This is a genomic window from Coleofasciculus sp. A1-SPW-01, from assembly GCF_040217205.1.
Lineage (GTDB): Bacteria > Cyanobacteriota > Cyanobacteriia > Cyanobacteriales > Coleofasciculaceae > Coleofasciculus > Coleofasciculus chthonoplastes_A.
The window spans coordinates 1-46,211 of the sequence record NZ_JAVJNP010000219.1 but is presented as its reverse complement, the minus strand read 5'-3'; the positions used below and the strand labels follow the sequence as shown (position 1 = coordinate 46,211).

Here is a 46,211-nt window from a genome sequence, read left to right as displayed (position 1 = left end):
GAAAAATAGGGCGTTTCGGCTTTTAGAAGTTAGTTTGACCGAACCGAATTCTGTACGGTTTTTCCCCCTTGTCTTCTTTCCTTCCTTGTCCTCCTTGTCTTGTCCCAACCATAAAATAAAAAACCTACACCTGTCAGGGGGGGAGGATAGAGGATGCGAGAGTTCTTGTTGCACGGAAGGGGGAGAATTCAAAGCCTCTCTCCTTGTAGGAGAGAGGTTTGGAGAGAGGTTTTCCAGATCCCGTGAAAAGTAAGCTCACCCCATCACCCCATCACCCCCACCTCCCAGACGTAGCCTGCTACGTCTGGAACAAACTCCCCCAGCTTCCCTATCTTCCCGTTATCGCCGCAATTGAGTCTGAACATTGGTAGGCTGTAAAGAGTCGCCAATGGCGTTTAAGTAAGGAGAGTAAACGTTGAAGTATCAGAATTCACAGAATTGGCAAGCTTTAGTGGGAGGGATTATCGCAGCAGCCTTGATTCTCCTTAGCTTTAGCTCCTTTGTGATCATCAACCCAGGTCAAGCCGGAGTCATCAGCATCTTGGGTAAAGCCAGAGATGGAGCCTTACTAGAGGGAATCCACATCAAGCCCCCCTTAATTTCAGTGGTGGACGTCTATGATGTGACCGTGCAAAAATTTGAAGTTCCCGCCCAGAGTTCCACTAAGGATCTTCAGGATCTCTCGGCTAGCTTCGCGATCAACTTCCGCCTTGATCCCACACAGGTGGTTACGATCCGACGGACACAAGGCACATTACAGAATATCGTCTCGAAAATTATCGCCCCTCAAACTCAGGAATCGTTCAAAGTTGCAGCGGCTCGGCGAACGGTAGAAGAAGCCATCACCAAACGGACTGAACTAAAGCAGGACTTTGATAATGCTTTGAATGAACGGTTGGAAAAGTATGGCATCATCGTCCTGGATACCAGTGTGGTTGACCTAAACTTCTCGCCAGAGTTCTCCAGGGCGGTTGAGGAAAAACAAATCGCTGAACAACGGGCGCAACGTGCTGTTTACGTTGCCCGGGAAGCCGAACAACAAGCCCAAGCGGACATTAATCGCGCTAAGGGTAGAGCCGAAGCCCAACGACTGCTGGCGGAAACCCTGAGAGAGCAAGGCGGACCACTGGTTCTGCAAAAAGAAGCGATTGAAGCCTGGAAACAAGGTGGGGCGCAAATGCCGAAAGTTTTGGTCATGAGTGGTGATTCCAATAGTAGTGTGCCATTCCTATTTAACTTAGGGGATGTGGCACAGGAACCGACGCTATCGCGGTGATGAAACGAAACCCTGTGGTTATCCTGTAGGGGCGACCCGCTTAGCCTAATTAACAACCTGTAGGGGCGACCCGCTTAGCCTAATTAACAACTCCAGTCCACTTAATTGGCTTGGGTCGCCCTCGACTTAATTGGCTTGGGTCGCCCTTAAGTCTCGTTCCCCGTCTAAAAAAAGAATGCCCTTGGGGAGGATATGCCACTCGTGGTAAAGGTTTCAGCGCGTTAGCATGATAACTAATCGGGTCATGAGCCTGATCGCAGGTTTTCTAGTCCATGTTCAGGTCTTATGTAACGGAAGGTTATGGAATTTTTGTCTGATACCGTCGTGCTGTCACGTCTGCAATTTGCGGTGACGGCTATTTTTCACATGCTGTGGCCCGTTCTCACCACAGGGATGGGTATTTACCTGGTTATCGTTGAAGGACTATGGCTAAAGACGCACAATCCTGATTATTATTACCATGCTCGCTTCTGGTCGAAGCTGTATGTCCTTAACTTTGGCATTGGTGTCGCCACAGGTGTGCCAATGGAATTTCAGTTTGGTACCAACTGGGCATCCTTTTCCGAGGCGGTTGGTAATTTTTTTGGCAGCATTCTCGGCTTTGAAGCGTCGATGGCGTTCATGCTAGAAGCGGCGTTTTTGGGGATTATGGTGTTTGGTTGGCAGCGTGTTAATCCAATCATGCACTATGTTGCCACTATCCTGGTGGCATTCGGGGCGAATTTATCCACGTTCTGGATTTTAGCCGCCAATTCCTGGATGCAAACCCCAGCCGGGGGAGAATTTGTCGATGGCAAGTTTATTGTCAGTGATTATTTTCAGGCAATTTTTAATCCCTTCATGATGAACAGCGTTCTGCACATGTTCTTTGGCACTCTGGAGACATCGCTGTTTGTGATTGGTGGAATTAGCGCTTGGTACATTCTCAACAAACGCCATTCTGCCTTCTTTTCTAAGGCGTTGAAAATTGTTTTAGCGGTTGCGATCGCAGTCGCCCCCTTACAGATCTATATTGGACATTTAAGTGGCGAACAAGTGTATCGTCATCAGCCGTCTAAACTAGCCGCGATGGAGGCGCAGTGGGAAACCATACCCGCCGGAGTTGCCGCAGATTGGAGTCTTCTGGCATTTCCCAATGAAACCGCCGAACAAAATGATTGGGAAATTAAAGTTCCCAATGCTTTGGGATATATCCTGGAATTCAAAAAAGAATTACCAGAACCCGTATTGGGATTGAAGGAGTGGAAACCCGAAGATCGACCCCATCTGTTAGGGTTAATCTACTATTCTTTCCGGATTATGATTGCCATTGGTTTCTTCTTCGCCGGATTAATGCTGGTGAGTGTACTGCAATGGCTACGGGGTAAGCTGTCGCCGGAAAACATTACCCAGCAGCGTCTGCTTCTGTTTGCTTGGATGTTTGCCGCACCCCTCGGTTATATTGCGGTTGAATCCGGCTGGATTGTCCGCTGTGTGGGACGACAACCCTGGACAGTTTACGGACAAATTCGCACTGTAGACGCTGTGTCTAATATTCCAGCCAGTAATGTGTTAACCTCGTTACTCAGTTTCAGTGGGGTTTATACCCTATTATTTTGTGCCGCTTTATTTTTCGGGAGCCGAATTATCCGCCGAGGTCCTAATTTCAACCTCCCTTTACCGAGTTCTGAAACTCAAGCAGGAGTCAACACTGATCCGGGACAATTTATTCCCGATGAACGTCCTCTAGAAACACAACAGTAGGAGGTTGTATGGAAACATTATCCTATTTTCTTCCCCAAGTTTGGTTTGCCATTTTAGCCTTGTTTCTCTTCCTCTACGTGATGCTAGATGGATTTGATTTAGGGGTGGGCATTTTATCCCTGACTTCTTCAACTGAGGAACGTCGGGGTATTTTAATGACCAGTTTGGGTAATGTTTGGGATGCCAACGAAACCTGGCTGGTGATTATGGGAGGCGGGTTGTTTGGGGCATTTCCTTTAGCCTACAGCACAATTTTAACTGCCTTGTACATCCCCATTTTCTTGATGGTGTTTGGGTTTATCTTTCGGGCAGTGGCGTTTGAGTTTCGTGAACAAGCGGATCGTAAGTTCTTCTGGAATTTAGCCTTTGGTGTCGGCAGTTTTAGCGCTGCACTGGGTCAAGGATTTGCGTTGGGTGCTGTACTATCGGGGATTACGGTTGATCAAGCGGGTCATTTTATTGGCGACACTTGGGATTGGCTCACCTGGCAATCTGTTGTTGTGGCGTTAACGTTAATTCAAGGGTATGTGTTGATTGGCTCAACCTATTTGGTTTTGAAAACAGAGGGAGAATTACAAACCACCCATTACAAAACGGCTAAAATTGCCGCAATCACCACGCTAATTGGTGCGATTGTAATTACGATTGCCACACCCATATTTTATGAATATGCGCGATCGCGTCTTTTTTCTCAACCCCAAGTTTATATCTTCGCAGCTATCCCGCTCCTGGGAATTACGCTGATTTGGCTACTCTGGAGAAGTCTGAATCGACAGGAAGAGAGAACGCCATTAATTTGGACGATTCTCCTGTTTTTACTGACATTTATTGGGTTAGCATTGGTTGTGTTTCCCTACATTATCCCCACTCAGATCACCATTTATGAGGCGGCGGCTGACCCCAGTGCGCTGGTGTTCATGATCATCTTTATCGGTGTTCTGATTCCGATTATGTTGGCATACAACATCTATCAATACATCGTGTTTCGAGGGAAGGTTAGGGGTGAACATTCTGGAACTTAGCAGAGCTAATTTTTTACAATAAGTCTGCCTAACTCCATAATGGAACCGAAGAAAATCTGCGTAGGGGCGACCCGCTTGCATCAATGAACTATCCAAGTCCACTCAATTTGATTGGGTCGCCCTTTACTTACGGATACGTTTTGAACAAAAAATTAAATAATATTATGTCCGGTTGTGTCGTTCGTCTATCCTACCTGTAGGTATTGGGACAAAAACCTTACCATTTTACCCTTCTATGCTTTTACCACTATCCACAACTGATGCTACCGAACATAATATAACCTATTAACCTTTAAAACAACAGTCAATGTTTCCTAGTTTTCAAGCTGAAACAGTATGGAAAATTCAGCGGTTAGGACGCACCTATTCCGTCTGTTTAACTCAAGAGGGGACAAACTTTACCGGACATTATGTAGATATCGATAATCCCAGTACGTTTAACGGAGAAGTAGTAACAGGGCGAGGAATTACCCTAATTTATTTCATCCAAGAAACCCCAGGAAACGGCTACTATGCAGTTCATGCGGGAAGATTAACTCAACCCGATCGCTTTGATGGACATTGGTACGATACGGCGAGGAATGTAGGACAGTTTACCCTCAGCCGTTTAGAGTGATGAGCTGATGCGATCGCGAAATTATGTAATTGCCTTGACGTTCAATTTCCGTGTCGTTATCCTAAATAGTACAAAAGTATTATCGTGAGAGTACCAGTTCTGTACACCTTTTCCTAACTACACCGACAACAATTGTAACCGATGACAGCCAATTCCAATCAACCCAATCCCAATGACGCCGTTTTAGGCGGACAAGGTTTCCCATTAAATTCTGGTGTGCTGGGTGGCTTAGAGGGAGTTAAACAACGTTTGACGAGTGAGTCTGAAGAAATCCGGATGGCGGCTTTAGACGAGGCGCTCAACTATGGTCAGCCTGGGAAAGACGTGCTACGCCAAGTGGTAAAAACTGAGACAGGTGATTTACAGTTAATAGCCTATAATTTACTCTCTCAACAGGTTAATGAGAAAGAGAAACAAGAATTACAAACTTATTTGCCTCCAGAATTACAAATTTATCTCAAGTTTGACCTTGAAATTGACACGAAAGAATTAGGGGAAGCGATTGAGCGAGCCGTCAATCGAGCGTTAGGGCGTCGAGAAATAGCCAGTGCCGATAGTCACGGTATTTTTTTAACAGGCACAGCACCAATGCCTCCTCCGGAAACAGCGGGTGTAATATCTGTAGACCAAGTTAATGATCAGGCGGGGAATAACTCTAAAGCTGAGATAGCTAACGATCCACCGACTAAAACGTTAGGTTTACTGAGACAATGGTTGAAAAATAAAATGAATCGACAGCGTTAATTCAATCAAATATTTGCTTCCAAAAATTAAACCCCGTTGTCTCATCGTTAAATTCCAAATAAATTCTCATTCTTTAAGGGAAATGGCTAATTCAAGAAAAGATAGAACCCAGCCGAGTCAGGCAACACCAATGCCGTCAGAAATGGCACATCCCAAAGACAGTAAATCTTCACTCTGTCCTAGCTCTCCCCCTGATACTCAGGATAGCGTTGTCTTCGGTATAGTAGGTGGCACTGTTGACCGTCCACAAGTAGCATATTTGCGGGAACCTCAGCCAATAACGGATGAATTACTAGCATTATCTGAACCCGTTGATCCAACCGAAGTCTATCGAATCGCTTCTCCTTGCTGGGAACGGGGGTGTCAACATTTTGATGGACATCAATGCCATCTTATTCAACAAATTGTCGAGGGATTACCGACAGTGGTGAAAGACTTACCACCCTGTCGCATTCGTCAAGATTGTCGATGGTGGCAACAGGAAGGAAAAGCTGCCTGTCTCCGTTGTCCTCAAATTGTCCGCACGAATTATAGTATGTCTGAAGCCGTTAAAAAAGTCATTAAACCACACCGCGATCGCGAAATTATAGCGCTACGCGAAGCGGAAATAGGGAATGGGGAATAGGGAATGGGAAAATGTAGAGACTTAACATACTACGTCTCTACGTGATCAAGGGATTGACCCTTCGACTTGACGTTCAATTTCCACGTCGTTATCCTAAATAGTACAAAAGTATTATCAACGAGACCACCATGAGTGATTCCGGACAACCTCCACGTCGTCGCAGACGGCGAAATAGTGCATTTGACGACGAATCGAATCATCCCGATCAATCGACACAGCCGCAACACCAAGGTCAATTAACCCGAACCGAACGCCAAGAAATTGTTGATCTTCTGCGTCAAGAAAGTGCTGATAATTTCCTGAAACGAGCCAGAGAAATTGGACTCAATCCGGCAACTGACTTTGCCGAACTTAATTTATCGGGAGTCAATCTAAGTCCTGCTAGTCTGCAAGGTGCTGATTTAACTGGGGTCAATTTATCTCAAGCTAACTTGAGTAATGCTGAACTCAATAATGCTAATTTAAGTCAGACAAATTTACAACAGACTGATTTAAGCAACGCTAATCTCAACAATGCAAATTTAAATAACGCCAACCTCCAACAGGCAAACCTACAAAAAGTCAATCTATCTCATGCAAATCTGAGTTATACAAACTTGAAGGGAGCAAATTTACGGGGAGCAGATTTACAGGGAGTTATTCTACAAGGAACTATCATTGACGCTCAAACGCAACTTGATCACCCTTGGCGAAAGATTTTGGCTATTTTCAATAATCAAGTTACAGAGGATCTAGATTTACGAAATGCTAACCTGAATCAGGCTAAATTGACTAACGCCAATTTACAACAGGCGAATCTACAACGAAGCAATCTATCTTCCGTCGATCTAAGCGGTGCTAATTTGAAAGAGGCAAATTTGAGTAATGCTAACCTGTATCACGCTAAGTTAACTAACGCCAACTTACAGCAGGCAAACTTACAACAAAGCAATCTATCTTCCGTCGATCTAAGCGGTGCTAATTTGAAAGAGGCAAATTTGAGTAATGCTGACCTCACTGGCAATCCTAATTTAAGTCAGGCAAATTTACAACAGGCTGATTTAAGCAACGCTTATCTCAATGGGGCTAATCTAACTGATGCCACTTTAGAAGACGCTAATTTACAACATGCCCGTCTTCACAATCTCAAACTGCAAGGAGCAAAATGCGATCGCGCCAACTTCCAAAATGCTCGCTTCCCTCAAGAAGATGATTTCAGCCACATTAGTTTTAAGGGAGCCAATTTTGCGAATGTATCCTTGTACAAGCTAGACTTTAGCCATTCTGACCTCAGTCATGCAAATTTCGAGCAAGCATACCTGGTTCAAGTCAATTTCTCTAACGCCAACCTCCAACAGGCAAACCTACAAAAAGTCTATCTAGGTCTTGCAAATCTGAGTCATACAAACTTAAAGGGAGCAAATTTACAGGGAGCAGAACTATCGGAAGTTCGTCTAGAAGGAACTATTATTGACGCTCAAACGCAACTCGATCCTACTTGGCGCAAGATTTGGGCGATTTTCAATCATCAAGTTACAGAGGATCTAGATTTAAGCAATGCTAACCTCAGTAGCCAGGATTTCCAAGGAATGAATCTTGCTGGGGCGAATCTTCAATCTACAAGGCTCTCCAAGTCGATCTGAGTAATGCTGACTTGACATCCGCAAACTTGGAAAATGCCAACCTCAAAGGTGCTAATTTAGCGGGAGTTGATTTGAGTAAGGCAAACTTTCTCGGAACTCAGATTGATGAAACGACGAATCTTGACCCAATGTGGCGCAGAGCTTGGGCTGTGGTTAATTCTCCTCTAGATGCGGAATCCTCAAATTATGTGATCAGGAAAGTGATGCCAGCCATTCTCGAACCTTATCGCGATCGCATCGAAGCAACTGCTAAACCCTATCTGGGAATTCACCTTGTTCCCGACGATACTTTAACCTGGTGGAGTAGTAAGTTTCCGGGAGAACAAATCAGTCGGGCTGGCTTGCCGTATCTACCCAAAGGAATGAGCTATCCTCAAACACCAGAAGGGGAATATTTGCATCTGTTGATTCAGATTAATTTTGCCGAAGCGCCATCTATGGAGCCATTTCCACGGCAGGGGATTCTTCAGGTTTTTATTGCCGATAGTGGCTATTACGGTTGTCTCCACGAACACTATAGTGAATTTGATAAGACCGACTGGTTTCAACAAACAACCTTCTGTATCCGCTATTTTGCTGATCCAGATATGGATGAGGCCAATCTAGAAACCAACTTTGACTTCTTGCCCGACAAAAACCCAGAGCTTAGAGATCTGGACGCAGTAGCAGAATTTAGTATTGTGGGCGCGTATCCCCCCACTTGTTCAGCCATTCAGTGGAGTTCTGGATATGAATTCATGCCAACAGAGGACTATCAGTTTTATGATGTGCTGTTGCATGACCTCGATCGGAGCGATCTTGAGGCATTTAGAGAAGCCTATGAAGGAGCCTATGAAGGAGCCTATGATTCTTGGGGAGAAGCGTTTGAAGTAAGGACTAATGAAGAAACGACTACAAGTAAACCTGAAGATTCTACCAGTTATACTCACATATCTGCCAGACTCGGTGGCTATACTCTCTTTCCCCAAGAAGATCCACCGGAGTATTCGACGGATTTCGAGGGACTTGACGGCCCACTGGATACGATGCTGCTCCAAATAAATCTATCAGGAGAAGTTCTTTGGTTTTACATACAGCAATCGGATTTAGTCCGGCAGGACTTTTCCCGTGTTTTTTATGTAGTAGAAAACACACTCTGATGTAATTGGCTTGACGTTCAATTTCTGCATTGTTAAATAGTGCAAAAGTATTGCTGTAAACCCATTACGAGTAGTTCATAACAACCACCATGTCGTCGCAGATAGCAAAGTAGTTCAATGAATAATGAATCTGGTCAGCCCGATCAAGCAACACAGCCGCAAAGCCAAGGTCAATTAACCCGGAGCGATCGCCAAGAAATTGTTAATCGCCTACGTCAAGAAAGTGCCGATAATTTCCTCGAAAGAATAATAGAAAATGGACTAAATCCCCAAACTGACTTGGCAGAATTGATTTTATCGGGATTTAACCTCAGTGGGGCAAATTTGCAAGGTGCAGATTTAACAAGAATCAGACTCTCTCAAGAAAATTTGAGTAATGCCAACTTGGAAGGCGCTATTTTAGAAGATGCTTATATGCCTGATACAGACCTCAGTTGTGCTAATTTGCAAAGAGCGAATTTAACAAAATCTATCCTGTTTCTTAGTAATCTAAAAAACGCCAATTTAGAAGAGGCTAATTTACAAAATGCTAGTCTAGACCGCACCAACTTGCAAGAGGTAAAAGGCGATCGCGCCAACTTTCAAGCTGCGTACTCTAGTTATGAAGGTGGTAATTTTAGTAACGCCAGTTTAAAAAATGCTAATTTTGCTAGTGCTTCCTTAGATAGAGGTAACTTTAGCGATGCTAACCTCAGCAATGCTAATTTCCAAGAAGCTCAACTGAGGCAAGTCAATTTTCGTCACACCAACCTGCAACAAGTCAATTTCCAACAAGCTGATGTTACTTATGCAGATTTTAGTCATGCCAACTTAAAAGGAGCAGACTTACAGGGGGCGACACTATCTACAACTTTCCTTCGAGACGCAATAATTGACGCTCAAACCAAAATTGACCCCACCTGGCGAAAAATTTGGGCTGTTCTCAATGGAGTTGCTGAGGATTTAGATTTGCAAAATATTGACCTGAGTCGTCAAGACTGTCAAGAATTAAACCTAGCTGGAGCTAACCTCGAATCTGCAACACTCTATAAAACCAATTTCCGCAATACAGACTTAAGTAATGCCAATTTGAGTAATGCCGATCTAAGCTGGGCAAACTTAGAAAATGCCAACCTCAAAGGGGCAAATCTCGCCTGGGCAAATTTAGAAGGTGCAAAGCTTCTCGGTACTGAAATTGATGAATTGACAACTATTGACCCCATGTTGCGTCAAGCATGGGCATCTATGAATTCACAATCCTCAAATTATGCGATCGCCGAAGTCATGCCAGCCATTCTCGAACGTTTTCGCGAGGAAATTCAAGCTACAATTAAGCCCCATCTGGCAATTTATCTTGTGCCTGATGAAAATCTTACCTGGTGGCAAAGTAAATTTGCCGGGATGAAAAAAAGTAAAGGGGGGTTTCCCTATTTACCAAAAGGATACGACTATCCCAAAACTTCAGACGGCGAATATTTGCATCTGCTGGCACAAATTAACTTTGCCGAAACACCCCATCTCGAAGGTTTCCCAAAACAAGGTATTTTGCAATTCTATATTGCTGATGATCATGATAGTTATGGCAGTCCAAATCATTTTCGTATTCTCTACTTTCCAGAACCAGACTTGAACGAAAATAACCTGACTACTGATTTTAGTTTCTTACCTGAAAAGGATAGTTTTTTAGATCCTTATCCCGATAATTGTTCAGCAATTCAATGGATTCAAGGATATGCACCTATTACTTTAGAAGATAAATTTGCTGATTGTTTAGATAGTATCTTCGAGCGACTCAATGAACTTGAAGATGAACTTGATGATCTTGAATTTGAGCAAAGCAATCTTTCAGAAGATTTTTGTAATGCTTATTACGAGACTTTCAATAACGGTAAATGGTATTGCAATCTTCAAATGGGTGGACATACTTCCTTTGAACAGAACGATCCCCGTCCCTATTACCAATTGGATTCAAACGAAGACCCTTTTGACACACTGCTATTGAAGATTCGGCTTGTAGAAGATGGCTCGCTTTTTTTCTATATTCAAAGTTCAGCTTTAGCCAGATGTGATTTCTCAAAAATCCTGTATGCTATGGCTTGAAGAGAAATCCTTGATCAGGTACAGTCTCTAAGCTGAAGCAAGTAGGTTGGGTTTAGGAACGAAACCCAACAACATAGTTAGGGCTTGCTGCATGAGTGTGCAATACTAAACAAGGGTTTCAAACTATTTTTTGACTCAAGGGGATCGACAATGTACCGCATAGCCGAGCAAACTGCTGTATTCAGCAGCCCCTAGTTAGCCTGTTGGGTTTCGCTGACGCTCTACCCAACCTACGAGTAAATTTATTTACTAGATGAATCGCACCATTCCAGAACTCGATTCCACGCCCACCAGCAGTCCGGATCATGATAGTTACGCTGACAAGCACGAGAACTAATATAACCGACATGACCTCCCTGTTTTGTCACTCTTAAATCAATCGCTGGATTATCCGCACAAATCCCTTGTAAGTCAGGAATAATTGTCGGGTCAAACATCGGATCATCGGCGGCATAAAGAATCAGCGTCGGTTTGTTTAAATTAGGTAAAATATACAGCGCACTCGTAGCATCATAATACTCGTCCACCGAGGAAAACCCTAATCGCTTAATCACTAGCTCATGATCAAATCCCCAAATACTGTTTGCCCGTTCAACCGCTTCTGGATCAATGTCTTGGGGATGAGCCTGATAGAGACGCCATGCAAGTTTTTTCAAAGTTCGGGCGACAGATTGTTCTAAATACCGCCCCAATGGATGGTTTAACAGATACGTCAGAGAACGGTGAGAATCCAGACTGGGACAAATAACCGCACCACCGCCAATCTCTGACTCATTTAATCCTACCGCCTCGGAATGAGCGATCGCTTGAGCTGATTTAATCCCCCAAAGCGCTAATTGTCCGCCGAGTGAATAGCCTGTAAACCAAAACGGGGCGGGACATCCCATGGCTTTTGCTTGCGCTGCAATCAGGACAAAATCATCACCCTCGTACAAACCATCGGAGGTTAAGGTTGGTGACAACAACGCTGTTTTTCCATGGGCTCGCCAGTCGAATAGCACCACCGCATACCCTTGAGCAAAGGCTTTACGCCCCAGCAGTCTCAGATACCATTGGTTATCCAAATCCCCAGTAATGCCATAAGTTCCCACAATTGTCCCCTTAGCACGTTCGGGAATGGCGACAATCCCAAAAATCGGTACATTTTGAGCGCCGCGAAAAATTTTCTCCTGATAGGGAGGTTCTGGAAGAGGAATCATTGCTTCCCAATCCCTAGACGCCCTAAACGCCAGGTGCAGGGTCATCGCCAGACCATTATTTAACCACCATGGGGAATGAAAGTGTTTTTTGTCATTCGTCATTTGTCATTCGTCGATTGTTTTTTCATGATTTATGATTAAGATTAATAATTTAAAAGATATAGCTACATTATGAAACGTCGAAATATTTTAAAGTATACAACAATCGGTGCGACTGGGGCTAGTCTCAACGCCTGCCGTAAAAAAATACCTCAACCCCCATCAAAACCTGCTCAACCGATCATTAATTGGCGCATGGCAACAAGCTGGGATCGCTATTTTGAAATCTTGTTTGAGGGTATTGAAACATTATGTCGCTCCGTTAGCACGATGACGGAGGGGCGCTTTACGATTACCCCCTATCCGGGTGGTGATTTAGCCCCACCTCTGGAAGTGTTTGATGCGGTGTCCACCGGAACTGTTGAATGCTGTCACACGAATACGTTCTACTCCTTCCAGAAAAGTCCTGCCCTCGCCTTTGGCACTACCCTTCCTTTTGGTTTAAATGCTCAACAACAAAATGCTTGGCTCTACAAAGGGAAAGGATTAGACACGTTACAAAATATATTTTCTGAGTTTAATCTGATCGGATTTCCGGCTGGCAATTCCGGAACACAAATGGGGGGATGGTTTCGGCGAGAAATTAATACAGTTGCGGATTTAAAGAACCTGAGAATGCGGCTTCCTGGGTTGGGCGGGCAAATTATGAGCCGTTTGGGTGTCAATGTTGTAACGATCGCAGGTCAAGATATCGTACCAGCTTTGTTAGAAGGAAGCATCGATGCGGTGGAATGGATTGGTCCTTATGACGATGATACCCTAGGACTACAGAGAGCCGCCCCTTACTACTATTATCCAGGATGGTGGGAACCCGGAACAACGTACATGGTGCTAGTAAATCAGGCGGAGTGGAACAAACTTCCCTCCGATTATCAAGCCATTTTCCAAACAGCGGCGGCTGAAGCCAATTTAAAAACGTTAGCTCGATATAATGCCGTTAATGGTGAAATCTTGGAGCGATTTATTTTAGGAGGAACAAAGTTAATGCCCTTTAGCCCAGAGATTTTAGACACCGCTCGGAAAACAGCATTTGAACTCTATGAGGAAATCGCGAGTCGGGATGCTACATTCCGAGACGTTTACAGTCAATGGCAAGCTTTTAGGGAGCAGCTTTTTGAATGGAATAGAGTCAGTACGTTGAGTTTCACGGATTTTGCGTACACAACTGTTGATAATTAGGGCTTGCTGCACAAAGCCAAAACCGCAAAGCCCATCAATACTTTGAGATTTATTGACAGAGGGTTTTATTCAAGGAAATCGAGTAGTATTCTTCATAAGTATGGCATCACCTTGCTCAGGAAAAATGTATCCTTGCTCCTCCAATCTCACCCGTGGAATCGCCTATAAAAAACAACAGCCTCTAGGGATACTGTAGGTTGGGTTGAAGCATGAAACCCAACATCCACAACGCTTACAGAGAATAACACGATCCTTTCAACAAGATAGGGCGTGGGAAATGGAGAATGGTAACGCTAAGATCATCAAGAAGAAAACAATCGGGTTAAAAGTCGCTTAGCGAAACGCTTGGAGTCTGGTTTGGAAGATAGAAATCCGCCTAAAATTCGCCGGATAATCCATTGGTTTGCTGTTGGACGTAATAAATGAAGTAAGTGTCGAAATCCAAAGAAAAATAATCCAATCATTACCAAAGCAGCGATCAGCATGAAAGGGGTTTTCAGGAAAACTGGGATAAAGGGAATCACTAGCAGCATAGCAATCAGCAACGCCAATCCCAAAGCGAGTCCATTGATTAACCGAGTTAACGGCAAAAATGTACCCAAACGCAACTGACCCATGATTTGTTCAATTAACCAATAATGCGCCGCTGAAATCTGATGGGAAAACTTGGGACGTTCTAGAAAATTGCGCTGGATTTGATGCATAATATCACCATCCATACCAATCACACTTCGCATCAGCGCCTCTTGGGAGTTTCCGCGCTGATAGTACGTACAAAAGCTGAGTCCCGATTGCCAACGGTTTTCGTCATCAATGAGAGCGTAATATCGTAAATCTGTGAGTAATTGGCGGGAAAGCTTTAAGGAATCCCCCATCTGTTGAGCCTGTTGAATCTGATGTAAAATTTCTTTATCTAACGTGAAGCGAACTCCGTGAAACAGAACTTGAGAGCGAGAAATGCGTTCTACCTCAATTTGAATACAAGAGGCGATCGCTAAATTCTGACGTGGAGAAAGCGGGTGAGACGGCGATGCTAAACGAGGATGCTGATTCATAAACGTCAAACCCTGTTTCCTTTTCCCTGCGTGCAGCGCTATACCTTATGACTTATGTAGTGTAGCTTTGATTAGACCAATAATAAACTCCAACAGTCCCCGCCATTGTCGTTCACTGGCGATGACTCCCTCTCGGTGAATTTGCAGAATAACCTCTTTCTGGGGATGGTGAAACAGGGATTGATCATAGCGGTTGATCACATCGCCATCGAGTTGAATCACGGTTTGAGCGCAAATCGTATCCGTGGCGATCATCCGTTGAATCATCTCAACTTGATCGGGTTGTTGAGAGACTAAACGTAGTACCGTCTGATTCCGATCATCCAAAGCGGCTTTGAGTTCCGCCAGTTTACGCAACCCCCGTAAAAAACGACAGTTTCCTAACAGTCGTTGAATAGCAACAATTGTCTCTGGACTTTTCAGATCCAGGGGATTGGGGAGACGAGTGGGAGTACGCTCAAAGTCATGGGCAAAACTGGAGTTATCCTGCTCATACACCGTCGGATCATGAAGTTCCGAGGTTGGATCATTCAACAGCCCCCGATACTCTCGTTCTAGGCTGGTGCGTAACTCCAAGTAGCGATCGCGTAATGACTCGTGGATACCTTGTTGTTCTAAATACCCTGGCGAAATCGGATAAATATCCCGGTACGCTTCCCACGCAATAAACTTATGACCACTAATATGATCCACCACGATCGTATTCACTTCTAGCGCCGTGAAGTCGATCAGTGTGTCACCTAACGACTGCAAGAAGTGATTGATGTTTCGATTCACACCCGAATTATTGCCTCGGGTTTTGGAGGCGGGTACATCTGAATGCTCTTGTCGATTGCGATTGGTCATCAACCCACACCTTTTTAGAACACCTGTTCAGTCATCCAATCATCTACCGAAATTTCCCCAAAATGGAAACCTTCGTGACTCAACATTCAATTGTATCGCTCTACTTGACATCTCCACTCCAGCTCCCAGACGTTGCATGCAACGTCTCTACATTGCTCCCCCTAGGGTTCCTGTTTTTTATCCTGAAAGGGGCTAGGGGGTGGAGGCGGTGGTGGTTCTCCTTTCTGCGTTGATTTGGGTTTCTTCTCCCAATCCTCCTCCTCTGGATGGCTTAGGGGATCAAAATCATCCAGGGAAAATTCGTCCAAGGAGAGTTCCTCGAATTCATAATCCGGCTCATTCACATTTTCGGTGGCTTGGTTTTGATCCCCCAACAAATCCATGGGATCACTTGATGATTCTGAATTCAGTTCTTTTTCCTCAGACTCTTCGGGTAAAGCACCCAAGCCTTCCAGGGGATCGCTAGTAGACTCAGGGGTTTGGCTTTCACTCAAGTCTGACCATTCAATCTCACTATCAACCTCAGTTAAATCAGAATAGGGTTCAAGTTCCTCAACGGCAAATTCATCCCAGTCTTCCTGAATATTTAACGCTGAGGGAGTCTCCTCAACAGGTGGAGGGGCGGCGAAGGGGTCAAAGTCTTCTACTAAGTCACCCCAGTCTTCATCCGTATCCATCTGGGCAAAAGAGCGATCGCCTAATTCCGGTTCATCTACTACCCAGTCATCCCAGTCGGTATCGTCGTCAGTATCCTGGTTTAGTTCTTCTAAGGAGTCCAAACTGGGCATTTTTTTAGCCGATTCCGGTTCCCTCGGTTTGGGTTCAATGTCTGTCTGGGGTGGGATATCCGGTTCAGCCGAAGGGGGTGACTTCAATTCCTCAAGTTCTAATGTCCCCCAATCTTCGTTGAGAACTTGCCAGTCTTCCTCATCTAACTCCGCTTCGTGGCGATCCGATAGTGGTTCTGGTTCTGCTTCAATGAATTCATCTCTCGCATCCTCCTCCGTGATTGAGAACTCTTCATCCTCTAGCGGTGGGGGTGGAGGAGGGGGTAATGACTCCAGCAAATCTAGCACCGAGTCATCCTCATCATCCTCATCTTCCTCCTCTTGTTCCTCCCAAGCTGTTGTTATCTCTGGCGAGGGAGCTGTTGTTATCTCTGGCGAGGGAGTCGATTCAGGAGATACCTGTTCCTGAATATCCGGAGTCGTCAAATCTGGCGTTTGGGCGGTCAATTCGGCGGCGGCTACTCCCGCATCCGGTGGGGTGGCTGTCTCTTGCGGGGGAATGGATAAGGGCGGGTATTCTATCTCACTCAACCCTGTCTTTTGATATTGCAGCGCAATTAAAATCTCAAATAGCTTTTGCAAACTTTTAAGATTATTCTCAACAAGCTGATTTCCTTGTGCCACCTGATCTAAATGAAAGGGGAGGAGATCTCGATAGGGACCATTGCCAATAAACTGATCCCCAATCTCATTCGCGATCGCTCCCTCAATCGTATTAATTTGAGTCCGCAGGCGATAACCGGGTTGGGCGGCTGTTTGGGCGCCATCCTCAGCATCAGCAGCCACCCACGTTGTAATCTTCAACTGAACCGCTTCCGCTAAAGCCCCAGCAAACGCTTCTTGAACCTTGCCTGCTTTAAGTTGTTGCCTAAAATCCTCACTCGACGCCATAATACACTCACCTGAATTTGGGCGATAACCAATACAGAAACTGCCAGATTTGTCAACCTCTATCTTCAAGATTAGGGTAAATTATCCTGACTCGAAGGCGACAGAGCTGGATTGCTCTCCCGAAGTTGCTGCTGGGTTGACTGTTGGGGTTGATATTGCACGCGAGTCAACACGGTAAAGAGTTGTTGCAAGTTTTCCAGATTATTCTGGATAATCTGGCGTCCTTCCTGAACTTGCTGGGTATGAAATTGGCGTAGTTCCGTATAGGGACCATTACCGATAAATTGAGATCCTACCTCATTATCGATAGAGCCTTCCACAATATTAATCCGGGTACGCATACAGGAATTAGCCGCAGGCTTCTCTGTTTGGGGCGAATTGGCGGAAGCCACCCAGGTGGTAATTTCCAACTCCACCGATTCCGACAAGGCTAGGGTAAAGGCATCGCCAATGTTTCCCGCCTTTAGTTTCTGTTTGAATTCTTCGCTGGTTGTCATAAAATCCGCTCCAGCTATATTAGCGTAATACTCAAAGTCCTTTGACTATAACAAACTTCCGCCTCACCTGAACAAATTTTCTCACATGATGAGTCAGTGTTTTTCTTCACTATTGCCCATTGCCTATTGCCCATTGCCTAGCGCGTAGCGCTATAACGAATGACAAATGACTACCAAAAATCCGTCACCTCATAACCTAGCTCACTCAGCATCTGATACAACAGGGGTAAACTCAAACCAATAACATTACTATGACAACCGTCTAGTTTTTCGACAAATAAGCCGCCCCGCCCTTCCAGCGCAAAGCAGCCCGCACACTTAAGCGGTTCGCCTGTAGCCACATACGCTTGAATCGCGCGATCGCTAACATTAACAAAGTAGACTCGTGTTATCCCACAACGGACAATAGTTTTGTCCTGGGATGAGTCAATTAAGGCATGACCGGTATAGAGTTCGCCCACTCTACCACGCATCATCTGCCACCGGGCGATCGCCTCTTGGGGATTGGCTGGTTTCCCGTGGATCTCACCCTGAATGCTTAACACTGAATCACAGCCTAACACTAGCGCATCGTTAAATTTAGGCGCAACGGTTTGGGCTTTGTGTAATGCTAATGTTTTGACCAACTCTACCGGATCAGTAACCTTAACCTGAGATTCATCAAAATCACTCTGACAAACGATGGGTTCAATGCCAACATTGTGCAATAAACGGCGGCGTGCTGGCGAAGCGGAGGCTAAAACGAATTTTGTCATTCGTCATTTGTCCTTTGTCATTCGTTACATTTATCTTGACAAATAACCCCTAATCTAGTAGACATTAAACGAACTAACGACTTGGGTAAACAAGTCTTGCACTTTATCCCAACGTTCTTCAGTGGTTGAAGCATTCAAGGTATAGAGCTTATCATGACTGATCACGGCTGTGGCTAGGTCATGCCGATTTTGACTGGGAAGTTTGACACTATATTCAAGAAGATAATAGGTTTTGTCTCCCGTATCGCGAGCTTTGGCATCAACTAATTCAACTTGACGATTGGAATTCGCAGCCGAAAGCACATTTTGTTGGAGTTGGTAACCGACTTCCCCCGGTGTTCCTAAATCGGTGAGGGTTGTATTCTCTGGAACGGGGTTAATCACCACGCTGACATTTTCGGTTTGCTCGATCAAATCCCGAAATACGACATCGGGTCCATCAGTGACTTTAATCGGCACCCAACCATTCGGATAGAGAAACTCATAACCGTCAGCCGTATCGACATAGCTTTTCAGTCCACTAACGCCGACAGTGCAGCCATGCAGACTTAAGCTCAATACTAGCAGCAAAATGGCGGCAATGGTCTTGAGCATCTTTTTATCCTTTGAATTGGTGCATTCTTATTGTCTCATCTTCCGGGTACACTAATGATCAAGATAGGTCATGTTGGCTTGGACAGGGTTATCGACCAAAAGTTACACCGTGGACTTATACCAAGGCAGAATTACTGATGGGTAGGTTTGTCTAGGTTTTTAGAAGCGGTTAAGGTTATAGTACTACGCATTGAGGTTAGGACAATACAATTGGGTGAAAAGGCAACAGGCAACAGGCAACAGGCAACAGGGGAATATCCTAATGTATCGCCGTATTACTATAACGAGGAACCACTTGGAGAAGGTTTACGTCGGCAGAGTGTAAAACTCTCACGCTAACTCTCTTAAGATTAAATCGGAAAACCAAAACAACGATGAACTCAACCTATCGCATACTGACCATTTTGGGATTAATGACTGTCCTGACGGGATTCTCCGAAGCGGTTCACGCCCAACAGCCAATCAGGGTTGTGCAAGAAGCCCCGTCAGAGAAGTTAACAGCCGTGGAACTGTATAACCAAGGCGTCGATAAATTGGAACAGGGTGATTATGCTGGTGCGATTTCTGACTTCGGGGATGCATTAAAACTGGAGCCCGAAGATGCGGATACCTACTATAATCGCGGCTACGCTTATCATAGTCTGGGTAATTACGATGCTGCGATTTATGACTATACCCAAGCGATTAAGTTAAATCCCGATTTCAGTCAAGCCTATAGTAACCGAGGCTATACCTATTTTGTGCGCCGGGATTATCAAAAAGCGATCGCGGATTTCACTAAAGCAATCGAAATTGATCCGGAAAATGACACAGCATATATTAGTCGCGGGAATGCCTATGATGAGTTGGGAAATTCTGAAGAGGCTCTCGACGACTACGCCAAAGCGCTGGAAATCAACCCCGAAAATGCTCGCCTTTATTATAATCGGGGGCTAACCCGCAATCGCTTGGAACAATATGAAGACGCGATCGCTGATTATACTAAATCAATTGAACTGCAACCCACCTTTGCTGAAGCGTATTACAATCGGGGGCTGACTCAATTCCAATTGGAGAACATTGAAGCAGCGACGGCTGATTTGCAGAAAGCGGCTGAACTTTTCAAAGAACAAGGCAGATTAGACAGTCATCAAAGTGTTGTGAATGCGTTACAAGCGATGCAAGGGGAAGCAAACCCCTGACCCTACTGATTTTGGCTTTTTAGGCTAAATCGAACTAATGTTTCGCGTAATCCTTGATCAGATTTCACTTCATTGTTAGTCCAAAATCGCTGGATTAACAGGGGTGTTCCCGATGTAGGGATTCGCAGAACCTAGCTAACGCTGGATACAGAGACAGCCACGTACATTAATCCACTAACTAAAACTAGAGCCGCAATTCCCAGAAATACATAGGTACGTTGCTCGGTTTTGGTTGGTGGTTCTGCTTGGTAGACTTTCGGTTCACGGGCAAAGTTATTTAAACGTCCGCCTTCTTCTGTGGTATATGGCATGTAATGATAACCTTCTTTACTCAACTTATAGAATTGTAACAAACTCTCAGTATAAAAACTCTCTTGTTTGGATAAGAAATTGTTATAGTCGCTAAAAAGCGGTTCTAACCCTCTAATAATCGTTGTACCGAAACCCGAACATCAGGAAATGCCAACGGGTGAATTTCTCCCGTCGTCAGGGTTAATTGGCGGGTATAGTCACCATCGACAGGTTCACGAAATACTTTCAGGTGTCGGTTTTTTAAGTTGACAACCCAATAGTCCTCAATTCCAGCAGTGGCGTAAGCCCTGCGCTTGATCTCCAAGTCTTTGGCAAGGCTGGTGTTAGCAAACTCAATCAGCAAAAACACATCTTCAGCGTAGGGATGGCGATGGCGGTAGATTCGTCCCAGAGGTCTGACGATCGCCAAATCAGGTTCAGGTTCAGAGTTATTCGGTAGGGTAATAGGACGACCTTCCCGGACTTTAGCGCGATCGCCTAAAAGTTGGCTAAGATAAGTCCCACTTTCATCTCCCAGGTAAGCATGTTCGGGACTCTCTGGGGGCATTTCAATAATTTCTCCGTTTAACAGTTCGACGTGACGATTGGCTAAAAGACCGACTTCAATCATGCGGTGATAGTCATCTAGGGTCCATTTGGCGGTAGTTACGGTCATCACAGTATGCTTCCAGAGTTTAGGGATTTAGTTAATAGTCAGTTATGTAAATACTCCTCAAACTTCCCAAGGACGAATGACGAATGACAAAGGACAAATGACAAATGACAAATGACAAAACTTAACTAATTGTCCCCGTCAACGGTGAACTTGCACTGGCATAACTTTTAATTGGAATCCGTCCCGCCAGAAATGCCAAACGCCCCGCTTCAGTCGCCATCCCCATCGCTTTCCCCATCGCCACCGGATTTTTGGCTAGCGCGATCGCACTATTCACTAGTATTGCATCTGCCCCCATCTCCATAGCTTGCGCCGCTTCACTGGGCGATCCAATCCCCGCATCTACGACCACAGGAATTCCCGCTTCTTCGATAATAATTTGGATATTTGCCGCCGTTTTAATCCCCTGTCCTGAACCAATCGGAGAACCCAATGGCATTACTGTGACACAGCCCACCTCTTCCAATCGTTTAGCTAACATGGGGTCAGCATTAATATACGGTAGTACGGCAAACCCTTCTTTCACCAGTTTCTCAGCGGCTTCCAAAGTGCCAATCGGGTCAGGTAATAAATATTTCGGGTCAGGAATCACCTCTAACTTGACAAAATTATTATCCTCTTGCCCCAATAACTTTGCCATTTCCCGTCCTAACCGCGCCACCCGCACCGCTTCTTCTGCGGTTTTACAGCCGGCGGTATTGGGTAACATCCAGATTTTTGTCCAATCCAGCGCCTCTGCTAATCCTTCATGACCCGGGGCTTTGGTTTGCACCCGCCGCACGGCTACGGTAACAATCTGACTCCCACTCGCCGCAATCCCCTGTTGCATTTGTTCAATGGTGCTATATTTCCCTGTACCGGTCATCAGGCGGGAGTGAAATGTTCGACCTGCAATAATTAAGGGGTCAGATTTTGCGGGTTCTGTCACTGAGATGTTTTGGGGAGATACAGGCGTAAGTGGAGAGCTAATCATTAAATTTGAGGAGGATTGATGATAAAAGCGATCGTATCGAAAATGGTCTAATAGCGGATCAGCGGTTTGCGTTTCCATCCAGTCTGCCAGTAGCTGGGCTGTCACCGGGGCGAGGAGAATACCGTTACGATAATGTCCCGTCGCTAGGGTTAGATTTTCACAAGGGCTGACTCCCAGGATCGGACATTCATCGGGGGTGGCGGGTCTAAATCCCCACCAGCATTCCCGAATTGACCAATCCTGTAGGGATGGATATAACCGTATTGCTCGTGATAGTAAGGTGTGAATTCCTGCTGGCGTATTATCCGATTGCCATCCCACATCCTCACTGGTTGCACCAATCAATAACCGCCCATCTCGACGTGGAACTAAGTAGGTATCGGGTCCATACAACACCCGTTGTAGGGGTAAGGGCTGATGGGGATTGACTGGTATTTGTACCGACAGCATCTGACCCTTTTTCGGATAAACGGGTATAGGTAGCAGTTGGTTAGACCAAGCCCCTGTTGCTAAGACATACTGATCAGCCTGAAATTCACCAACCGAGGTTCTGACGCTACAAACGCGACGATTTTGCTGCTCAATTGCCTCAACGGTTACGCCTTCGCGCAGGTCAATCCCTGATTCTTGAGCGGCTAATCGCAGGGCTTGTGCCAAGGCGCGGTTATCGACTTGCCCATCTTCGGGATACCACCAACCACCAATCACATCTGCCCCTAAACCAGGTTGATATAGATGAATCGCCTGTTTATCTAACCAATTCCCGACGTCAGACTGAGAGGCGGCAGCATCTTCATAGACGGGGGCGAGAATCCCACAGGGCAAATATCCTGTCGCCACACCCGTAAGCTGTTCCAGTTTGGTACACCATTGGGAATAGAGCGATCGCGATCGCCCACATAATTCCCGCATCGGACTGTCGGGAATGGCTTCCGCATGAGGGGCTAACATACCAGCGGCAGCTAGAGTCGCTGCTTGTTTAAAGTCGCGAGTTAATACCGTGACTGTCGCCCCCCGCCACTTCAACTCTAGGGCGAGTGCCAAACCAATCACGCCACCGCCCACAATTAAAATATCACTGCAAAAGTTCATTAGATAAAACGTTAGACGCGCCCTAGCCAGTCCGTACAGATTTAGTCAATCACGTTACCAGAGAGCCGTAATCGGTTCGGACTCCTCTGTCGCTTCACCCGCGCCTGTATCCGCTTGACCCACTGTGGTTTGAGGGGCTTGAGCTGTACCCTGATTATTTTGGGCTTGACCAATCGTCGCAGGAGCCTGAGCCGTTGGCTGAGTGGGCTGATTTCCCGCTTCAGCTTGTTGTGTTGCCCCTTGGTCGGTTGCCGTGTCTGGAACTGACTCGATAATTTGGTTCGCGGTGCGGTTTTCATCCCCAAAGAGTTCTCCCAAAAACGGAAAGGATACTCCTTGCCAACCGAGAGCGGCTCCCACGAGAGCAGCGGCGATGATAATTAATCCAATTAATTTGTTCATAGTTTGTTTCCCTGTAAACTCTACAGGACTTATGTCCCACCTATCATATTAGTTAGTTGATATCCGCCCCCGCTAATCCTGGTTAGGTATAGGTAGCAATCGTCTCGCTGGATTATGATTATATCTAGCCAGCTAACGACTTTCTATTATATCGCTCCCCCAAGGGCGGGTTTAGTCAAGTTATCAGTTTGTCGCCATAAGTTATCTGTAAAACCCGCCCCTACACCCCTGCTCACAAATATTTCTGCACCACCTGCCATCCGGTATAGGACACCCAGGCAAATCCGACAAATAAAGCAATATTGGTTCCCAGATGAACCGCCCGCGCCCAAGGGTGTTGGGGACTAATCTGGGTGGAACTTCCAGCGGACACGGCAACCAACGCTACGACAGCTAATCCGGCAATCAAGTGTCCAGAATGTCCGAGATTGCCATAATGACCGATAGTACCCACTACACCAATTCCCAGGAGCAGCAAGACCAAACTGACCATTACCCATCCGATGATGTAGTGTAAAGGTCGCAACCATTTTGGTTTGGGGTGTTGAGAGCGCCGTTTCGTGAACATAACACTGCCCGTTACCGCCAACAGACTATAAGCCGCGAGGGACAAACCCATTGACCAAGCGGCTATTTTCCACAACCAGATAAAGTCGGGCAGATTCACAACTTGATGCCTCAAATTTAGCCTGTTTACCGGAAATGATGGGTCTAAAGCCTCGTCCTTTTAGGAAGGACGACTTGCGCTATAATAACAGCGGTTGAAATCCCCGCCTAAGCTTGCAGCGATATACACTCATATAATGAGTTGAAACCGGGACCGCAGCCCGCGATAGGGAAAGACTGAAGGGCAACGGACAATCCGACCTGGAGGCAAACAAAAAGCATTATTTTGTGTTTTTTGAACTGAACGATACATGTAGTCGCGGGAGGGCATTCCGAGACTTAAAACGGACAGGGAGTGCGTGTAAGACCTCTTGTGAGGCGGTGTGCGTAGAGCTGTCAACCCCCCAAAAGCGACCACCTTTTTGAAGATGGCGTGGTGAGGATGTCAATGCCCCAATCGTAACGTAAGAGGTTGCTCGGCTGAACAACCCCCTTAATCTTTGTTTTTTAATGGCTTTTGTTATCTAGTGAGCTGTTGCCACAGCTAAAAGCGCTTGGCTGGTGCTATTATGACTAATTGTTTTTTCACTGGGCTTATTATCATCAGTCGGTGGTACAACGGCTTTAGCGTCAGAAGACGACGTCGGATTACCGTCTTGAGCGATCAGCAAGCGAGTACAGGGGATGGTATCCGAGAGAATCGCACTTGCCATCATCCCGGTGTGAATCTCTAATAGCGCCTGGGGTAGGGCTTCAAAGACTAAGCGCTGTCCTGGAAAAACCACACGCTCAAAATACCAATTGGGAATATTTGTAATCCGAGCAATTTGAATCTGGCTCGTGGCGTTTACATAGCAACAGACAATGTGAGTTTGATTATCAGAGGGTAGGGGATCAAGTATCTGAGTCATAACTGCTGAGTGAGGTACTAAATGAATTCTGTTTGTTATTACTTCACCTAACTTAGCACTTGTGATTCCTTCCCTGTTGTAAATCCGACTACCAATTTAGGTATATTTTCGCCAATCTCGTCCCAGCGATCACCGCTAAATGGCTAATTTGTCCCATCCCTGGGGATAAGAACTTCTACCTAGGGTTAAGACCCTCAATTTGAACGCCTTAGGTAAAATTGCTTAGATTACCTCCCTCAGACTCTCAACGATGAACCCCACGAAAAAAAATAGCATACGCTTGAGGTCAGAACCCAATCTTGTTAAAGTAAAGTTAAGTTATGTGAAAAAGAAATCAAATATCTGAGAAAGCTGGGCTGGGGCTGTGTTATTATCTCCCGGTCGGTGAGGGCTTAAACGTCTGCGTACACCGGGTTTTCATCCAAGTTGGGTTGGAGATTTGCCCAGTTCAACCGAGCCAACCCTGTTCATAAAAGCCGATTTATCCCAGATAAAATTTATAATGTCACCAAAAATTCTTTATGTGCGCCTCCCCTGCAACCCGATTTTCCCGATTGGTGTTGTCTATCTAGCCGATCACGTTCACAAACTTTTCCCAGAGGTAGAACAGCGCATCTTTGACTTAGGCACTGTACCTCCCCTGGATTTTTCGCGATCGCTCGACGCCTGTATTGACGAATTCCAACCGACGCTGTTGGTATTCTCCTGGCGCGATATTCAAATCTATGCGCCAGTTGGCGGTAGAGGAGGTAACCCCTTGCAAAATGCCTTCGAGTTCTACTACGCCAGTAACCCCTTTGTCAAGTTACGCGGGGCGATCGGCGGCTTACGCCTAGCCGCCGCCTATTATACTGAACTGTGGCGTAATTTAGGATTGATTCGCCGGGGACTTAAACGCGCTCGTACCTACAACCCAGAGGCACGGGTGATGGTTGGCGGCGGTGCAGTGAGTGTATTTTATGAACAACTGAAGACTAAATTACCCAACGGGACAATTGTCTCCGTTGGCGAAGGTGAAACCCTGCTAGAGAAACTCCTGCGGGGTGAATCGTTTGCTGATGAGCGCTGTTATGTGGTGGGTGAAACGCAGCCGCGCGATCGCATGATTCATGAACGCCCAACTCCCCTAGAAAAAACCGCTTGTAATTACGACTATATCCAAAGTATCTGGTCGGCGTTTGATTATTATTTTCAAGAAAGCGACTTTTATATTGGGGTGCAAACTAAACGGGGTTGTCCCCACAACTGCTGCTACTGCATCTACACCGTCGTCGAAGGTAAACAAGTACGGATCAATCCCGCTGATGAAGTGGTTGCCGAAATGCGCCAGCTTTATGACCGAGGTATCCGCAACTTCTGGTTTACCGATGCTCAGTTTATCCCCGCCCGGAAGTTTATCGACGATGCGGTGGAACTGTTGCAGAAAATTCTCGATTCTGGGATGACCGACATTCACTGGGCGGCATACATTCGGGCAGATAATCTCACCCCCCAATTATGCGACTTGATGGTAAAAACCGGGATGAACTACTTTGAAATCGGTATTACCAGTGGTTCCCAGGAATTAGTCCGGAAGATGCGGATGGGGTATAACCTCCGCACAGTATTGGCAAATTGTCGGGATTTGAAAGCAGGGGGCTTTAATGACTTGGTTTCGGTCAACTATTCCTTTAATGTAATAGATGAGCGACCGGACACCATTCGCCAAACCATTGCCTATCACCGGGAGTTAGAGCGAATCTTTGGTGCTGACAAGGTGGAACCCGCTATCTTCTTTATCGGACTACAACCCCATACTCATTTGGAAGCCTACGCTTTTGAGAACAATATTCTCGAAAAAGACTATGATCCAATGAGTTTAATGCCTTGGACAGCGAAAAAGCTACTCTGGAATCCCGAACCCCTAGGCTCTTTCTTGGGTGAGGTTTGTCTGCAAGCTTGGCGGCAAAATCCCGATGATTTTGGTCGCGAAGTGATGAAAATTTTAGAGGAGCGCTTGGGCTGTGCGGATTTAGAGGAGGCATTAGCGGCTCCGATTGAAGCCTCAGCTAAGACGCCGCCTAAACAACTGGTTACAGCGGGGTAGTTGCTCCTATCCGTTTATCGCCAACTCGAACTGCTTGGAGAAATTCAACCCTAAAATGTATCATAATTAACATAAAATCATCGGTTAAAATTCTCCCCTGCTCTCAGACGCGCCATGGCAGACGCGCCATGGCAGACGCGCCATGGCACGTCTCTACACACCCACTTTCCCCTGAACCCCTCAGACAAGGTTTGATCATGCTGCAAGGTTCAATATTACAAAAGTTAGACACAGCTCATCGCGGCGGTAAGCGACCGCTGAATTTTGGTGTTTATCATAAAAACACTTTAATCGCCCTGTGTCATGCCTTGGAAGACTTCATCTTAGAGTCAGAGGGAAAACCTCTGCTAATTGCAGCATTTCAACAGGGGAAATGGTATATGCAAGAGGCAGAACGCTATGGCGATTTAGCGGAACAGTCGTCTCAAGTGGTAATTCTGGCGACAGCGGAGACTGGTTTTGGGGAGCATCCCACCAGCCAGCGCTCTAATGTGAGACTATTGGATTTAGATGCTTCTGATCCAGTGGCTCAAGAATGGCATTTGATCATCATGTCGGAGACATACACAGCAATGGTCTTATGTCAAGAGCTATCGGCTGAGGATTATGGCAGTAAAGGATCACCCAAAGATGATCGGGAGCGCAAGTTTTATGGGTTCTGGACATTTGAGCCGGAATTGGTTCGGGAAACGGTAGATTTGGCGATCGCACATATTGGCGGTTACGATCAACAGTTACAACAGCGCCTAACCGACCAAGCACAAAAGATCACAGCAGCCTTCGGCAGCAAAAAACGCGATGATATTGGGGAGGTTGTGTCTCGCGTCGTCGAATATCTCGAAAGCTTTGAACAAGAATTACACCAAACTGAGGATGAGCCACTTCAGAACTTGCCCCTTGCCGAGCAAGACTTAGATAATAATTTAGTGTCTAATAAAGTGCAGGCATTTTTGCGGATGGCACAGCTCATCGATCAAGCTGATGTAACTAATCCCATGGCAGCGGCGGAAGTGGCAACCCTTTGTGAAGCGATGGGTCAATTGCTTGATTTACCCGCATGGCAAACCAAACGGCTGCGATTAGCGGGATTGCTGCATCGCCTCGCGCCGTTACAAGCCGTAGATGATGACCTAGAACCAGCAAAATCCACGGTGCAGCAACAGACGGTAGCTCAACAAGAAACGATGCCCAAATCCTCGGTTTTGCGTGTCATGCCCCAATTACAGGCAATTGCTCACATTATCACCCACCAAAGCGAACATTGGGATGGTTCAGGACAACCGGATGGTTTGGCTTATGATGCAATTCCCTTGGAGTCGAGGATTTTAGCACTGATGACCACATTTCAACAGCGGCTCAAGGACTATCAATCCCAAGAGACTCCTTTGGCAAAAGCACTTAACGACTGTCAGGCGTCAGCGGGTACAGTATTTGACCCAAAACTGCTTGAGGCTCTAGAACTACTGGTGATGGGAATGCAACAGGGTATGAGTTTACAGGCAAATCAACCTAAAATAGCCGCAGGGATGTGGTTGCTTGATTCCCATTCCCCTCAGGAAGCCCAATCAAATGTTTCGTCTTAAGGTTTAAGTCACGCAGGAAAATTGATGGAAATCGAAGCAATTCGCGCAGGAAAAATCAAGCAGCTCTCAGGTGCTAATCTAGACGACGAAGACTTGTCTGGGAGCCAACTGGAACAGATTAATTTGGCAGGCGCTAGTCTGGTGGGTACGAATTTGTCGAGAGCTAATCTCAACGGTGCTCGTCTGGATGGCGCTAAACTGCTGTGCGCTCAATTGGTGTCGGCTGATGTGCGGGCAAATTGTTTGGGCGCTAATCTGATGCAAGCCAACTTGACTGGGGCGGATTTGCGCGGGAGCAATCTCCGAGGCGCGAATTTAATGGGGGCGAATTTGACTCAGGTATCCTTTGCTGGTGCGTTTTTGAGTGGCGCGAATCTTATGGGTGTCAACCTCCAAGGCGTCGATTTTCGAGGCGCTGATCTGCGGGGGGCGAATCTCAACAGTGCTAATCTGAAGGGGGCGGATTTATCGCAAGCGGATTTACAAGGTGCTAGCTTGTGTGACGCCAATTTTGAGGAAGCGGATTTGCGCGGGGCGAATCTGGGAGGGGCAAATTTAACGGGAGCGAATTTGCTTTGTGCTGAACTCGATGAGGTCAATGTAAATGGTGCTACGTTAGAGCGGACTTGTGTGGTGGGAACGTCTCTGGACAGTAGTTACTAGAGTGTTGCCCTGAGAGTTGTGAGTTTTTGTTCTTAGAACAAAAGTAATACAAAGGGGAAAGAAGCAGCAAATGATAATATTCTGACATAGAGGCTTGGATTTAGGCTTCACTCCTGCTATGATTCATGATTATCGAGTTGCGCCAAAAAAACTCTTCCATCTCGACAGGGTGGAGGAATATTTGGTATTGAATGGATGGGGAGAATAGGGAAAAAGGGTTAATGAACCTGATATAGCGCTACGCGCTAGGCTTTCTGGCAATAGGCAACACCTCGGCTCGGACTTCGGCGTAAGGCTTCGGCGGTGAGCGCGGCAACTGAGCCTGTCAAAGTTCAGTCGAACGCTTACCTCAACGGTCAGTGAGCCTAGCCGAACTGCGCTCGGTAACACGCTCGGTGTGTCTTATGGAATAGTGAAGAAAAACACTGACTCATCAAGGGATTGAGCGATTTAAATTTTTCTTCTTTTCTCCTAACCTTAGAGCCTAGTGCTATAAAATTAGGGGCGTTTCATCTCCTGGGAATTTGTCCTGGCTCACCTCCTCACCTCGTCAACCGTCCTCGTTAACGAAAAAGGCATTGTGCCAGACTAGGGGGTTGGGAGGATATCTATCCCCAAATCAGTTCGGTTATTTCCCCGATTAAACTCTATCCGTTTCTCGGTATTTTAGGCGATGATAGTAACTAGGAGAGAATGCCAACCTGTTGAACCCTGTCGGTGTCAGGAGGAAAAGTAGCAGATGCCACAGCCGGATGATTTTTCCGAAATGTTGAACCTTTACCTCTTTACCGTCGTCTAAAGGTGTAATACTATAGAGTTAAGGCAAACTCATAATGACTTCGCATTCGCCTTGTTCCTAGCCCAGAGTTAGTAAGCTGGGAAACGCCGCAGAATCAACGAAGAGACAATTAACTGAGTCAATCGCTTTAACTCCTGATCTACGGTTCGCTCTCCTGCCCAACTCAATACAGGTAGGAGTCTATACATCTTTTAGTAGATGTAAACAACCGCTTCGCGCACGTATCCTCAAGGTGAGAGATGGCTATAGCTTTTGCTTTTGAGGTCAAAATCCGCGACAGATTTATTGCTCGTTTACGGAGTCACTACTCACAGATGCCCACTGTTAACACCAAACCCAAAACGACCAAGCCCACATTTTCGGCAGATATGGTTCGCACCTATCTGCATGAAATCGGTCGCGTGCCACTACTGACCCATGAGCAAGAAATTGTCTATGGTAAGCAAGTGCAGCAGATGATGCCGCTCTTGGAGGCAAAAGATGCCTTAGCGGAAACCTTAGAGCGCGAACCGACGATGCAGGAGTGGGCAGATCACGTTGATTTAGAGGAATCAGCCCTTAAGAAAATTATAAACCAGGGAACGCGAGCTAAGCGTAAAATGATCGAAGCGAATCTGCGCCTAGTGGTAGCGATCGCGAAAAAGTATCAGAAGCGTAACATGGAATTCCTGGACTTGATTCAGGAAGGCACCCTGGGATTAGAGCGAGGCGTGGAGAAATTTGACCCAACGCGAGGGTATAAATTCTCTACTTATGCTTACTGGTGGATTCGTCAAGCCATTACTCGCGCCATCGCCCAACAAGCCCGTGCGATTCGGTTACCGATTCACATTACCGAAAAGCTGAATAAGATCAAAAAGGTTCAACGGGAACTGTCTCAGAGATTGGGGCGTAACGCCACACCAACTGAGATTGGTCAAGAGTTGGAGTTAGAACCTGCCCAAATTCGCGAATATTTGAGCATCGCCCGTCAACCCGTATCCCTAGATGTGCGAGTGGGGGATAACCAAGATACAGAATTATCTGATCTGTTGGAAGATAGTGGACCGACACCGGTTCATTACACCACCCAGGAATCCCTGCGCCAAGATTTAGATAATCTCCTGGCAGAATTAACCCCCCAACAACGGGAAGTTTTGGCACTCCGCTTTGGCTTAGAAGATGGGAATGAACTATCTCTGGCAAAAGTCGGACAGAGACTCAATCTCAGTCGCGAGCGGGTACGCCAGTTAGAGCATCAAGCTTTAGCCCAACTCAGACGACGCCATGCCACTGTGCGGGAATACATTGCCAGTTAGTTGGTTTGTAGTTGCGCTGTCTTCGCCCTAAACGCTGGCATCCCCTACGACAAGTTTAGCTAAGAACTAAAGTTCTGGCTCAAAGCTTAAACCCGTTTAAACGGGTTTAAAGACTTTCAAAGACTATTTGTGAATGCCCAAGTTGGCGACATTCCATCGAAGTGGTAGCACAGTTCGCTACCACTTTTTTTGTAAAAAAATATTAATTTCTTCAGCAATCCCCAGACTAGCGATTGAAGCTCCTGAAAATACTGTGTCCGTAGAAAAACCTTCTCCTGGGTGAGTTAACTTTCATTCCTTCGAGGGAATCGCTACTTAAGCATCATCCCTTATTGTTTAACTAGAGAGAGATGAATACTTCAATCTAATTACAAACCAACGTAATTTTGCCCGTGCGAACTGTGACGGTTGAGAAACCGGATAAAGGCAGCGCAAACCCGAGACAGGTTCACGGTTAGATAGAAAGTAAGGATGCCTGCTAACGTCTACTTTAGCTTAAATCTACTTTAACAAATTAGGGCGGCTACCAACTGTGTACTAAAATTCCAAATTTTCTAAGGGTGTTTCGATATTATTTTAAAGGAGGTAACCACGGTGATTAGCCGATTCATTGAGTTTTTTCAGTCCCAACGTCAACCGTCTTTCCCTTGGCGTTTACCCCTAACCGGGTTACTGCTCACCGTAGGACTCACAATGAATGTCTCCAGTAGACCCATCGCCGTCGCTCAACAACTCAAGCAAGTCGTGGATAGTTCCACTGGGGAAACGAATCCATCTACTGTATCCGCTTCAGCCACTTCAATCCCAGATGGCACGTACCTTTACGGTCAATCCTCCCAACCCAATCAGATTGGTCAAGAATATATTGTGTTTCAAGCCAATGAAGGACAGCTAGTTGGGGCACTTTACTTACCTCAATCTGAATTTAGCTGTTTTCATGGCACTCTAGAATCTAAACAGATGAATCTCCGAGTTGTCAACCCCTACGACCAAACCGCTTTAGCTCATACTATCGAGAATCAGCAACAAACCTCGGTAGCGGCGGCGGGGAGACAGCTTAATCTCGATCGCACTTACGAATCTTTAACCTATCCCTACACCGTTAAGCTTGATCAGTATCAACCTGTGGGTCAACTGAGTGAGAATGATCAGCGGATGTTGAATATCTGTCGAGAAAACTTGCTCTGACCAAGGACAAATGACGAAAATACTAACATCCTACATCTAACCCCGCTGGCGGTTGGGAATACAAGGCTTGTTCCTCTGCGGCTGTGGGTGAGCTAGTGAACTGTTCAAGTTGAGTTAATAAGGTTTTCGCTTCCAGATCACCATTGTCGGTTCGGTGTTTGAGGTAGAGCTTCAGTTCATTGACTAGGGCGGTGGGGATGTTCATGGGTAACAATTCAAATGAAAATGCTATATTCCATTTTGGATGATGAATGGGATTTAGAGGTAGGGTGGGCAATGCCCACCTTACGCAATACCCACCTTACTCCTATACAAAGGAAGCGAAAAGTTAAAGGTTGATCCTTGTGTTGGCACACTGGTAACACTAATTTGTCCCCCGTGAGCATTAATAATTTGCCGACATAAATATAAGCCTAAACCAATTCCGGTTAAGTGTTGAGAGTGCAATCCCCGAACATAAAGCTTAAACAGCCGATCGCACTGCTGTTTGCTCATCCCTATTCCGTCATCGGCGATCGCACAATGAAGCATATCCCTCTCAACCCTTACTGTCAGCGTAATCTTAACCCCCGGTAGATTGTGTTTAAGGGCATTCGTCAATAGATGATGAAACACACACCGCAGTTGAGTCGGATCAGCTTTAACCGGGGGTAAGGTTTGGGGAATAACCATCGTTAATTGAGCGTGGTTACTGCTGAATAACGGCTGCAAATCAGTGAGGATTTGGCTGAGGAGTTCATTTAAGCATAAAGGTTGACAGTGGAGTTCTATTTTCCGCCCTTGGTTAAAATGGTCTTCAGATAAGGCATTGATCAACGTCAATTGGCGATCGCTATTTTCAATCAGCCGATCCAGAATTCTGCTCGGCAGGGCAACGGTTTCACCAGGGTTGTTTTGGGTTCCCTTCAACATCAGAATTAAGCCCATCATTGATGTTCGTAGATCATGGGATACCGCTTGTAAAAACACATCTTTTAGTTCGTAAAGCCGTTGCAATTCCTGCATTTTTTCCTCAAGTTGCAGGGTACGTTCCGCCACTTGACTTTCCAGGTTACTATTAAGCCCTTGGACTTGTTGGTAAAGTTGAGCTTGTTGAATTGCAATGGTGACTTGAACCGCTAATCGTCTTAACCAATCCACCTCAAAGGATTGCCAATGACGGGAACGGTGGCATTGATGAACCGCCAAGAGTCCAAATAATTGATCATCGAGAATTAATGGAATTGCCAGAGTCGCTTTAATCTGGTAGCACCGATAAAAGTCTTTGAGATAGGGCGTAACATTAACCCGTTCCGTATTATCCCGGATTAAAATTTGACGCTGGGCAAATAATTCTTGGGTTTCTTGTAACAGTTTCTCTGAGGCTTTCCATCCCAACAGAGATTTATAAGCAGAGGCAACAGATTCGGCAGCAATTTTACTGTGGTTATTTTCATCTAGATAACTAATATAGACACGATCTGCCTGTAATAATTGCCGCACTTCCACAACAGTGGTGTGCAAAATCTGGTCTAAATCCAAGGATTGACGAATCCGCAGGGCAATCTCTGCTAACAAGCGATCGCGTTCTAAGGTAGCCCGCAGTTGTTCTTCTGCCTGTTGACGCTCTGACATAGCGGCGGCTAACACTAAAGCAGTTATTGTTACCACTGCCATAAACGTTTGTAGCAGTAGAATTGCGCCTAGGGTACTTCCCGTTTTCACCACAAAGGGTCCAATTCCTTGGAGAGTGCCACCAATTGCCATTCCCGAAACGATTAAACTGGCAAGAACCGCACCCCACACCCGAAATCGCAGCGCCGCCCAAACGACAAAGGGAAAGGGTAAATATTCCAGGGGATAGTCGGATAGGGCAAAGGTAGTTCGAGACTGGAAAACTAGCCAACTAAATACCCCCAGTAGACTCCAGCACAGGACGGCTTCTAAAATTTGTTGGGGTGGATAATTTGGCGGCAAAATTCGCTGAGGAGAGTCCTGAACAATTAATAGCAGTAAGGGAGTAAATACTAAGATTCCCATACTGTCTCCTAACCAAAGGGTTCCCCAATTTAGTCCAAATTGATGCCATGGAATAAAATTTACCCAGCAATTCACTAGCGTACTAATCGTGGCGTTAATTGAGGGGGCAATGATCGCGCCAAAGACAATTAGAGCATAAGCATCCTTGAGGCATTCTAACTTTGGGTTAAAATCCAGGCGACGTAATCCCATCGCACCGACAACAGCTTGTAACGTGCAGCCGATTACCGAACCCAGAGACACCAAAAATGAGGCTCCCAGAGACAGATTGAGCCAAAATGCACCAATCGCCACACCAACCCACAGCCGTTTTCCCTGCAAAAAAAGGGCAGCCAGAGCAATCCCCGCACCAACCCACACTGGAGACGCCTCAGCGCCCAATCCTAACCATGACAGGGTAAACTGAGCGCTACCTGTATAAGCGATCGCAACTAGAGCAACTGTGATCAGGTATCGCCAGAAACGCTGCGGATTCCCAGGAAATATGGACAAAATTAAATCTTCACCGTAACTAATATTCAAGATTTCATGACTCAAAACAATCAGCTTCCATCAACAGGATGCCCAAGGTTATCAAAACTTAACATCCCCTAGGTGGGTGAGTGTTGAGGTGTAGGGGCGGGTTTAGGGACTAATATTGATTGTTATCCCTAGCTTGGCTGCAAAACCCGCCCCGACCATAAGACGTAAGCTGTTTTCTTCCCCAGCTTCCCCAGCTTCCCCTCACCACAACGCTTATTCAGCAACGCCTAACTATTCCTGTCTTACACTCTCCGGAACCCCCACAGGGGAAATCCCTGCGATCGCCCGCAGGTTTTGAGAGCGAATTAGTTCAGTAAAATTTAAACTCAGTCGCCCTTCCATCTCAGCTACGGATTCAATCGCTGCTAATAGATGCTGCGCCGCTTCTGTTTCGGTATAGCCACGCCGCAGGGCGACTTTAATCGCATCGGTATCCGCATCTAAGTGAGTTTGACAACTGCGAGTGCTGCGCCAAATTTGACTCCCCGCGATCGCACTCAATCCCGTCGCCACGACGACACCCACCGCATCGCCTTGCACAAATTCCACCATTCCCCCTAACAATCCGGCAATGACAACGCCTTGATATAAATCGGGCTTAAACCACCTGATATTAAGCAACCAACTTACGGTGCTGAGGATCAGCATATCCCGTTGCGCTCTAGGTAAGCGACGCCACAGATCAAAGTTAATATAGATTGGACGATCTCTCGACCAAGGCATCGGGAAAGGAGTTTCAATCACCGCCATCTGTTGCGGTTTACTGATAATTTTGATCAGCATTCGCCCAGAGGCGGGCATTAGATCACGCAAGCGGCGAATTTCTGGCTCTGGATTCATCAGCCGAGGGACTCAAACTTAGAAGATTTATAGGATAAAGTTAAAACACTTATTTTCCCAACTATCTCATGCTTACCTTAAAATGCAAAACGCCTGGGCAGGGAAACCCCTAAAATAGGCACAGGAGATGGTCAAGACCAGACTCTCCCCTTAAGCTACAACCCAGCGATAAGACTATGGACGCTTTTACCCCATTTCCGCCGCAATGGACAAAATCAGCCACTCATGCCTTAGAGTTCTGCTGTCCCACCTGTCATGCTTCTTCGATGGAAGCCCAACGGGTTTGGATTAATCGACAATCGCCAGTCCTGACTGAAGATTATCGCAAAAAGTGGCAAGAGTTCTATCAATGCCAGTGTGGTAAAGTGTGGTGGGCTTGGAGTAGCGATCGCCCTCCCTCGGAATTGACGAACCGCGATCGCCCCCCAGATTTGTAATGTCGAATATTATAAACAGTAAGTAGCCCATGGCAGTAGTTGGGCAAACATGGAGTTATGCGTGTTTCCACTGTATTAGCCCTAACCCTTAGTACAGCGAGTCTCTGGGGAATGCCAATTGCCCCGATTCACGCTGTTCAGCAAGCTGATGGTACCGTTTCCTTTGAAAAATCACCGCGCTTGATTAATGTGTTCACCACATTTGATCATGTGGGAGTATGGGGGGCTAAGTATTATTTCACCTTAGAACTTCCAGAAAATGCGGGTGAACCTTTACAGAAGGTGACGATTAGTCAACGGGAAGGAAGCGAAACTATCCGTTTTAGACTTGATGATACTTTAGCATTTACCGGAACCGCTCGAAATAAAGGCGAACAATTGCCGTTGCAATCGGTAAACAGAGATGATGCAACCAAAACGGTTTCTGTTAGTTTTGCCGAACCGATTTCTCCGGGAACCACATTTACTATTGGTCTTCAGCCACAGCATAATCCCTATTGGGGCGGAGTTTATTTATTTGGTGTAACCGCTTTTCCCGCAGGAGAAAAACCCTATGGATTATATCTGGGTGTGGGACGATTGCACTTCTATCGACGAACCTCTTGTCGATGGGGATTCTGCTAGATAGGGGGTGCTGGGGATTCTGCTAGATAGGGGGTGCTGGGGGAGCGGGGGGAGCGGGGGAAGCAGGGGGAGATAGGGGAGTCATGTTCCAGATGTGATGCCAGAAGCATCTGTCTGTAGGGGCGGGTTTAGGGACTAATATTAATTGTTATCCCTAGCTTGGCTGCAAAACCCGCCCCGACCAAATGACATAAGACATAAGACGAATGATATAAGACATAAGACGAATAACGAATGACGAATGACGAATGACGAATTACCAAGGACTACCAACCATAGTGAACGCACTCCAGTAATAAGGATGTTCAAAGTTGCCATCTCCTAATCTGGCTAATTCAGGTGGTAACGGGACTGATTTATTACCTGCAATCAGCTGACCCCCTTGGACATAGACTTGTCCCTGCAACATTGCCAGTTGAGTTTGCTGCAGTGCTTCTGCTTTAATAGGGGCTTGTTTGAGGGTTTGATAGAGTTGGGTCATTAATCCTAGAGTTCCCTCATCACTGACATACCATAAACTTCCTACGGCTGATTTTGCGCCCGCTTGAACCGCTAATCCAGCAAACCCTAATTCCGCTTCCTCATTCCCCAATGCGGTGCGACAAGCACTGAGAACTAAGAGTTCAACGGGAGGATTATTCCAGTCTAATTGAGGTAATTGATTGAGTCGCAGCTTCCTGTCCCAAAGTTGGATATAGGAGTTATTCGGTTCTCCCGATTGGAAATTAGCATGAGTGGCTAAGTGGATAATGCCAAAAGGTTGCTGTTGACGTTGTGCTTTGAGATTTTCTAAAGTAAATGTATCGTTCAGAAAAGATTTTCCTTGCCACAGGGATTGGGTAATAGCTGATAATTCTACGGGGACAGCAGGTAAAGGTTTTTGATCCGTAAATTCTGCCGCTCCCATTGCTAAAACTTCCATGTTTTCAATGGGGGCGTAGTTGGGATTTACCAGGCTTAAACTCGGCATTAAACCAACACTGTATTTCTCAATCAAAAACTGTTGACCATCGTAAAGAGCCGCCAGAGGAATAGAGCGCAAGCCGTAGTCTACTAGGAAGGTTATGTTTTCGATACCGAGGGCTTGCAGTTCATTGTCCATGGGAGCCACTAGCCAATCATAAAGTCGTTTACCGGGAGCAATGTAGCCTTGGCGACTGCGAATATTGGTGACTTCTAAGCGAAACTGATCCGCAACGTTGAGAACTTGTTGGCGAGTGATTTCTGGGATTCTTTTGCGAATGGGTAATCCATTAGCGGTAACCAGTAGTAGTTCTAATTGGTCTTGAGGATTGCGGGTTTTGCGGGGAATATTTTGGTTTGAAGATGATGAATTTTCTGCCTGATTAGAACTATCTGGTGGGACAAAACTGATATAAAGCAGCGCGGGTTTAACTCCTGTAGTTTTCTCAATGTTGCTGAGAATATCCCGGCTTTTAGCGAGTGTGACTAGAGGAATATCTGTAGGTAAGCCTAAATAGTCTACAAATTGCCGGGTAAAGTTTTCCTCTGAGGCATCAACAGATTGGAGGGATGACTCAGAATTACCTGATGATGACGTTTCGCTGGATGAGTTGTTAGCGGGGGTGGATGGATTGCTATTCGCTTCACTGGATGGGGTTTCAGCAGAGACGGATGGATTACTACTCGTTTCGCTAGGACTAGGATTGCTGGAGTTAGTCAGTTGATTTGTCGGTTCAGAGAGAGTTGTATCGCTGGAATTATTCAGATTATCTTCTGGGTTCAGGGAATTCGTCTCACTGGTATTATCTTCTGGGTTTAAGGAATTCGTCTCACTGGTATTATCTTCAGGATTCAGGGAATTTGTTTCACTGGGATTATCTTCTGGGCGAGAAGGACTTCTTTCGTAAGTTATAATTGGAGACTCTTCCTCACCTTCAGAAATGAGTTGATCCGGATCAATCTGCCAATCAGCGTCCTCATCAAGATCAGGAGGTATTATATCAACTAGATTAATAGGGGTATCGGTTTCCGGATCAGTAAATGGAGGGGTTTCTGGATCGGTTCCCGGATCAGGAATTGGATCAGTTCTCGGATCAGTAAATGGAGGGGTTTCTGGATCAGTAATGGGTGTATTTTCGGTGATAATTAACCGCCCTTGATTCATTAACTCTTCCTCTGGGGTTATATTACCCGTTGTAATGCTGCCTCCAGCTCTTAAACTGACCGTTCCTAACTCCCCGTTTCCCTGGTTCCTCATATCTATATTACGTGTAATAATTTCATCAGCAGCGGTTAAGTCAACGTCTCCAGAATTGCCGGAATTTCCTGATAGGGTATTAGCGGTATTGATATTGCCATTAACTGTAATACTTCCAGAACTTGCCAATACATTTATAGACCCAGCATCTCCGAATTGATTACTACTGCTAGAAATATTTTCTAATGAGATATCACCACTAGACGCTAATATATTAATATCTCCAGAATTGCTATCGACTTGATTGCTAGTATCTATATTACCGTTAACCGTAATATTTCCTGTAGCTGACAATATTACTTTGCCAGAATCATAGGCAGAATCGTTGCTAGATGTGTCAATATTATTGACGGTGATATTGCCTAGTGAAGCAGAGGTTTCAGTCGAATTAAATGTTGTATTCGAGTTGACATCGAGGAAAGGGGTAGAAGGAGAAACATTGACAGGATTATTTAATGCTGTCAATCCCGCCCGCAGAATTACGGAGGGAGAACTGGTCAAAATTTCAATATCTGGGTCATCACCCGTCAACATCGTATCGGGTCCAGTAATGGTGATGTTTCCCCCGGTAATACTACCTGTCGCTTCTATCTTTAGCGCTACCCCGTTATAATCACCAAACGTAACATCCCCATCAACGCTAATAATCGGATCAAAATAGCTGACAAAGTTACCCGGATTACCGACTAAATTCAGCAGCGAGAAACTTCCGCCACTGGTAAAATGAGCATCACCTGAAATATCCCCATCACTGACTAAGCTGAGATTACCGCCACTTTGAAAAGGGGTTTGGGGATGATTTAATGCCAATATATCAATGGTGTTATTGCCTTGAATATAAAGATTACCCCCAGCTTGGGCAAGGAAAGGATGGGTCACACTATCGCGCACACGCACGGTATCTTGTGCTAATAAATTCAAGTCACCTGTGGTTTGTAACTGACTCTCAACTAAGGTTAGGTTATGCCGTGCATATAAGGTTGCTGTCTCAGCAATAACATTTTTGGCAACAATATCTCCAGGTTCAATCGGAATACCAGACGCTGAGAGTTTTACCGTTCCGTTGCTATTGACTCCAACATCTGGAACATCAACCGAACCTGTCAGCAATTCCGGTAAAGATAGGGGATTAATAGGTGCATCTCCCGCTGGAACTTCTAGACTTAACAAATGTCCAGGTTGACTGAGGCGAACTGTACTCTCACCGGGAACTGTGGTAATGGTAATTTGTCCCTTAGGGGCTTCCAAGTTACCTGTACTCACCACTGTACCACCAACGAAGTTTAAATCTTTGCCAACCTCCAAATTCCCCCCATTGACAATCGCCCCAGGGTTAGATGTGTTGAACGTAAAAGCATTGGGTTGACCGACAAGAGAGGTATAATCATTAGACGCGATCGCACTAAACCAATTCTCCCCAAACCCAATCCCTGTCGCTGTCGTTGCCGTAAAAGATGCAGGTACATCTAACCGGGCATTTTGACCAAACACAATCCCCGCCGGATTCATCAAGAACAGATTGGAATTGCCCCCCGTTACCTGAATCAACCCATTAATTAGTGAAGCATTTCCCCCCGTCACACGGGATAAAATATTCTGAATAGTGGGATTAGAAATGAAATTAGCAGTCTGGTTTGCGTCTAAGCCAAACTCACTAAAATTGTGAAAAAGATTAGCGCCATCTCCAGAAGTTTGACCGCCAGTAATCGTGAATTTGTCGCCACTGGCGTCTACTTGAGTATTTGTTCCATCATTGGCTGGCACAGGTTGTGCCTCAACGCCAGTGGGAAAGAATCCTAAAACTAACGTCCATAGTAAAATGCTATTGACTTTACTATTTTCAGTTAGCCAAGTTAATAACTTGGTCAGGTGCCATCTTTCCTTAGTTAACCCCACAGCTATTTTCCTCTGATTCATGGGTCTTTGCTTGATAAATTAAGACTAAATTAAGTTGATTTAAAATTTACGTTTTATTTAAAAATTTTATGGCTTTTCGCAAAATTAATACAGTGCATTTTTATATTATATAACTATTTAGTTTAAGTTAAAAATTATGAATAAAAATCAATAATCTGTCTCAGTTATTATGTATTTATTCAATATATGCAACCCCGGTGTTTACAAATGTAATTCACTATTCAATCCTTATGATTGATTTCCGGATAATTCCCCCAGCACTATCAATAATTTAATCTATGCCTTATGTTTAGGATAGCATTGTACATTGTATGTTTGCTAAACTTCATTAAAACTTAATTGACAGAGTGTCCAAGGTGTAGATTGTGTAAATTAACTACGGTCAAAAATTAATTCCAACCAACTATGGAAAGCTTACTTAGCTTACGAGGGTACTGGCGTGGCACACAATTTGGTAGATTAGCTTGGGTTCGTAGTAAGGGAACCTTAGCCCTAGATTTTGTTTGGTTGAGCGAAGTCAAAACCCAACCTAAAACCTTAAGTCAGTACCATTCCACCTAAGCTCGTCATGCATTTCAATTGGGTATTAAGTAGCAAGCACGATGCTCTCACTAAGTAGGTTGGTGGAAATAAACTGAACGATGTTAAGTTATGTGAATATGCTTCAAACCCTTACATAAACGTAGCTTGCTTCTCAAGGGAGCGAGTATGACAAATAACAAATGACAAATGAAAAATTACCAGGGACTACCAATCATTGTGAACGCACTCCAGTAATAAGGATGTTCAAAGGTTTGATCTCTTAACCTAGCCAGTTCCGGTGGTAAAGATATCATATCCTGAGTGGTAATCAGTTTTCCATCTTGTGTATAAACTTGCCCGTTGAGCATAGCTAATTGAGCTTGGCGGATAGCTTCTGCCTTAATTGGAGCTTGTTTGAGCCGCTGATAAAATTCAGTCATTAACCCCAAGGTTCCTTGATCACTCACATACCACAAACTCCCCACCGCCGACTTAACCCCCGCTTTAACAGCTAACCCAGCAAAGCCTAATTCCGCTTCCTCATTCCCCAATGCCGTGCGACAAGAGCTTAGTACCAATAACTCTACCGTTGGCTTGTTTAAACCTAACTCAGACAGTTGATTAAGTCGCAGTTTACTATCCCAAAATTGGATATAGGAGTTACTCAGATCTCCTGGCACGAAATCAGCATGAGTTGCCAAATGAATCATGCCATAAGGCTGACGTTGTTGCTGTTGTTTTAGGTTATTCACCGTGAATGATTCATTGAGAAATGATTTTCCCTGCCATATATCCTGGGTGATTTCTGATAACTCTACTGGCACCGCTGGTAATGGTTGTTTATCAGTAAATTGCGAGGCTCCCATTGCCAGAACTTCCATGTTGGTAACAGGCTCATAACGGGTATCAGTGAGGCTAAGACTCGGCATTAAGCCAACACTATACTTTTCGATGAGAAACTGTTCACCATCATAGAGTGCCGCCACTGGAACGGAGCGCAAGTTACTATCGAGGAGGAAAATGAGATTTTCGATCCCTTGACCTTGGAATTCATCTTCTAATGGCTTCACTAACCAGTTGTAGAGTTGCTGTCCCGGCACAATATAACCTTTTTGGCTACGGACATTAGTAACTTGCAAACGAAATTCATTAGCAACTTTCAGGACTTGCTCACGGGTTACTCCTTCTACTTTTTTGCGAATTGGGGTTCCTTGAGCAGTTACCAGCAGTATTTCTAACTGATCTTGAGGACTTGGAGTTGGGAAGGGTACATTTGTTGCCCCATCGGTAGTAATCGTTTGGGGCGCAAAACCGACATAGATGAGTGCGGGTTTAGCTCCCGTTGATTTTTCAGTATTAGCGAGAATTTCCCGGCTTTCTGCTAGGGTTCTCAGAGAAATATCTCCAGGTAGCTCTAAATATTCCTTGAATTGCTGCGTGAATTTTTCTTCAAACTCAGCTACAGAATCCGTTTGAGTTGAATCTATCGGCGGGTTTGTTTCGGATTGCTCTTGGGTTGTAGTAGATTGGTTGTTGTCAGAGGGGGATTGGTTTTGGTTGTTATCACTCGGTTCATTAACACTTGGGTTTGTACTATTTAGATTAGGTTCAGGATTGGGTTCCGCTTCAGTAATCGGTTCAGGAATTGGTTCCGCTTCAGGAATTGGTTCCGGTTCCGCTTCCGGTTCCGGATTGGGTTCCGCTTCAGTAATCGGTTCAGGAATTGGTTCTGGTTCAGGAATTGGTTCGGCTTCCACTTCCGGTTGCGGTTCAGGAATTGGTTCTGGTTCAGGAATTGGTTCCGGTTCCACTTCCGGTTGCGGTTCAGGAATCGGTTCGGTTTCAGGAATTGGTTCCGGTTCCACTTCCACTTCCAGAATTGGTTCCGGTTCAGGAATTGGTTCCGGAATCCGTTCATAAAGAGGAATCCGTTCATAAACAAAAATCCGTTCAGGAATCTGTTCAGGAATCGATTCGGGTGGCGGTTGGGGATTGGGTGGCGGTTGGGGATTGGGTTGGGGTTGGGGATTGGGTATGGGGTTGGTTTGGTTAGGTGTGATCTGAAGCTGACCCATATTCCCTGGTGGAAGAGCCGTCTGATCGATATTGCCTAGAATTGTAATCGAGTCCCCTGCTGTCAAGGTTACGTCGCCTGAATTACCTTGTCCTTGCTCACTAGCATCTATATCATTAATGCTTATATTCCCTCCAGCTATTACTGTTACAGAACCCGCATTCCCCTGTCCTTTATCACTGGTGTTGATAGTGTCAGTCGTAATATTTCCTTGAGCCGACAGATTGACAAAACCAGAATCGTCTCCACTACCCCTACTTGTCGTCGCCGTTATAGTGTCTGTAATAATGTCACCCGTGGCAAACAATATTACAGGACCGGCATTAGCTTGGTTAGACTCAGAAACTTCATCGGAAGTGTTAATATTTCCTACATTGATACTTCCTGGTGGCAGCGATAACGGCGATCCTGGTGTTTGAAAATTGGTTGAACCTTGAGTTGCAGGAACGTTAGTCGAAGTTACCGCATTCAACCCTGCTCGCAAAATCAGGGTTGGTTGACTGGTCAAAAGCTCCAAATCTGAATTAGAAATTCCTACATTAGCATCAAGAGAATCATCGGGTCTAGTAATCGTAATATTGCCCCCCTGGATACTACCTGTCGCTTCTACCAAAAGAGCTGCGCCTGTGTAATTACCAAACTCAACATCACCATCAACCCGAATAATTGGGTCATAAAGGCTAACAAAATTACCTGGCTCTCCCGATAAATTAAGAATCGAAAAATTTCCTCCACTGGTAAAGTGAGCATCGCCAGAAACCTTGCCATCACTGACTAAACTGAGATTTCCACCACTTTGAAACGGTGTTTGTGGATGATTTAGCGCTAAGATATCAATACTCTGATTCCCCTGAATGTAGAGATTTCCCCCAGCTTGGGCAAGAAACGGATTGACCAGACTATCCCGCACCCGTACTGTATCCTTTGCCAGTAGATTTAAATCTCCCGTTGTTTGTAATTGACTCTCCACTAACGTGAGATTCTGTTGAGCGGATAGTGTAGCCGTCTGGGAATTCAGATCACGCGCCACGATATCCCCATTTTCTACAGCGATACCTGACCCAACTAACTTAACTTCTCCACCGCTACTCACCTCCACACCCGCTACTTGTCCACTCCCGGTTAACAACTGAGGCAAATTTAGGGGAGTTAATGGGATTGACGCAGAGGGTTGAACCTCTAAACTCAGCATATATCCAGGTTGGCTAATCCGCACCATACTCTCACCAGGGACAGTGGTCACACTAATTCCTCCGTCTGGCGCGGTTAAGCTACCCGTACTGACAACCGTACCCCCAATTAAGCTTAAATCTTGTCCGGCTTCTACCCCCAAATCACCTGCATTAATAATTGATCCGGGGTTGGCGGTGTTAAACGTAAAAGCATTGGGTTGACCAATCAATGTGGCATAATTATTTGCCCCTTGTGCATTAAACCAATTGTCCCCAAAACCAATACCCGTAGCGGTTGTAGCGGTAAAGGATGCGGGAACGTTAAGTTGAGCATTTTCACCAAAGACAATACCCGCAGGATTCATTAAAAATAGATTAGAATTTCCCCCAGTCACTTGCAGCAACCCGTTAATGACGGAAGGGTCGCCACCTGTCACACGGGACAGAATGTTTTTAATATTAGGATCAGAAATAAAATTAGCGGTTTGATTCGCGTCTAAACCAAATTCACTGAAGCTATGAAAACGATTCACCCCATCCCCAGAAGTTTGTCCCCCGGTAATGTCAAACTGATCCCCATTGGGTGTGACAATAGTACCTGTCCCATCTGGCGATTCAACAACCGATTGAGCCAGTCCCCCCGTTGGTAAGCCCGCCAGGAGTAACGTCAACAGTAGATAGTGGGTTCGTTTACTTTTTTTCTTGGTCATGGCGAATAGATTGGCAACCACCAACCAGCAATTGGTCAATACTGTTGTGTTCATCTTGTATGTCATTGGTTGTTGCCTATTGTCGTGTCAGGAGTACTCATAATAAATGACGATTAATCGACTCTTTAGTTTCCCTTTTTTAGGTAATTAATATAGTAAATTTTATTTAATCTTATACTTCATTGAAGCTTAACAAAATGCAGGTTTTGTAAATCTGCCGCTTTAGGGTTAAAGTGCGATATCCTTTTTTTAGTCTCCCTTAGAAAATATTATAAATAATTGTCAGACTTATGGAACATTTAAGGTATACCCATTTGGGTTAATTTCTCCTGTGGAGATTTGGACAATTTGGCAGCATGTCAGGCTACAGCCCTCACCCCCAGCTCATCTTCATCCCCTTCACATCCCCCTCTTCACTTATAGATCCCCCTTCCGTCCCACTTCCGTCCCCCAACCCCCCTCGTTCCCCCCTTTTAGATCCCCCTCCCGTCCCCCTGACAGGTGTAGGTTTTTTATTTAAGGGTGGAGACAAGACAAGGGGACAAGGAAGGAAAGAAGACAAGGGGGAAAAACCGTACAGAATTCGGTTCGGTCAAACTAACTTCTAAAAGCCGAAACGCCCTATTTTTCGTTAA

Annotated in this window: 36 protein-coding genes; 18 read left to right on the top strand and 18 right to left on the bottom strand. The window is 45.5% G+C overall.

The genetic code is table 11. The annotated features are described in order from the left end of the window. Positions 1 to 415 precede the first annotated feature (415 nt). The 9 genes from RH949_RS31685 to RH949_RS31645 all read left to right on the top strand — a co-directional run bounded on the left by RH949_RS31685 (position 416) and on the right by RH949_RS31645 (position 10,866). Positions 416 to 1,276 (top strand): prohibitin family protein, encoded by an 861-nt coding sequence (locus RH949_RS31685; protein ID WP_446358812.1) that lies wholly within the window; start codon positions 416 to 418, stop codon positions 1,274 to 1,276. A 300-nt stretch (positions 1,277 to 1,576) separates the two neighbouring features. Further along, positions 1,577 to 3,019, top strand: a complete 1,443-nt coding sequence (locus RH949_RS31680; protein WP_446358810.1) for a cytochrome ubiquinol oxidase subunit I — start codon at positions 1,577 to 1,579, stop codon at positions 3,017 to 3,019. An 8-nt stretch (positions 3,020 to 3,027) separates the two neighbouring features. After that, entirely contained in the window at positions 3,028 to 4,041 is a 1,014-nt protein-coding gene (gene cydB / locus RH949_RS31675) for a cytochrome d ubiquinol oxidase subunit II (RefSeq protein WP_446358808.1), read from the top strand. A 307-nt stretch (positions 4,042 to 4,348) separates the two neighbouring features. After that, complete coding sequence (locus tag RH949_RS31670; protein ID WP_446358806.1) at positions 4,349 to 4,657, top strand: hypothetical protein; 309 nt, start codon at positions 4,349 to 4,351, stop codon at positions 4,655 to 4,657. A 141-nt stretch (positions 4,658 to 4,798) separates the two neighbouring features. Next, positions 4,799 to 5,401 (top strand): hypothetical protein, encoded by a 603-nt coding sequence (locus RH949_RS31665; protein WP_446358804.1) that lies wholly within the window; start codon positions 4,799 to 4,801, stop codon positions 5,399 to 5,401. 82 nt (positions 5,402 to 5,483) lie between these two features. Next, entirely contained in the window at positions 5,484 to 6,026 is a 543-nt protein-coding gene (locus RH949_RS31660) for a nitrogen fixation protein (RefSeq protein ID WP_446358802.1), read from the top strand. 128 nt (positions 6,027 to 6,154) lie between these two features. Next, on the top strand, positions 6,155 to 7,648 hold the full coding sequence (locus tag RH949_RS31655; RefSeq protein ID WP_446358800.1) for a pentapeptide repeat-containing protein: 1,494 nt from the start codon (positions 6,155 to 6,157) through the stop codon (positions 7,646 to 7,648). Positions 7,649 to 7,659: 11 nt separating this feature from the next. After that, positions 7,660 to 8,787 carry a DUF1963 domain-containing protein gene (locus RH949_RS31650; protein WP_446358798.1) on the top strand — a complete coding sequence of 376 codons (1,128 nt, stop codon included), beginning with the start codon at positions 7,660 to 7,662 and terminating at the stop codon, positions 8,785 to 8,787. A gap of 117 nt (positions 8,788 to 8,904) precedes the next feature. After that, on the top strand, positions 8,905 to 10,866 hold the full coding sequence (locus RH949_RS31645) for a pentapeptide repeat-containing protein (RefSeq protein ID WP_446358796.1): 1,962 nt from the start codon (positions 8,905 to 8,907) through the stop codon (positions 10,864 to 10,866). A gap of 242 nt (positions 10,867 to 11,108) precedes the next feature. Here the strand turns inward: RH949_RS31645 and RH949_RS31640 are convergent, their stop codons facing one another. Then, positions 11,109 to 12,167: a YheT family hydrolase gene (locus tag RH949_RS31640; protein ID WP_446358794.1), complete on the bottom strand. Its 1,059-nt coding sequence runs from the start codon at positions 12,165 to 12,167 to the stop codon at positions 11,109 to 11,111. A gap of 69 nt (positions 12,168 to 12,236) precedes the next feature. Between RH949_RS31640 and RH949_RS31635 the strand changes: the two genes are divergently transcribed. Beyond that, positions 12,237 to 13,343, top strand: coding sequence for a TRAP transporter substrate-binding protein (locus RH949_RS31635; RefSeq protein ID WP_446358792.1), 1,107 nt, complete (start codon positions 12,237 to 12,239; stop codon positions 13,341 to 13,343). Between the two features lie 302 nt (positions 13,344 to 13,645). Here RH949_RS31635 and RH949_RS31630 read toward each other — a convergent pair whose 3' ends face one another. The 6 genes from RH949_RS31630 to psbP form a co-directional block, all read right to left on the bottom strand. After that, a complete protein-coding gene (locus RH949_RS31630) occupies positions 13,646 to 14,398 on the bottom strand; it encodes a hypothetical protein (RefSeq protein WP_006104588.1) in 753 nt (250 codons plus the stop codon). 45 nt (positions 14,399 to 14,443) lie between these two features. Next, positions 14,444 to 15,244 carry a hypothetical protein gene (locus RH949_RS31625; RefSeq protein ID WP_446358789.1) on the bottom strand — a complete coding sequence of 267 codons (801 nt, stop codon included), beginning with the start codon at positions 15,242 to 15,244 and terminating at the stop codon, positions 14,444 to 14,446. A 161-nt stretch (positions 15,245 to 15,405) separates the two neighbouring features. Continuing rightward, a complete protein-coding gene (locus RH949_RS31620; RefSeq protein WP_446358787.1) occupies positions 15,406 to 16,923 on the bottom strand; it encodes a hypothetical protein in 1,518 nt (505 codons plus the stop codon). Between the two features lie 71 nt (positions 16,924 to 16,994). Continuing rightward, complete coding sequence (locus RH949_RS31615) at positions 16,995 to 17,420, bottom strand: hypothetical protein (RefSeq protein WP_006104657.1); 426 nt, start codon at positions 17,418 to 17,420, stop codon at positions 16,995 to 16,997. A gap of 170 nt (positions 17,421 to 17,590) precedes the next feature. Then, entirely contained in the window at positions 17,591 to 18,175 is a 585-nt protein-coding gene (locus RH949_RS31610; protein WP_446358785.1) for a Maf family protein, read from the bottom strand. Positions 18,176 to 18,229: 54 nt separating this feature from the next. After that, positions 18,230 to 18,769 (bottom strand): photosystem II reaction center PsbP, encoded by a 540-nt coding sequence (gene psbP, locus RH949_RS31605; protein WP_006104633.1) that lies wholly within the window; start codon positions 18,767 to 18,769, stop codon positions 18,230 to 18,232. A 374-nt stretch (positions 18,770 to 19,143) separates the two neighbouring features. Between psbP and RH949_RS31600 the strand changes: the two genes are divergently transcribed. Beyond that, positions 19,144 to 19,950, top strand: coding sequence for a tetratricopeptide repeat protein (locus RH949_RS31600; protein ID WP_446358783.1), 807 nt, complete (start codon positions 19,144 to 19,146; stop codon positions 19,948 to 19,950). A gap of 131 nt (positions 19,951 to 20,081) precedes the next feature. Here RH949_RS31600 and psb34 read toward each other — a convergent pair whose 3' ends face one another. The 6 genes from psb34 to RH949_RS31570 all read right to left on the bottom strand — a co-directional run bounded on the left by psb34 (position 20,082) and on the right by RH949_RS31570 (position 24,901). Then, positions 20,082 to 20,261, bottom strand: coding sequence for a photosystem II assembly protein Psb34 (psb34, locus tag RH949_RS31595; RefSeq protein ID WP_006104589.1), 180 nt, complete (start codon positions 20,259 to 20,261; stop codon positions 20,082 to 20,084). 104 nt (positions 20,262 to 20,365) lie between these two features. Continuing rightward, positions 20,366 to 20,917, bottom strand: coding sequence for a Uma2 family endonuclease (locus tag RH949_RS31590; RefSeq protein ID WP_446358781.1), 552 nt, complete (start codon positions 20,915 to 20,917; stop codon positions 20,366 to 20,368). A 121-nt stretch (positions 20,918 to 21,038) separates the two neighbouring features. Continuing rightward, complete coding sequence (thiO, locus tag RH949_RS31585) at positions 21,039 to 22,982, bottom strand: glycine oxidase ThiO (RefSeq protein ID WP_446358779.1); 1,944 nt, start codon at positions 22,980 to 22,982, stop codon at positions 21,039 to 21,041. A 54-nt stretch (positions 22,983 to 23,036) separates the two neighbouring features. After that, the gene (locus tag RH949_RS31580; protein ID WP_446358777.1) at positions 23,037 to 23,384 is read right to left on the bottom strand and encodes a hypothetical protein; all 348 of its coding nucleotides are present in this window, start codon (positions 23,382 to 23,384) and stop codon (positions 23,037 to 23,039) included. 232 nt (positions 23,385 to 23,616) lie between these two features. Continuing rightward, complete coding sequence (locus tag RH949_RS31575) at positions 23,617 to 24,051, bottom strand: DUF4079 domain-containing protein (RefSeq protein WP_446358775.1); 435 nt, start codon at positions 24,049 to 24,051, stop codon at positions 23,617 to 23,619. Between the two features lie 463 nt (positions 24,052 to 24,514). After that, positions 24,515 to 24,901, bottom strand: coding sequence for a DUF1830 domain-containing protein (locus tag RH949_RS31570; protein ID WP_006104654.1), 387 nt, complete (start codon positions 24,899 to 24,901; stop codon positions 24,515 to 24,517). 502 nt (positions 24,902 to 25,403) lie between these two features. Here RH949_RS31570 and RH949_RS31565 point away from each other — a divergent pair. From RH949_RS31565 to RH949_RS31545, 5 genes are all read left to right on the top strand, one after another. Further along, positions 25,404 to 26,987 carry a photosystem II high light acclimation radical SAM protein gene (locus tag RH949_RS31565; RefSeq protein WP_044210043.1) on the top strand — a complete coding sequence of 528 codons (1,584 nt, stop codon included), beginning with the start codon at positions 25,404 to 25,406 and terminating at the stop codon, positions 26,985 to 26,987. Between the two features lie 197 nt (positions 26,988 to 27,184). After that, entirely contained in the window at positions 27,185 to 28,570 is a 1,386-nt protein-coding gene (locus RH949_RS31560) for a DICT sensory domain-containing protein (RefSeq protein WP_044210045.1), read from the top strand. 24 nt (positions 28,571 to 28,594) lie between these two features. Then, complete coding sequence (locus tag RH949_RS31555; protein WP_006104625.1) at positions 28,595 to 29,233, top strand: pentapeptide repeat-containing protein; 639 nt, start codon at positions 28,595 to 28,597, stop codon at positions 29,231 to 29,233. 1,113 nt (positions 29,234 to 30,346) lie between these two features. Then, the gene (locus RH949_RS31550) at positions 30,347 to 31,330 is read left to right on the top strand and encodes an RNA polymerase sigma factor, RpoD/SigA family (RefSeq protein ID WP_044210092.1); all 984 of its coding nucleotides are present in this window, start codon (positions 30,347 to 30,349) and stop codon (positions 31,328 to 31,330) included. Positions 31,331 to 31,924: 594 nt separating this feature from the next. Continuing rightward, entirely contained in the window at positions 31,925 to 32,518 is a 594-nt protein-coding gene (locus tag RH949_RS31545; RefSeq protein WP_006104541.1) for a hypothetical protein, read from the top strand. A 22-nt stretch (positions 32,519 to 32,540) separates the two neighbouring features. Here the strand turns inward: RH949_RS31545 and RH949_RS31540 are convergent, their stop codons facing one another. From RH949_RS31540 to RH949_RS31530, 3 genes are all read right to left on the bottom strand, one after another. Continuing rightward, entirely contained in the window at positions 32,541 to 32,723 is a 183-nt protein-coding gene (locus RH949_RS31540; protein WP_006104651.1) for a hypothetical protein, read from the bottom strand. Between the two features lie 80 nt (positions 32,724 to 32,803). Further along, positions 32,804 to 35,059, bottom strand: a complete 2,256-nt coding sequence (locus RH949_RS31535; RefSeq protein ID WP_446358772.1) for an MASE1 domain-containing protein — start codon at positions 35,057 to 35,059, stop codon at positions 32,804 to 32,806. A gap of 231 nt (positions 35,060 to 35,290) precedes the next feature. After that, on the bottom strand, positions 35,291 to 35,899 hold the full coding sequence (locus RH949_RS31530; protein ID WP_006104644.1) for a DUF3318 domain-containing protein: 609 nt from the start codon (positions 35,897 to 35,899) through the stop codon (positions 35,291 to 35,293). Positions 35,900 to 36,075: 176 nt separating this feature from the next. Between RH949_RS31530 and RH949_RS31525 the strand changes: the two genes are divergently transcribed. Beyond that, positions 36,076 to 36,336 carry a hypothetical protein gene (locus RH949_RS31525; protein WP_006104661.1) on the top strand — a complete coding sequence of 87 codons (261 nt, stop codon included), beginning with the start codon at positions 36,076 to 36,078 and terminating at the stop codon, positions 36,334 to 36,336. A gap of 57 nt (positions 36,337 to 36,393) precedes the next feature. Beyond that, the gene (locus RH949_RS31520) at positions 36,394 to 36,960 is read left to right on the top strand and encodes a DUF2808 domain-containing protein (protein WP_446358769.1); all 567 of its coding nucleotides are present in this window, start codon (positions 36,394 to 36,396) and stop codon (positions 36,958 to 36,960) included. Positions 36,961 to 37,216: 256 nt separating this feature from the next. On the opposite strand, the gene RH949_RS31515 is transcribed toward RH949_RS31520, so the two are convergent. Next, on the bottom strand, positions 37,217 to 41,098 hold the full coding sequence (locus RH949_RS31515; RefSeq protein ID WP_446358767.1) for a CHAT domain-containing protein: 3,882 nt from the start codon (positions 41,096 to 41,098) through the stop codon (positions 37,217 to 37,219). Between the two features lie 737 nt (positions 41,099 to 41,835). Beyond that, complete coding sequence (locus RH949_RS31510; RefSeq protein ID WP_446358765.1) at positions 41,836 to 45,630, bottom strand: CHAT domain-containing protein; 3,795 nt, start codon at positions 45,628 to 45,630, stop codon at positions 41,836 to 41,838. Between the last annotated feature and the right edge of the window lie 581 nt (positions 45,631 to 46,211).

Coding starts and splice junctions, on each gene's coding strand:
- RH949_RS31680 (WP_446358810.1), top strand. CDS start 1,577: ATGGAATTTTTGTCTGATACCGTCGTGCTGTCACGTCTGCAATTTGCG.
- cydB (WP_446358808.1), top strand. CDS start 3,028: ATGGAAACATTATCCTATTTTCTTCCCCAAGTTTGGTTTGCCATTTTA.
- RH949_RS31670 (WP_446358806.1), top strand. CDS start 4,349: ATGTTTCCTAGTTTTCAAGCTGAAACAGTATGGAAAATTCAGCGGTTA.
- RH949_RS31665 (WP_446358804.1), top strand. CDS start 4,799: ATGACAGCCAATTCCAATCAACCCAATCCCAATGACGCCGTTTTAGGC.
- RH949_RS31660 (WP_446358802.1), top strand. CDS start 5,484: ATGGCTAATTCAAGAAAAGATAGAACCCAGCCGAGTCAGGCAACACCA.
- RH949_RS31655 (WP_446358800.1), top strand. CDS start 6,155: ATGAGTGATTCCGGACAACCTCCACGTCGTCGCAGACGGCGAAATAGT.
- RH949_RS31645 (WP_446358796.1), top strand. CDS start 8,905: ATGAATAATGAATCTGGTCAGCCCGATCAAGCAACACAGCCGCAAAGC.
- RH949_RS31640 (WP_446358794.1), bottom strand. CDS start 12,167: ATGACGAATGACAAAAAACACTTTCATTCCCCATGGTGGTTAAATAAT.
- RH949_RS31635 (WP_446358792.1), top strand. CDS start 12,237: ATGAAACGTCGAAATATTTTAAAGTATACAACAATCGGTGCGACTGGG.
- RH949_RS31630 (WP_006104588.1), bottom strand. CDS start 14,398: ATGAATCAGCATCCTCGTTTAGCATCGCCGTCTCACCCGCTTTCTCCA.
- RH949_RS31625 (WP_446358789.1), bottom strand. CDS start 15,244: ATGACCAATCGCAATCGACAAGAGCATTCAGATGTACCCGCCTCCAAA.
- RH949_RS31620 (WP_446358787.1), bottom strand. CDS start 16,923: ATGGCGTCGAGTGAGGATTTTAGGCAACAACTTAAAGCAGGCAAGGTT.
- RH949_RS31615 (WP_006104657.1), bottom strand. CDS start 17,420: ATGACAACCAGCGAAGAATTCAAACAGAAACTAAAGGCGGGAAACATT.
- RH949_RS31610 (WP_446358785.1), bottom strand. CDS start 18,175: ATGACAAAATTCGTTTTAGCCTCCGCTTCGCCAGCACGCCGCCGTTTA.
- psbP (WP_006104633.1), bottom strand. CDS start 18,769: ATGCTCAAGACCATTGCCGCCATTTTGCTGCTAGTATTGAGCTTAAGT.
- RH949_RS31600 (WP_446358783.1), top strand. CDS start 19,144: ATGAACTCAACCTATCGCATACTGACCATTTTGGGATTAATGACTGTC.
- psb34 (WP_006104589.1), bottom strand. CDS start 20,261: ATGCCATATACCACAGAAGAAGGCGGACGTTTAAATAACTTTGCCCGT.
- RH949_RS31590 (WP_446358781.1), bottom strand. CDS start 20,917: ATGACCGTAACTACCGCCAAATGGACCCTAGATGACTATCACCGCATG.
- thiO (WP_446358779.1), bottom strand. CDS start 22,982: ATGAACTTTTGCAGTGATATTTTAATTGTGGGCGGTGGCGTGATTGGT.
- RH949_RS31580 (WP_446358777.1), bottom strand. CDS start 23,384: ATGAACAAATTAATTGGATTAATTATCATCGCCGCTGCTCTCGTGGGA.
- RH949_RS31570 (WP_006104654.1), bottom strand. CDS start 24,901: ATGACTCAGATACTTGATCCCCTACCCTCTGATAATCAAACTCACATT.
- RH949_RS31565 (WP_044210043.1), top strand. CDS start 25,404: ATGTCACCAAAAATTCTTTATGTGCGCCTCCCCTGCAACCCGATTTTC.
- RH949_RS31560 (WP_044210045.1), top strand. CDS start 27,185: ATGCTGCAAGGTTCAATATTACAAAAGTTAGACACAGCTCATCGCGGC.
- RH949_RS31555 (WP_006104625.1), top strand. CDS start 28,595: ATGGAAATCGAAGCAATTCGCGCAGGAAAAATCAAGCAGCTCTCAGGT.
- RH949_RS31550 (WP_044210092.1), top strand. CDS start 30,347: ATGCCCACTGTTAACACCAAACCCAAAACGACCAAGCCCACATTTTCG.
- RH949_RS31540 (WP_006104651.1), bottom strand. CDS start 32,723: ATGAACATCCCCACCGCCCTAGTCAATGAACTGAAGCTCTACCTCAAA.
- RH949_RS31530 (WP_006104644.1), bottom strand. CDS start 35,899: ATGAATCCAGAGCCAGAAATTCGCCGCTTGCGTGATCTAATGCCCGCC.
- RH949_RS31525 (WP_006104661.1), top strand. CDS start 36,076: ATGGACGCTTTTACCCCATTTCCGCCGCAATGGACAAAATCAGCCACT.
- RH949_RS31520 (WP_446358769.1), top strand. CDS start 36,394: ATGCGTGTTTCCACTGTATTAGCCCTAACCCTTAGTACAGCGAGTCTC.
- RH949_RS31515 (WP_446358767.1), bottom strand. CDS start 41,098: ATGAATCAGAGGAAAATAGCTGTGGGGTTAACTAAGGAAAGATGGCAC.
- RH949_RS31510 (WP_446358765.1), bottom strand. CDS start 45,630: ATGAACACAACAGTATTGACCAATTGCTGGTTGGTGGTTGCCAATCTA.